Origin of the sequence: Geomonas sp. Red32 (assembly GCF_023652955.1) — a bacterium.
GTDB lineage: Bacteria > Desulfobacterota > Desulfuromonadia > Geobacterales > Geobacteraceae > Geomonas.
Window position 1 is genome coordinate 173015 of sequence record NZ_JAKLOY010000006.1, and the last position, 57671, is coordinate 230685.

A 57671-nucleotide genomic window follows, 5' to 3' on the forward strand; every position below is an offset into this window, starting at 1 on the left:
CAGCTACCTTGCTGTCGGCGCTCAGCAGTCGTTCAACGTAACCGCTACGGTGCCGCCGGTGGCCAACGGGACGTACTATATCGGCGCCTATGCCGATAGTTCCGACCGTAACGAAGAGATGGACGAAACCAACAACGCACTAGCAGGTAGTCCGACCACGATACAGTAAATGGCATAAGTGGGTGCCTGGCAGGCCCTTGCCCCCTCTCTTCAAGGGAGGGGGCAAGGAGTCTTTCCCCGAACGATCCAATCCGCACGCAAACAGACAGCTCCCCTCGCTTAACCTCTCTCCTCCGCGCGCTATCGTCTCCCCTGTAAATTTTTTCACTGTGAATTTTTTTACAACCCGGCAAAGTGACGCTAAAACGGCAGCTTTTACAAGCTGAGGTATTGGAATTGTAAAAAAACGAACAGTAAAATAAATTTAATACTGTGCGAGGTTGGTATGAAGGACTGTAACTGTGCAGAATATTGCGATACTGCCAGATGCGACCTGTTGGCTCAGTTTTTGATTAAGTCACAAGATTTGTGGTGTTTGCCCGTCCGATTCAGATCCTTTTATTGACTATGACATCGCGGGGAGGCTGGGAATGAGGGGATACCGGGCCGACCCAAATGGGCACGCGATCCCCTGACCAGAGTTTTTGAGCTGGCCTTGCTGCCCCGCATCAGTCGACGGTGAGGACCTGAGAGATACGTGCTACACACGCAGTGATATCTAAGAGATCCCCGTGGATTGCTGGGGCGGAGGGCGGCTGTTTCGTTGAGGCCATTAATTGGTACTGGTGTCGCCGCTATCTCTTCCGGCATTTCACCGGCTTTTGACACACCCGGGAGATCCGGAGCTTTTCGGACCGACGGCTGACCGAGATCTTCTGGCCTGCGTGATGTCACTCGTGGGGACGGAGCGGGGGAGAAGGGGCGGCTTATCGGGTGGGCACGGATTGTGTAGCGAAGCGGTTACCTTACTGTGTTTCCGCCAAATGACCGCATTTCTCGCGCTTGGAAATGTTTTGAAATAGCCGGTGGGAGGCCTCCGGGTTAAATTGACTCAAAAAGCTGAATTCATTCCTGGTTTAATATATTTTGGTTGACTTTTGGTTGTTTATTCCTTAGTAATATCGCAGAATCTGATGGGACTTATTTGCTGAGCAGCTAGCTAAATGGCTGTCGTGACATTTGAAGGGACGAGTCGTGAGCAATATTCGACAGCCAAATGGCGAGGCGGGATTTACTCTCCTTGAACTGCTGATAGCGGTGCTGCTGCTTACCATCGGTTTTCTCGGCACCTTTACCTCCATCTGGGCTTCCCAGAAGGCTGGGAGCTCCTCCCGTAACATCACCCAGGCCGCCACGTTGGGCCAGGATCTGATGGAACAGCTGCTGTTCCGCAACTACACCGGGCTTAGAAACGGGACTTACTCCTACGCCACCACACCTCCCTATCCATCCTCCTTCTCCCGCAGTTATACCGTCCAGCAGGACGTTCCCGCTACCAACATGAAAACCGTGACGGTCACGGTCTCTTGGAAGGAGTTCAACTTGACCAAGACCCGAACCTTGACCAGCGTGCGTCGTGCCGATTTTTAGGGGGAAGCAGGTGGATAAGAGGTCGTTACTCGGTAGCGCGCAAGGTTACACCCTGGTGGAGATGGTCATCGTCATGTTCATCTTTGCAGTGGTGAGCGCCGGTATCTACACCACCTTCGACACCGGCAACAAAAGTATCGTTAAGCAGCAAGATGTCATCGGTATCCAGCAGCAGGCGCGCGGCGCCCTGAACGGCATGGAACGCGACCTGCGCACCATCGGCTACGGCCTGGCGGACCTGGGCAACCTTACCATGAACGTCTACCCTCCTAGCGCTTCCGCTCCCGGAACCTGGAGCGTGGTGGAAAGTTACGACAACCTGAACTCCGCCGGTGTCGCTCCCTCCACCGACTGCATACGGCTACGGTATTTCCGCGCCTCGGCGGACGTGGCGGACGACGTCTATATCACCCAGGACCACCCCAGCTCCGCCGCCGATACCTTCGTCAACAGTAACGACGGCTTCCATCAGGGGGACTTGTTCGTCATCTACGACCCGCGGGACCTCTCCCGGCCGGGGACCGTGCTGCAGGTTTCCAACGACCCCACCCAGGGCGCCTCGCCCAAGGACAAGCTGATCCACAACCCGGGCGCCAACGGCCCCTACAACCCTCCCAACGCGAGCAACCTCTTCCCGTCCGGCGGCTATACGGTCGGTTCCCGGATCCTCAACCTGGGACAAAGCCGCACGGTCACCTACTACGTCGACAATAAATTAAACCTGGTGAAGGAAACCCGCGACAACCCGGACGTCACCCAGCCACCCACCTCGGTACGCCCCATTGCCTCCGGCGTGGAGGATTTCCAGATCAAGTACGGCTTCAAGGACGGCCAGTGGCTGGACGCGGTGGTGCTCGGCGACGCCAATCACGACGTCAACAACCTGCGTGCCATGCGCGTGAGTATGGTGGTGCGCTCCATGAACCGTTCCGCCAACGGCACCGGCATCACCCCACCGGTGACCCTTTCCGGACAGTTCGGCAACGGCATCCCCCGCGGCGGGGACAAGTTCCGGCGGGTAGTGATTACGACGGTGATCAGCCTGCGCAACCTGGCAACCAGAGGATAGCCCGATGCCCTTAAAGAACGAACACGGTTCCGCCCTGGTCATCTCCATGATGTTCCTGCTGGTGCTTACCCTGCTGGTCACCGTGGTGCAAAGAGACGCCCTCCTGGAGTTCATCTCCAGCCGGGGGTACGAGCAGTCGCAGCACGCCTTTTACCAGGCCGAAAGCGGCCTGCGCGATGCGCACAGCTGGCTGGCGGGGCAGGGGCTCGCCCCGGAAAACAGCATCAATCCGCCGGCGTGGTTCTACAACATGTCCACCGCCATGCCGTCCGCCGACTCGGGGTGGTCCACCTACGTCGTGAACGGCAACTTCCGCTACCGCTATTACATGGAGCATCTGAAGGACGCGACCGCCAACGTGAGCGGCGGCGAGAGTGCGAAGATCGGCACCACCACGGCCGTGGGGGGAAAGGTGCACTACTACCGGATCACCGCGGAGGGTTCCGACAGCGTGAACATGGCGCGCAAGGTCGTGCAGATCGTCACCACCGCGCGCTACTAGGAGAGGGCGATGGACGTACAGAACGTTTACCTTAAGAGGCTTTCCCTGGTGATGGTGTCGCTGATCCTGGCCGTGGTGATTTCCACCGCGGTCATGGCCGCCATCTCGCAGACGCCGCTTTTTCTGATGACCGGGGACAAGCCCAATATCTTCTTCGTCCTCGACAACTCGGGAAGCATGTGGAACATCTCCTGGCATCCCGGCTACCCGGCGAGCGCCAGCGCCACCACGTACCCCACCTGGTTCAACAAGTTCTTCAACGGTGCCGGCGACAATTTCGTGCTCCGGCAGGACTCCACCATCAACCGGCGGGTGCTCTACTTCAAATCCAACGCCTGGACCGGGGGCACCGGCAGCAACAACGCCGCCGATTTCAGCAACTTCGCCTCCAGCACCCCGCTTCCCCCGGTGGGGCAGACCTACGTGCTTAACGCCTCCCAGAACACCGGCAACTACGACCGGGTGATGATCGCCGACGCCAACAACAACTTCTGGATCACCTCCTACAACTTCTCCACCGGCGACGCCACGCTGGGGACGAGCAACACCCAGCCGATCTACTGGAACAGCTCCAGCAAGAGCTATCGGATCATCAACTCCGCCAACGGCACCGCGGGGACCACGAAACCGGTCGGCGTCGCCCTGCCGCGCTCCGCCGACGCGGGCCCGAGTAACGATTACAACACCTGGTTCACCGGCTCTTACCTCAACTGGCTCTACTTCGTGGCCGACGCGACCACCCGCAGCCAGGTCGCGGAGACCAGCACCTACGCCCAGTACCACACCACCCGCATCCACGCAGCCAAGGACGCCATCACCACCGCCATCAACTCGACTATCAACGCCGACGGCTCCTCCAAGTACCGCTGGGCCGGTTTCACCTACACGGCCGCCACCAACGCGGCGCCACCGCGCCTGGGACCCAGCACCTGGGTCGATCCCGACTCGGCCGTCAACATCACCTCGCTGAAAACCGCCATCGCGGGTGTGTGGCCCACCATGGGAACCCCGCTGGGGGGGACCCTGCAGATGCTTTGGCAGTACGTCTGGCAGAGCGCCACCAACTCGCCGGTCACCAGCCGCTGCCAGTCGCAGTACCTGATCGTGGTCACCGACGGCTATCCGCACCAGGTCGACGACGCGGGCACCATGGCATCCCCGGATCCGTCCGGCGGCTTCTCGGTGAAAAACAGCGACTACTGGTACAACCCCGCTTTCCCCGGCGACAACAACTGGCGCTCGAAGGCGCATATCGTGACCCAGAGGATGCACCTCGGATTTTCCAAGACATTCTCCGGCACCGCCTACACCATCCCGATCGATACCTTCGTCATCGGCCTCTCGTTCCCGGCCAACCCCTCGACGAACCTCATCACCGATCCGACCTCGATGCTTTACCTGATGGCGAACAACGGCGGCGGCGACGCCTACGGGGTCTCCGATTCGGTCGGCCTCATCAACGCCTTGAGCGCCACCATCAACACCATCGCCTCGCGCATCTCCTCGGTGAGCTCGGTGGCGGTAAACACCGCCTACGTTACCTCGAGCACCAAGCTCTACCGGGCGAAGTTCAACTCCGGCGACTGGATAGGGTACCTGGAGGCGTACGGGATCAACCCCTCCACCGGCGCGGTCATCGGCTATCCGAACACGCCTCTGTGGGAGGCCTCATCCTCGACCCCCAACGCGGCCTCGGGCTCGGGCGGTCTCAACGGACGTGATCCTTCCACCCGGGCGATCTACACGGCGGGCAACGACGGCTTCGGAAAGATCCGCAGCCGCTACGACTTCAGCGGCACCAACGTGACCACCCTGGCCGGTAGCGCCTTCATGAACTTCTCCACCGCCGCGACGTATACCTCCACGTCGCCGGCCTGGGAGCTGATCGACTACGTGCGCGGCACGGAGATCGCCGGCTACCGTCCCCGGGTTTCCAAGCTGGGAGACACCATCTACTCGCAGCCGGTGGTAATCGGCCCCCCCACCGGCTTTTACAACGACCACCACTACGCCGACTTCAAGGCGAGCAACCGCTCCCGTAAGACGCTTCTCTACATCGGGGCCAACGACGGCATGATGCACGCCTTCGACGCCGATACCGGCAACGAGGAGTGGGCCTTCATCCCCAACATGCTTCTTTCGAAGCTCAAGTACCTGCGCCTGACCCCCTACAACCACACGAACTACGTGGACGGCACCGTGACCGTGCTCGACGCCTACATCGACCCAACCGGCGGCGACAACGCGACCGCCCGCTCCTGGCGCTCGGTGATGGTCTGCGGTCTGCGCGAGGGTGGGAAGGGGTGGTTCGCCCTGGACGTGACGGACCCGGCCAATCCGCAGCCGCTGTGGGAGGTGAACACCGGTAGCCAGGAGAAGGTGGGGAATACCACGGTCGGCATGGGGTACAGCTTCGGCACGCCGCTCATTCTGAAGCTCCGGACCGGCACCGGACCGGAGGATTTCCGCTGGGTGGCAGCGCTCCCTAACGGCTACGAGAGCGGCACCGCCAGTAAGTCGGCTTCGCTCATGCTGGTCGATCTCGGGACCGGGGCCGTGTTGAAGGAGATCGTGGTAGATACCACCAGCAACTCCGCCTCCTACGCCAACGGCCTCGCCTCCCCATCGGCGATCGACGTGAACGGAGACGGCTTTGCCGATTACATCTATGCCGGCGATCTCAAGGGTAACCTCTGGAAATTCGACGTCTCCGGGGTGGGCCCTTCGGCTTGGGACGTGAGCTACCGTGCGACCGGCGCCGGGCATCCTGCGGTTCCGCTTTTCAAGGCCCAGGTCGGCTCGCCGGCGGCACCGCAGCCGATCACCGTCGCCCCCGAGATCGTCCTCAGGGGGGACTACCAGATCGTCTATATCGGCACCGGCAAGTACTTCGAGACCGGCGATGCCACCGCCACCCAGACGCAGAGCCTCTACGGCATCTACGATAAGAACACCGTGTCCAACAATCCACCCGCGGCCGGTCTCCTCACCCGGAGCAATCTCCAGGTGCAGACACTCACCGCGGTCACCTCGTCCCTGGGGGACCAGTTCCGAACGTCCTCGGACAATCCGCTGACCACCACCGCGCTCGGCTGGTACGTCGACCTGCCGACCAGCGGCGAGCGGGTGGTGAGCGATCCGGTGGCCAAGTCCGGAAAGATCATCTTTACCTCCTTTATCCCCAACACTGACCAGTGCGCCTACGGCGGCACGAGTTGGCTCATCGAGCTCGATATCGCCACCGGCGGCACGGTTCCGAAGCCGGTTTTCGACGTGAACCACGACAGCGCCATCAACGGCACCGACGTCCTCACCCCAACCGGCGGGGGGGCGGCCAAGGCACCGACCGGCTCCTTCCTCGGCGAGGGGCTGGCGGCGGCCCCGACCATCGTCGGCACGAGCGGCGGGCTGGAATACAAGTACATCACCAGCACCACCGGCGCGATCAACGTCGTGCTGGAAGGAAGCGGCACCAACCAGCTCGGCGTGCGAAGCTGGCGCCAGTTGCGCTAGCTTCCGGCGGCCGAAGTGGGGGCGCTGCCGTTGAAAAGTGCCCAGAAATGCAAGGCTATGATGGGAATGGCCGAGCTGCCGGAAGAAGGAGCGAAAACGGTCCGGCATGGCATGTGACGGGGGATGAGAGAGGGTCACTCGGATGGGTCCCATGGCGGGACCCATTCCTCCGGCTTGTACATGTAGTTGTCCCCATCGAGAAACCACTGGAACAACCTTTGCGCACGCTTCGTTTTTTTCCCGGTAAAGAAAAATTCCCGCCATTTCAGCTCGGTTTCGATGACCTTCGTAATGTCGCGTAACCAGAGCTTCTTCTTCTCCCTGTCAAAGTCGAAACAGTACCATTTCCCTTGCTCCTGGTGGGGGATCACTCTTCCTACCCGGATCTTTTGGGAGTGCTTGTTGTTGGCGAGGTTGTAAAACACCTGTCTTCCATTACCGAGCACTACGAGCGACATTTCGGTAACGAAGGAAATGCCGTGATAGTGCTCGGGCTCGTAGATGCCGAAGCAGGGCGCGCTGGTGTAGACCCTGAGGACGTCCAGCCCGGGGCCCCTTTTTACGAGCATATTCATCTGTACCGTATAGATGTTGCCGTTTTTGGTGTCGATGCGGTAAACCTTCGCCTCCCCGTTTATGCCGTCTTTGACCGAAAGGTTCCGGTTGACGGTTTCCATGACGTCCTCACCGGCAATGACGAAGCTGTCAGGATGACTTGAGCGGCGGTAAACCCTGAACGTAGGCCGCTGTCCCATGGATACCGTTTGCACCGTCCCCTTCGGGTCCAAGCGTTTCCTCACCAATCGTGCCGGTGCGCGTTCCTCGTAGTGCTCGACGATGACGTAGTAATCGGTGTCCCTTTCGCTCGACAAAGATACTCCCCTAACGTCGAAAGCGTCGTCAATCTCGAATGCCTCCCGCATACCGAAATTCGCGGTGAAGCGGGCGCGATCGAGGTCGATTTCCGCCCGCCACATAAGGTCGCCGACGAGATCCTCGTCCACGGTCTCGTGAAAGAGCATCGTCCCGTCCGAGAGGGTTTCGCTTCCCTCGGTCCTGGCGAAGACGGGGGATGTCACCCGGCACGCGCCCTGGCGGGCAAAATCGATCATTACCAGGGAGTTCTGGCCGTCCTTCAAGAAGATCCTATCCTCGCCGATGAGGTAGATTCCCAGCGGCGGCCGCGTCGTCAGATCGATGGGGAGGTCGTCCGAAAATTCCAAGGTCACCGGCTCATGGTCGATGCGATAGGCTTCGGCAAACTCCGCGTCGACGGCGCCGGTGGCGACGGGATCGGCGATTTCGCTCCTGAGGTAGGCGACCCTTTCGCTTAAGCCGAGCCTGAGTGCTTCGCGGAAGTGAAGAAGAAGTTGGGAGCCGTCTCTTTCCGGCAAGAGGCTCGCCAGCCGCTCCTCCATGATTCGCACCAGTTCCTGCCGCTCTTCGGGGGGGAGAACGGTCATCCTCTTTTTGATGGAGCCATAGATGGCTCTCGTCTCGCCTGCCTGGCATTCCGGAGACCCGCTTTTCTCCACCAGCTCCGCGATCTCTTTGCGCGCCTTTTCCTGCTCCGCTTGCCGCAGCCGCCGGTAATCCGCCTTGAATTCCGCGCTGGTGCCGAACCACGGCTTGAGCTCTTCGTAGACCTCGTAGCATCCTTCCGGGTTGCCCGCGGCGAGGGCCGTTTTGGCCCTCACGAAACGAAGCCAGGGCTCCTTGGCGCGCTCCCCGGCAGCTGCCGTGCGCTTGTTGTCCTGGAGCAGGGAAAAAAACGGAGAGAGGGGGATCACCTCGCCGGCCCGCTCCAGAAATTCCGGCTGCTTCATCAGGAAGGAGAGCCGGTCGAAGCACTCCGGCCACGATTGCTGCGCAAGATGCGTTTTGATCGCCGCCAGCTGGGTGTCGAAGATCTCCCTCCTCTGCCGGCCCTTTTCCTCGCCGATCAGTTTCCTGATCTTCTCCTTGTTATCCCGGTCCTCTTCCAGCAGGGTGGTCAGCAGGGCGATTCTCCGCTCGCCGCTTGGCTCGTTGTCCAGCTTGGCCCAAAGCTCGGCCAGCCGGGTTCCGTCATCGATGGCCTCGATGGCGGCGACGACGGAGCGCGCCTGCTGGCTGTGGGGATAGATCTCCAGCGCCTCGCGGGCAAACTGCTTCGCCTGTTCCAGATCTCCTGCGTCGAAAAGGGTCCTGGCCTTTTCCCCCAAAGGCCCGGCCTTGGCGTCGAGCGCGGCTTCGATCTCCTTTTGAAGGGGAGCCCAACCGGAAAGGAACCCTTCCTTTTCGTTGCCGATCCTGACCAGTTCGCGGGCCGTGAAGAGGTTACCGTCCCTGAAAGCGATGTCCGCATAGGCGAAGATCCCTTCCAAGCCGAGTTCGCCGGGATGAAGCTCGTCGAGAATGGCGCGGGCTTCCGGGAAGGAGCCGATGTGATGGTAGGCGACGGCCAGCGTCTCGCGGATGCTCTTGTCCTTGAGGATGGCTTTGGACTGGCTGAGGAGCATGTCGATGCAGCGGTGGTAGGCGCCCATCTCCTGGAGCATGAGGGCGGCTCCCCGGGCGAGTACCGGGACGTCCCCGTTTGTGGTGGCGCGAAGAGCCGCCAGAGTCTCCTCGGCGTCGGCATACTCGAATTCGTCCAAAAGCCTTTGGGCCTCCTTGAGGACCTCGCTCGGGGAATCGGCCGGCTTCGTCTCCCGGCGCCCCTTTCCCTGGGGACGAGGGGGCTCTTCTTTTTCCTTGATGAGGGGGGGCGCCGTTTCCACTCGTTGGACCGCCGCGGTGGACAGGGAACCGATACGGGCGTGGCAGGCATCGATGGAGGGGAGGGCGCGGTGCTTGATGAGGATGATGTTGGGGCTCACCGGATGGGGGACCAGGTTGAAGGCCTCTCCGTAGTTTTCCAAAAGGAGGCTTTGGAGGCGGTGCTTTATGGCATAGCCGCGCTCCTTGTCGGTGTGGACAAGGGCTAAACTGGTCGGATTTACTCTCTTGATGAGGGAGATGATTTCCGTCGAAGAGGGTACGTGGCCGGATTTGAGAAGGTGCTCGGACGCTCGAACGTGGTCCTCCCATTTCATGATCACTCCCCCTTGTCATAGCGGTGCCGGTCAACACTCAAAGGTGAGCTGAATATTATCAAACTCTAATCTAATGTCAAAGGAACTGCCAAAGGTTACCGGGAGTCTGATGATTGGATTGGTAGATGCTGCTGCCGACTGAAGGGACCGCGCCCGATTTTTATGTCGAGGGACGGTCCCGTCTGGCATCGCGTCTATCAGGGGGGGGAGTGGCGGGGTGTTAAGCGGCAAGTATCTCCTTCAGGATTTCAGGATTCTTGATGGCTATGGTGATGAGAGATTTTGCTGCGCCCGACGGGGACCTTCGCCCATGCAATTGGACCTGCTGGTGAACTTCTCACCTTCGGGCATATAAGGGGAGGAGAAAAGCGAACGGCGATAAGGGGGGGATGGGCAAAATTTGTGATTGTTGGGACTGTCTGAACTTATGACCGCCGCGAGCTTCCCGTAAAGAGAGTTCATGGAGGGGGAAGGGTGGTCAGTTCATATAGTCGAACCGGCTCTAGCTCGTGTAATCAATCATAAATTTAGTCAGCGGGGAGATAATCTGCCGGGGCATGGGCGCGATTTAAATCTGTCTCAGGATTCCGATTATGTGTACCAGCCGCACAGCAATCAGAACATGGTGTAAAAATTGATACTCTTACTCTTTCCACATTGATCGACGGTAATTCTCTTTTGCTCACCCAGTGAGACCCGATTTATCTATTGTGTTTCCTCCTCCTAGTCGGTTAGAATCTGTGCCTACGGCAAAAAACGCGGCTTGATCCGGTAACAGCTTCACCCCCTGCTCCTGAGACCTTCGATCAGTGTCAGCAGAGAACTGCGTGTACACCAGGCCCCGGATTTCTGACTTAAGCCGTGTCGCTTTTCCCGGGGCAAGTACGTATGTTCATTCGCAGCGCTTTCAAATCCCCTTCCAAAATCCGGCATCAACTGGCTGGACTTATGTTAGCGGCGGTATTGCCAGTCTGGCTGGTTTCCGGCTGGCTGGTCTTTCACGCCTACTCTGTCAAAAGGGCCCAGATCGGCGCAACCATGCTGGACTCGGCCCGTACCCTTGCCAGCGTGGTCGACCGCGACCTCGCTACCGTTCAGGCTGCGCTTCTTGCGCTTTCCACTTCCCCCGCCTTCGCAACCGGCGACTTGAAGAGCATCCATGACCAGGTCATGGAGCTTTTGAAGTCCTACCCCGGGGCCGACATCATCGTGGCCGACGCTACCGGACAGCAAGTCGTCAATTCCGCCCGCCCGTTCGGCACACCGCTGCCGCGCCGCAATACCGTCGAGACCGTCCGCCGCATTTTCGAGAACGGCCAGCCGATCGTCAGCGACCTCTTCTTTGGCGCCGTCACCAAACGCCCCTTGATCAGCATCGACATCCCGGTCGCCAAAGACGGCAAGGTGCTCTACGACCTGGCGATGACCTTTCCCTCGGAACGGATGGGTGCGCTCCTCAGGAAGCAGGCGCTGCCGAAGGGGGCCTACTCGGCACTTATCGACGGCAAGACGGTGGTGATCGCCCGGACCCGTTTTCCCGAACGCTACGTCGGCAAGCGCGCCAACCCGTTTCACCTGAAGACGCAATTAAAGGAAGGGACCACGGCCTACGCGAACATCGAGGGGAACGAGGTGCTGGCAGCCTATTGCCGGTCCGGCCTTTCTCCTTGGCGCATCGTGGTCGGCGTACCGAAGGCGGCCATCCTGGCCACCGTCTATCGCTGGACCGGCTGGGCGCTGGCCGGAGCCGGATTGATCTCGCTGTTCGGGCTCGCCCTCGCCCTGCAATTTGCCCGCAGGATCACGGGGGAGATCCAGTCGTTGATCGAACCGGCGCTGGCGATCGGCCGCGGCGAGCCGGTGCCTCCCATGAACAGCTGCGCCATCGGCGAATTCGGGCTGGTCGCCAGCGCCCTGGAGCGGGCATCCGAGCTTCTCCAGAGCCGCGGGCGCGAGCTGGACAGCACGGTGGCATCCCTTAAAGAGGAAAGCCTGCAGCGGCAGCGCAGCGAGGAGAGCCTGCGGCTGTTGATCGACGGGGCAAGGGACTATGCCATCGTTCTGCTATCCCCCGACGGCCGGGTCACGAGCTGGAACGAGGGTGCCACGCGGCTTAAAGGATGGGAAGCGGAGGAGATCCTCGTGCGGCATTTCTCCCTGTTCTACCCCGAGGAGAGCGTCGCGGACGGCCACCCGGAGCGCGAGCTCGCCATCGCCGCCGCCGAGGGGCGTTACGAGGAGGAGGCCTGGCGGATCCGTAAGGACGGCTCGGCGTTCATGGCCAACGTGATCATCACCGCCATTCGCGATCAGGACGGAGCGCTGGTCGGCTTCTCCAAGGTCACCCGCGACATCACCGACCGCAGGGATGCCGACGACAAGCTCCGGGCGACCCTCGTCGACCTGAAGCGGTCCAACGAAGAGCTCGAGCAGTTCGCCTACATCGCCTCGCACGACCTGCAGGAACCTCTCCGGATGGTGTCGAGCTACACCCAGCTGCTCGCCCAGCGCTACGGGGACCAGCTGGACGACAAGGCCAAGAAGTTCATCGATTACGCCGTCGACGGCGCGGTCCGGATGCAGCGCCTCATCAACGACCTTTTGGCTTACTCGCGGGTGAGCAGGCGCACCAACGCGATCGAGCCGGTGGACGCCCGGGCCGCTCTCGGCGAGGCCCTTCGTAACCTCGCTTCGGCTATCGAAGAGAGCGGGGCGGTCATCACCAGCGGCCACCTCCCGACCGTGCGCGCGGACGGCACCCAGCTCTGCCAGCTCTTCCAGAACCTGGTCGGCAACGCCGTCAAGTTCAGGGGGGCCGAGGTCCCGCAGATCGGCATCTACGCGGAGGAACTGGAGACCGCCTGGCGCTTCTGCGTCAAGGACAACGGGATCGGCATCGATCCGCAGTACGAGGAAAAGGTCTTCGTCATCTTCCAGCGCCTGCACACCAGGCAGGAATTCCCCGGCACCGGGATCGGGCTCGCCATCTGCCGCCGGATCGTGGAGCGCCACGGCGGGGAGCTCTGGCTGGAATCGGAACCCGGCAAAGGATCGGCCTTCCACTTCACCCTGCCGAAGTAAAAGGAGAACGCATGAACGGCAACAATCTCGTCAAATCCATCACCATCCTGCTCGTGGAAGACAATCCCGGCGACGCGGATCTCGCCCGCGAGGCGCTGGAGGGGAGCAAGCTCAACAACGACCTGCACGTGGTGGACGACGGCGAGAAAGCGATGGCCTTTTTGAGGCGCGGGCAAGGGTTCGAAGACGCGCCCCGTCCCGACCTGATCCTTCTGGACCTGAACCTTCCCCGCAAAGACGGCCGCGAGGTCCTGGCCGAGATCAAGGCCGACCTCAACCTGAAGCGGATACCGGTGGTGATCCTCACCACCTCGCGGGCGGAAGAGGACGTGCTGAGGACCTACAACCTGCACGCCAACTGCTACATCACCAAACCGATCGATCTGCACCAGTTCCTGCACGTAGTGAAATCGATCGAGGATTTCTGGCTGAGCATCGTGGTGCTGCCGCCGGCCGAGGGATAGGTAATGCCGAAGTCACTGCGGATACTGATCGTCGAGGACAATCCGGGGGACGCCGAGCTTCTCAAGCTCCTGCTTCCACCGGACGGCACCATCATGAAGGCCGGCTGCGTGTCCCGCCTCTCGGAGGCCGTCTCGGCGCTTAAGGCTGGACGGGTCGATCTCGTGTTCCTGGATCTGGGACTCCCCGACAGCTTCGGGCTGGACACCTTGCGGGCCCTGTACCGGGAAACGAGGTGCAGCGTGCCGGTCATCGTCTTGACCGGCACCTGCGACGACGAGGTCGGGGTGCAGGCGATCCGGGAGGGCGCCCAGGATTACCTGGTGAAGGGGGAGATCGACACCAAGCTCCTCGCCCGTTCCATCAAGTACGCGGTGGAGCGGAGCCGGACCGAGAAGGCGCTCAAGGAGATGAACGATAGCCTGGAGCAGCGGGTCAACGAGCGGACCGAAGAGCTGAGCCGCGCCAACCGGACGCTCCAGATCGAAATCGCCGAACGCCAGCGGGCCGAGGAGGAGCAGCGGCACAGCAAGGAGCAGTGGGAACGGACCTTCCACAGCGTCCCCGACCTGATCGCGGTGCTCGACAACCACCACCGGGTGCAGCGCGTGAACGAGGCGATGGCCCGGCGCCTCGGCATGACCCCGGACGAGTGCATCGGCCTGCCCTGCTACCAGGTCGTCCACGGAACTACCTTCCCGCACGATCTCTGCCCTCACGCGCAGACGATGCGCGACGGCTGCCTTCACCGCGAGGAGCTGCACGTCGACCGCTTCAACGGCGACTTCCTGGTCACCACCACTCCACTTCTGGACGATGAGGGGAACAGCATCGGCTCGGTCCATATCGCCCACGACATCACCGAGCGTAAGCGGGCCGAGGAGGAGTTGCAGGCAAATGCCGAAAGGCTGGCTGCCGTCCTCGATGCCCAGCGCGAGGTCGCCGCTGCCAACCTGGACTACGCCTCCTTGCTGCAGCTCATCCTCGACATCGTTTCCCGCCTGACCGGAGCCGAAGGTGCAAGCCTCGAAGTGGCCGACGGCGGCGACATGCTGTACGAGGCCGCGACCGGGATCGCCTCCGGATTCATGGGGCTTCGGTTGAAGATTGCCGGGAGCCTGTCCGGACGCTGCCTGAGAAACGGCCAGTTGCAGAGATCCGACGATACCGAGAACGACGCGCGGGTCGACCGGGACGCCTGCCGCCATATCGGGCTGCGGTCGATGGTGGTGATTCCGCTTCGGTACGACGAGCACTCTTTCGGCGTGTTGAAGGTGATGTCCTCCAAGCCGTCCGGCTTCGATGCGGCCGCGGAGGGGACCCTGCGCTTGATGGCGGAGTTTCTGGGGGTCACCGTGGCGCGCCATCGGATACAGGGGGCGTTGCGGGAGAGCGAGGAACGGTTCCGGGTCGCCCAGGAGCTTTCTCCGGACGGCTTCTCCATCCTGCGGCCGGTACGGGACCATGCCGGTCATGTCGCGGATTTCGCCTGGATTTACGCCAACAGCACCATCGGAAGGTGGACCGGCACCGATGCCAAGGCCGTGCTGGGGAGGCGTCTGTCGGACATCCTCCCTACGCACGCCGAATCGCCTTTGCACCAGATGTGCCGGCACGTTGCCGAAACGGGGCAGGCGGGGATTTTGGAAGCCCCCTTCCTGGATGCCTCCCTGGCAGGGGAGATGTGGCTCCGGGTGGCGGCGGTTCCCATCGGGCAGGATCTCGCCATCCTGGCCCAGGACATAACCGAGCGCAAACGCGACGAGGCGGCGCTGAAGCAGATGAACGAGGAACTGGAACGGCGGGTCGAGGAACGGACGGCACAGTTGCGGGAGCGGGACCGGATGCTGCTGTCGCAGAGCCGGCAGGCGGCCATGGGAGAGATGCTCGGCAACATCGCCCACCAGTGGCGGCAGCCGCTGAATGCGCTGGGGTTGCTGGTCCAGGAAATTGCCATGATCTACGAAGTCGGCGAGCTCGACAAGGCGTACGTCGACCAGGTGAGCAACCGTTCCATGACGATCATCCGCCACATGTCGGCCACCATCGACGATTTCCGTAACTTCTTCAGGGCCGACAAGGAGAAGGTCACCTTCAACGTGCGAAACGTGGTGCAGAAGACGCTCTTCCTCATCGAGGATGGGTTCAAGGCCAACTCGATCACCATCGAGGTGACGGGTACCGGGGATCCCGTCGCGTTCGGCTATCCCAACGAGTACTCCCAAGTGCTCTTGAATATCATGATGAACGCGCGGGATGCTTTCGAGGAGCGGCGGGTCGTCGAGCCGAAGCTGACCATCCATATCGGCGATGCCGAGGTGAAGATCTCGGACAATGCCGGCGGCATTGCCGGCGAGATCATCGACAAGATTTTCGAGCCCTACTTCACCACCAAGGGGCCGGCGGCAGGGACCGGGGTTGGCCTGTTCATGTCCAAAACCATCATCGAAAAGAACATGGGCGGCTGGCTGAGCGTCCGCAATAACGGAGAGGGCGCCGAATTCTGCATCAGGCTCCAAGTTCCCGTCATGGAGCCGGATTCAGCATCCGGGACTAACTACCCGTGATGGCGTCGAATTCAGCGTCAGGTTGGTAAGTCCCCGTGATGTCGCGGCCCCCGCGAAGGGGAGGAAGCGGGGGCGGTGGCAAAAAAGTTGGCAGAATTTCGCGCTCCTCAAAAAAGTTGGCAATTTTTCGTGAGACTGATCGCTGCCTCTGATTTGTACCAAAACGTGATTTATTGTATAAAAGACTCGACACCGGCAGGTAAGGAGGTACCTCATGTCGAGCCTATACAACCTTTACGTCTCTCAATCATCGGCACCTAAACCTTACACAGATAAAGCCGCTTCCAGATACAGTATCTGGCTTGGCCAGGTTCTGATCGACCTGGCACTGATACTCGGCTGGTACAATCCCGTACGCAACCAATGGCCATCGATCTTCACCGACGACGACTTTCTCGCGCTTACCGGCCTTCCGAGCCATCCCGGCGCCGATCGCGACCTCTGCGATGACGGGGAAGGGTGGGTATCGGCTGCCAAAGCCCCCACCGCCTTGCAGTCGAAACGGTTGCTCCTCGGCCGGCGCTCCCTCCTGCGGAAAAAGAAGCTCCCTAAGGACCTGCCCCTTTTCTCCAACATCGGCCTCCTCGGCGAAACGCTGGGGTTGAGCGTTGCGGGCGAGGCCCTACTCGCCTTCGCGGCTGCCCTTCAACTCTTCCCTCAATTCTGCAACGCCATAGCTCTCCAGGCGGAAGCCACCTCCAACCAGTCCCTCTGTCATCTCATGGCACGCATAACCGGGATACCCGCCAAGGATTTTGCTGCCGCCATCGCCGATGACGGCCCCCTGGCAGCCACCGGCATCCTCCGGATCCCTCCGGGTAGTGGCGACCTGGAAACCAAGCTCGATCTCATCGACGGCTTCGGAGAGGTGCTTTTGTGCAAGCACGCCTCCCGGGAGCAGCTGATCAGGCGCTTCGTCCGCAAGGCCGCCCCTCCCACCGTTAGCCTGGATAGCTTCCCGCACCTCTCCCGCGACAGTCACCTCCTTCTCGACTACCTCAGAAACTCCCTCGACCGCAGGATTCCCGGCGTAAACGTGCTGATGCATGGAAAGCCGGGCGCCGGAAAGACCGAATACGTAAAAGCCTTGGCCGCCGCGGCAGGCGCCGATCTTTACGAGATCAACTACGCGGACCCGGAGGGGAATCCCATCAAGGGGAACGCACGTTTGAGGGCGTACAACCTCTGCCAGCGCTTTCTCGCGCGCTGCGGGAATGCACTGCTCCTCTTCGACGAAATCGAGGACGTCTTCGAGCCGGAGCTCGATCTTCTCTTCCGGCTGTTCGGGGGGGAGGACGCCTCCGGCGGCAGCAGCGGCGGAAAGGCGTGGCTCAACAGGACACTGGAGGGGAATGCCGTTCCGGCGGTCTGGGTCAGTAACCGCATCGGCCATATCGACCAGGCGTACAAGAGGCGCTACGACTACTCGGTCTCCTTTCCCCAGCCCCCCAAGGCGGTCCGGCTCAGCATGGCGCAGCGCTATCTGCGCTCGTTGCACCCGCCGAAGAGCTTTCTGCAGCGTATCGCCTCCCATGATGAGCTGACACCGGCCCAGCTTGCCGCGGCCGCCAAGGTTGCGCGGGTCGTCAGCCCGGAGGATGGGGGGAGGGCACTGGAGATCGTCGAGCAGACGCTCGATTGCAGCAGCATCCTGCTGGGGCAAACACCGGTCTCCGCCAGGAAGGCGGGCGCCACCGGCTACAGCCTGGCCTTTCTGAACACCGACGTCGATCTCGCCGAAATCCTGGAGGGGATAAAGCGCCGCCCGCGCTGCAGCTTCTGTTTTTACGGAGCGGCGGGGACCGGGAAGAGCGAGCTCGCCCGCTTCATTGCCGGGGAGGTGGGGAAATCCTTCCTGCTGCGGCGCGCGTCCGACCTCCTGAGCAAGTACGTCGGGGAGGCGGAAAAGAACATCGCGGGAATGTTCCACGAGGCGCGCCAGCAGGACGCGGTGCTGGTGCTCGACGAGGCAGACAGTTTCCTTGCCGACCGCAGGGGGGCTCACCAGAGCTGGGAAGTGTCGCAGGTGAACGAGATGCTCACCCAGATGGAGGCTTTCGACGGGATCTTCATCTGCACCACGAACCTGATGGAGAAGCTGGATCCCGCCAGTCTGAGACGCTTCGACCTAAAAGTGCGATTCGCCCCACTCACCCCCGGCCAGCGCTGGGACATCTTCAAGCAGGAGCTTGGCCGCTTGGGGGGAGACGGAAAGCATCTCGCCGGGTGGGAAACCCGGGTGCGGGAGTTGGGCGGGCTGACCCCGGGGGATCTGGCCGTTGCCGCTCGCCGGTTCGAACTTCTTGGCACGCCGGCCACTGCTGAAAAGCTTTACCAGTTGCTGCGGAAGGAGTGTGCGGTAAAGGGGGGAACCCTCACGAGGATCGGGTTCGCCGTGTAGTTGGAACTCTTTCCAGGCTGACAGAGAACGATTCGGATATGTTGCGGTAATGGTGCTTGGTAAGGCAAACGGTCGAGCGCGATAGGAGGTAAAGACGATGACATTGGCACTGGTATTCAATGGGCCGGAGAAGTGGTACGGGAACATACTCGCCAAAGCGGGCAAAAAGCCGTACCGGTCCTGGCTGCAACAGAACTGTCTACTGAACGCGAAGCACGAGAGGATACTGGCCGGGTACCTGGAGCTGAACGGATCCTTTAAGGCCTTCGGTTACGTTCAGAATGAGGGGGGCGTTTCCGGCGCGGTCAGGTACGCGCTGGAGATCGACACCATCGTCAAACAGCTCGCACCGGGATCGAAAGGAGACGGACTGAGGATCCCCCCTCCTGACAGCACGGCCCCGGAGTTCGACGGCTACGATATCGCCCAGGGAAAGTGCCGGGATGCAGGCGATTACCGGTACCGGATGTGGTTCCGGGTAAGGAAAATCGAGAAGATGGCAACCGAGCTTTCGCCTGAAACATTCCGGTACTACGACGAAGATTCACCGGGCAAGGTCCTCAGGATCTCACACTCGGCTCATTACTATGTGCGGCTCCCCGGCCCGGCCGGAGAGGCTCCAACGCAGCGCAAGGCCCGCCCGGGGTTTGCGGAAGCTGCCGACCTGGAGGGGCTTTTGAAGGAGATAAAGATCCTGACGCGCTCCCGCAGCCGGCGTCTGCGGGATGCCGTTCTTCGCGAGGCAAAGGGGAGATGCTGTGTCTGCGGGACCGATTACTCGCGGGTGGCCGGAGGACTCGGGGTGAAGGTATTACAGGTGCATCACCTGTCCCCGCTGTCTCAACGAAAGGAGGCCGCCCCGACGAAAGCGGAAGATCTGGCAGTGGTCTGTGCGAACTGTCACATGATGTTGCATTCCGGCGGCGAGCCCCCTCCGGCGGTGGCCGATTTGAGGAAACTGCTCAACAGGTGAGTGAGGTATCGCATGCAGATCCAACCGGCGATGGTCCTGAGATGTTCGGCCTGCGGCAACTTCATGTACATGATCACCCGGGGATCGGGGTGGAGCTGGCTGGCCGTTTTCTGGACTGACGGCATGGTCGCTGCCGGTAAGAGCGTCGGCGATCCGAAGCTCGCTGTATGCCCCCACTGCAAAACCTTGCACTGGACCGAGTCATTGGAAAAGCAGGGGGAGGTCCATTGTGCCGAGCAGGTCTGGGAGGACGGGAGAAAGACCCTCCTTTGCTCTCTGCCATCCGTGAAGGATTATCGCTCCTTGCTGGGAAATGGGGTGACGGGAACCCGCGAGCGGGACGCACGGGTCGGCTTGATGTGGAAGTATAACGATCAGCGGCGCAGGGAATCGTCGAAGGCTCCCGGACCTTCAACCGCCGAGAGAGAGAATCTCGTGGCGTTGGCACGGATACTCGATGAGGAAGCGGGCGGCGCCCTTCTCCTTAAAGCGGAAATTATGCGGGAGCTCGGCCGATTTACGGATGCTCGAACACTTCTGAAAAGGTCACCTGCCGGTGGGGACCCGGAGCTTCGGGAGGCCATCGACCGGCTCTCCCGAGCGGGAGACACGAGGGTGCGGAAAATAGATCGGCACCTTCATCACCGGTGACCGGGACAACAACGCGGAGGCCCTTTGATGATGCGGTAAGATTTTGTCCCGGCGTATCAGGAGATAACCGATGCTTTTGGTCCGATTAAACGTGATATACCGGGTTAGAATTTTTATCATCCTCGCAGGTGCCTATGGAAACAATATCTCCCAGTTCGCCGGCCGTGTTGCTGGCGGACTCTGACCCGGAGACCCTCTCAGCGTATCGATCATTTCTCACCGAAGCCGGACTTGCCAACCAGGTGACGCTCACCGGCAGCCGGGAACTCCTTCCCTTCCTCGCCGGGCGCGACGCCGGGGTGATCCTTCTCGACCTCGAGTCCCCGCACCTCCCGGGATGCGAGCTCCTCGCCGAGGTGACCGCCAACCATCCCCTGGTCCCGGTAATCGTCGTCACCGCCGTCAGCGATCCCGCTACTGCCGTTTCGTGCATGAAAAACGGCGCCTTCGACTACCACGTGAAGCCGGTCGACGGTGCCAGGCTGGTGGCCTCCATCAGGAAGGCCCTGGAGATGACCTCCCTCCGTGGGGAAATCTCGCGGCTTAGCCACTCCCTTCTGGCCGGAAACCACGAGCGCTCGGCAGCCTTCGCTCCCATCGTTACCCGCAGCCAAAAGATGACCGCACTCTTCGGCTACCTCGAAGCGGTGGCGGGCACCAACCAGCCGGTGCTGATCACCGGGGAGACCGGCGTCGGCAAGGACCTCGTCGCCCGCGCGGTGCATCGCCTTTCCGGGGTGCAGGGGCGTTTCGTCGCCATCAACGCCGGTGGACTGGACGACCAGATGTTCTCCGACACCCTGTTCGGTCACAAGAAAGGCGCCTTTACCGGGGCAGGGGAGGTGCGCGACGGCATGATCGTACAGGCTGCGGGAGGAACGCTCTTTCTCGACGAGATCGGGGAGTTGAGCCCGCTTTCCCAGGTGAAGATCCTCCGGCTTCTGCAGGAGGGGGAATACTATCCCCTCGGCTCCGATATCCCGTTACGTAGCTCCGCCCGCATCATCGTCGCCACCAACCAGCAGCTTGAACAGTTGATCCTCGCGGGGAACTTCCGCAAGGATCTCTACTACCGCCTCTGCGCTCACCACATCCAGATCCCCCCCTTGAGGGAGCGCAAGGAGGACATTCCTCTCCTGCTCGAATTTTTCCTCGAAAAGGCGGCCCGGTCACTTGGGCAGCCGAAGCCTTCGTACCGTCCGGAGCTCTTCAATTACCTTTGCGGTTACCATTACCCCGGCAACGTCAGGGAGCTGCGGTCGATGGTGTTCGACGCCATGGCGCGCCATCAAGGGGGGAACCTGTCGATGACGTCGTTCCGGAAGGTGATCGGCAAGGCGCCCGCTCCCATCGCCGCCGGGCGGACCTACTGCGGCGACGACCCCGGCTTTCAGCTCACCGGCCGCTTTCCCACTCTGAAGGAGATGGAAGGCTACCTCATCGAGGAGGCTCTCCAGATGGCGGGGGGGAACCAGGGGGCGGCCGCTGCCATGCTCGGGCTGACCCGGCAGGCTCTCAACAAGCGGCTTTGCCGCCGGTGAGGGAGGGGCGGAAGGACGCTCTCGCCAGCGTAAGCGGCGGGAAAGCGGCGGCATGAGCGCGAAGGTCGGCTCCTTGCGGATGAGGAGGGCGATGGAGCGGGTAGAAGCCCCTCTATAAACTGCAAAAAAATGTCGCACCGGCAAAAAATGTCTCACCGCTGATAACTAGCCGGAATAATGGCCTGGATTCGGATCCCGCACCGGACGCCCAAGTACGTTTGTCGCAACTTCCTTTCCTCGACAACTTCGTTGCCCATCGCTACTCCTCCGTTTTTACCGGATTTTTCTATCTGTGCGAAATGGCACCATTTCTGCTTCCCGGTTCCGGATTCGGGATAAAAGGGGTCCGAAATATCCCGAAAATGGCGTCCGGCGCCTTCGCTACCATCTTCGAAACGGGATGTTCCGCCGCCGTTCCCCGCCATCAACAAGAGGTTTCCGATGCATTCATCCACCCTTGCCGTCCGGCCGACGGGCAGTGATGCCCCGAGCTCTGGCCGTCCGGCAGGGCTCCAAGCCGCTCATTCTATTACCCAGCCGCTACTGAACAACCTGGACGGACTCCTTCGGCAGCTCGAACGTCTCCCCCGGTTGACCGAGCGGAGCTTTCAGGCCGTTTCCGGCAACCTGCGCGACGTTTCCGGCAGGCTGCGCGCCATCTCCCAGCACGCGGCGCAGGCCGCCCAACTGATGGCCGGAAGCGAAGGGCAGTCGGTGCTCGCCGATATCCAGCAGGCCCTGGAGATCATGTCCGAGCAGCTCCAGGGGGGAGACCGGGGGGCGGAGGCTTCGGTCGCCGGGCTGAAGCGGATCATGGTCGAGCTGGAGGCCATCCAGCGCCTGGTGACCGATTTCCAGGACCGGGTCGGCACCCTGCGGATGCTCAAGACCAGCACCAACATCCTCGGTGCGAGGGCTGCCAAGGGGGGAGGCGGATTCCAATCGGTCGGCAATGCCATCGGCAATCTCGCCCTGGACATCAAGCAGAAATCCTCCGACATCCACGCCAAGAAGCGCTCCCTTTCCGGCGAGCTTCAGAAGGCGATCGCCAAGGTGACGAGCCTCAAGGAGAGCCGGCGCAAACTGACCGGCAGCATCCTGGCCGAGATTCGCCACGCCATCGCCAATATGGTCCGGATGCACGACAACTGCGCCCGGGTGGCTGACGACCTCGCCGGACGTTCCGGGACCATGTCCACCGCGTTGGGCGAGGTGGTGGTGGCCCTGCAGTTCCAGGACATCACCCGGCAGCAGATCGAGCACGCGGGACGGGCCTTGGGGGAGCTGAGAATGGAGGTGGCCGATTCGCTGCGAGCCGGGGAGGGGGCGCCTAAGGCCACCCGGAGCGTCTGCGCGTTGCAGTCGGCCCAGATTACCCACAGTGTCACCGAGTTGGAGCAGGCGATCGGTCACATGGCGCAAAACCTGAAAGGGGTTGCCTCCGAGGCTTCCTCCACGTCCTGTGCGCTTCACGAGCTTTTCGGCATGGCCGGTAGCGTGGGCGGCTCCTCCATCGCGGGGATCGAGTCCGGGCTTGCCTCGGTGATGGCCGCCTTCGCCGAGAGCCGCCGGAGTGCGGACCACCTCGCCGAGATCATGCTGGCGGTAACCAGCGCCATGGGGGAGATCACCTCCTTCGTCAAGGAGATCGACTACATCGGGTTCGAGATCAAGCTCATCGCGCAAAACGCGATCGTGAAAGCGGCCCAGGCGGGAAAGGACGGTGCCGCCTTCGGGGTCATCGCCGCCACTGTGGAGCACGAATCGGTCATCATCTGCCAGCGCGCACGCGCCATTACCGACAGCATCGTGAGGATCTCCGCCCAGGTTGCCGATCTCCAGGCCGACCTCCCGGCTCGCGCGGGGATTGCCCCCGGGGGCCAGGTGGTCAGCGGCGTTCCGGATGCGGTGGCCGGTGACTTTGAGGACGCGATGGCGGGTGACCTCGGGGACGAGATGGCTTTTGCACTCGATACCCTGCGAAGCCTGTCGTCCAGCGTGCTCGAGCAGCTGGAGCAGACCGACCGGATGGCGGAAGGTCTTGCGGGGGATTTGCAGGCGACCGTCGCCGCCCTGGAGGATCAGGAGCTCGGCTCGCTTTTATACCGGGAACTGCCGGTCCAGCTCGCCGAGTTGCAGAATGCCGTCCTTGCCGCCTGCCAGGGTGGCCGGGAGCTGGGCGTCCGCCACACGCTCGAATCCCTCAAACAGCAGTACACCATGCACAGCGAACGGCAGGTTCACGAACGTTTTACGGCCCAGGCACCGCCGGCCGCAGTGGCCGCCCCGGTTCCCCTATCCGTTGCGGATGACGAGTTCCTGGGCGCCAATATCGAGTTGTTTTAGAAAAGGAGCAAGCAGAGGAATGCAGATTGAATTGGAGCCGGTAACCAACGGCGACCAGCCCGATAAAAGGGAGGTATCCATCTCCGGCAAGGCCACCGTCATCGGTGTGGCCAACTTGAAGAAGGTGCTTTTGGAGGAACTGGAAGGGGCGGATGTAGTCACCATCGACGTTAGTGGCGTGACCGAAGCGGATCTAACCTTCTTCCAGCTTTTATGTGCGGCCCACCGTTTTGCGGCGGACCGGGAGAAAAAGCTCGGCATTGCGCCATCGAGCCTGGCGCGGCACCGGCAACTGGCCCTGGAGGTTGGATACCAGGCCGGACCCGGCTGCTGCTGGGAACAGTGCAGCTGCCTGCAACAGAAGGAGGATTGATCTATGAACAGAACTATTTTGGCGGTGGACGATTCCCCCGGCATGCGCACCACCATTTCTTTCACCCTGGAAGAGGCCGGGTATCGCGTCGTAGAAGCCAAGGACGGCGCCGAGGGGCTGGCCAGGATAAAGCAGGAACAGGTCGACCTGGTGATCACCGATTTGAACATGCCGGTTTTGGACGGCCTTAGCCTGATCCGCGCCATCCGCGACAATCCCGACCACCGTTTCACCCCCATTATCATGCTCACCACCGAGTCCCAGGACGACCGCAAGCAGGAAGGGCGCCTCGCCGGGGCGAGTGGCTGGATGGTGAAGCCGTTTCGCCCGGAGCAGCTCCTGGCGGTAGTGAGGAAGGTTCTTAAATGAACGATATGGTGGCCCAGGTCTTCCGCGAGGAGGTCGACGATCTGCTGTCCGAGCTGGAGCTGTCGCTGCTCGAGCTCGAAAAGCGTCCCACCGACAAGGGGGAGGTCGACCGCACGTTCCGGACCATGCATACCCTGAAAGGGGCAAGTGCCATGCTCGGGCTGGATGACATCACCTTCTTTGCCCACGAGGTTGAGTCGGTGCTCGATCACCTGCGGGCTGGGAGGCTCCCGGTTACGCCGGAAATTATCCGTCTCACGCTGTCGGCCCGGGATCAGCTCAAGTCTATGGTGCAGGCCTTGGACGGCCCCGCTCCCGCCGATGAGAAATTGACCCGCTCGCTGGTGGATGCTTTCCGCGATCTGGCCGGAGCGCAGGCTGAACTGCTGGTACTCCCGGCCCAATCCTCCTTGCCGGCCGCGTCCGAGGGGGAGATCGTCTGCCGGATCCGCTTCCGCCCCGACCGTGAGATCTTCAAACGCGGCCTCAACCCCACCCACCTCCTGGAGGAATTGCGGGAGCTGGGGCGGTGCGAGATCACCCTGCACAAGGAGCGGATTCCTTCCTTCGAGGAGTTCGACCCGGAGCTTTGCTACCTGCACTGGGAGATCCTGCTCGTCACCAGCCAGGACATCAATGCGGTTCACGACGTCTTCATCTTCCTCGGCGATGGGGGGCGGGTGGATATCGAGCTCGTCTCCGGTGGGGCGTCGGATGCGCCGGCCGGACATGACGTCGAAACGGCTTTGCCACCGTCGTCTACGGGAAGCCCCGAACTCGGGGCCGACCCCAGCATTTGCGCGGAGCCGGTAGTGCAACCCGCGGCCGGGTCGATGGTCGCGTCGCTGGTGGAGTCGATAGTGCTGGCTGGGATCCAGCCCGCGGTAGAGGCTGGTGTGGAGACTGGTGCAGAGCCTGCTGTAGAGGCCGGTGCGGAGGCTGGTGTAGAGCCTGGTGTAGAGCCCGCGGTAGAGGCTCCGGTAGATCCTCGGGTCGGGGGCGAGCGGGAATCCGAGCGGGCACGGCCGATCTCCTCCATCCGGGTTGCCTCCAGCAAGCTCGACCAGCTGGTGAACCTGGTGGGAGAGATGGTCACGGCCCAGATGCGGCTGGTGCAGATCGGGCTCGGCTACGACGATCCTGCGCTCAACGCGGTGGCCGAGGAAATCGGGCGCCTCACCGAGGGGCTCCGTGACACCGCCCTCGATATCCGGATGCTTCCCATCGAGGGGACCTTCAACCGGATGCTGCGCCTGGTGCATGACCTCTCTCACGAGCTGGGCAAAGAGGTGGAGCTGGTCACCGAGGGCGCGGAGACCGAGCTCGACAAGACGGTGATCGAGCGGATTGCCGATCCCCTCGTACACCTGATCCGGAACAGCATCGACCACGGCATCGAATCGCCCAGCGAGCGGGTGGAGGCGGGGAAGACCTCAAGAGGGACCCTGCGTCTGAAGGCGGCTCATTCGGGGGACAGCGTGATCCTGACCTTCAGCGACGACGGCCGCGGCATGAACCGTGAGAAATTGCGGGCCAAAGGGGTTGAGCGGGGGCTCATTCCTGCCGGGGCGGAGCTCGCCGACCGCGAGATCCTCAGCCTGATCTTCCACCCCGGTTTCTCCACCGCGGACAGGATCACCAGCATCTCCGGGCGCGGCGTCGGGATGGATGTCGTGAAGAGGGGGATCGAGGCGCTGCGCGGAACCATCGGGATCGCCAGTGCCGCCGGCCAAGGGACTACCTGGACGCTGAAGATTCCCCTCACCCTGGCCATGATCGAAAGCCTGCTGGTGAGGATCGGCGGCGAGCGCTACGTACTCCCCCTGGCCCAGGTCGTGGAGTGCATCGACCTGAGCGAACTCGAGGCGGCGAGAAACCATGGCCGCCGGATCGTGCAGCTGCGCGGTGCCGTGATCCCGTACATATCGCTGAGAGAGCGCTTCGCGGTCCGGGGCGCGCGTCCCTCCATCGAGCAGATCGTCATCGTCGAGATCGACGGAAAGAGGATCGGCTTCCTGGTCGACGAGGTGATCGGCGAGCACCAGCTGGTCATTAAATCGATCGGGAGACTCTTCCGGGCGGTGCGCGGGGTATCCGGGGCCACCATCATGGGGGACGGCACCGTAGCCCTCATCCTCGACCTGCAGCAGCTCCTGGACGAGGAGGAACAGTTGGAACGAAGAAACGCGGCCGACGAACAGGCCGCCCTCAAGGGGATAGCCTATGCCTGATAACGCCGTGACTGAAACCGCCCAGTACCTGACCTTTACCCTGGATGGAGAGCTGTTCGCCATGGACATCGTGAAGGTGCGCGAGGTGCTCGATTACACCGGGGTGACCCGCGTTCCCCGCACCCCCGACTTCGTCCTCGGGGTGATCAACCTGCGGGGCCACGTGGTCCCGGTGGTGGACCTGCGGATCAAGTTCGGTCTCCCTGCCTCGGAGCGGACGGAGAGCTGCATCATCATCGCCGAGGTGACCGTAGACGATGAGACCACCGTGCTGGGCGCCCTGGCCGATTCCGTCCAGGAGGTGCTGGAGCTCTCGCCGGAGCAGATCGAACCGGCTCCCCGCATCGGGTGCCAACTGGATACCGAGTTGATACTGGGAATGGGGACGATGGAGGACCGGCTCATGGTGATTCTCAACGCCGACAAAGTTTTCTCGTCGGTCGAGGTGACACTTCTGCGGGACAGCGCTGCCGAGCCGGCGCTGGCCGCCAACTGCTAATTCACCGGCGGCAGCCAGGGGAGATATCGTGCACATACGAGACATGAAGATAGCGACCCGGATGGTTTTGGGTTTTGGGCTGGTAATCGGCATATTCCTGATCACCGTGGCGGTCTCCAGCTGGCTTTTGCGGGGTATCGAGCGGAACTCCCGCGAGGTTGCCAACGAGACCGTTCCCTACCTGCTGGTCGCCCACCAGATGACCACGGCCGCCATCAGGGTGAGCGAGAGCCTCACCGATGTGGCCGCCACCCGGAACCAGGGCGGGCTGGTGGATGCCCAGAAGTCGGCCCGCGAATTCCAGGACTCCCTGGCCCGGTTCAAGGAGTACTTCACCCGGAAGCAGGACCAGCGCTCACTCAAGGAGGCGGAGGCGCTTTCCGTCGCCTTCGACGCCTATTTCCAGCAGGGAAAGGCGATGGCCGCGGTCTACGTCGAGCAGGGGACCGAAGCGGGAAACCGGTTGATGGGTGCCTTCGACCGTAACCGCGACCAGATCACCGAAGCGGTGGGGCGGATGCAAAAGGTCCAGGCCGAGACTGCCGCCCGCAACACCCATGACGTCGTGGACGCCGTCACCAAGATGCAGCGCGGCATGTTTTTCATGAGCGCCGCCGCGCTCTTCCTGGGGGCTTTGTTGGCCATGTTCCTGACGAGAAGCGTTACGCGCCCCTTGAAGCAGGGGCTCACGGTGGCCAACCGGCTGGCCGAGGGGGACCTCGGAGCGGAAATTGCCGTCACGGGACGCGACGAGACCGCCGAACTTCTGCGGGCCATGCAGCACATGGTGGTGAAACTTCGGCAGATCGTGGGGGAGGTGATGGCCTCCGCGGGCAACGTTGCCTCGGGGAGCCGTCAGCTTTCCAGCGCCGCCGCCCAGCTTTCCCGGGGAGCCGCCGATCAGGCGATGGCCGCTGAGCGGGCCTCTTCTTCCATGGAGGAGATGAGCACCACCATCAGGCAGAACGCCGACAACGCGGCCGAGACCGAAAGGATGGCGGTGAAATCCGCCCAGGACGCCCGTGAGGGGGGGGACGCGGTGGTGGAGACCGTGGCCGCCATGCAGCAGATCGCCAAGAAGATCAACGTGGTGGAGGAGATTGCCCGGCAGACCAACCTCCTGGCCTTGAACGCCGCCATCGAGGCGGCACGCGCGGGGGAGCACGGGAAGGGATTCGCCGTGGTCGCCTCCGAGGTTCGCAAGCTTGCCGAACATTCGCAGAAGGCCGCGGCGGAAATATCGTCGCTGTCGACTAGCTCGGTGTTCGTGGCGGAGCAGGCGGGACGCTACCTGGTGCGCATGGTGCCCGACATCCAGAAGACGTCGCACCTGGTCCAGGAGATAACCGCCGCCAGCAAGGAGCAGGACAACGGTGCGGAACGGATCAACCAGGCGATCCGCGAGCTCGAGCAGGTGATCCAGCAAAACGCCGGCGCCTCGGAGGAGATGGCCTCGACCTCGGAGGAGTTGAGCAGCCAGGCGGAGCAGCTTCAGCACGTGGTCGCCTTCTTCCATCTGGAAGCGGCCGATGCCTCTCTGCCCGCTGCGGTTCCCGCCCCGGCTGGTGTCCCCCTGGGCGCTATGCTCCAAGGCTCGGTGCCGAAAGGCGGGATGCAGTTTGCACCCCGGCCCGCTTCGCCCCGCGCTTCCACGCGCCAGCAGGTGCTCTCCGGTACGCCTCTTCCCGGCGTGGACCTGGAGCTTGGCGGAGGCCCGGACCACTTGGACGAGTCCTTCGAGAGATTCTGACTTTTTATCCCGCCTCGCGCGGGAAATGTGAATCCCCGGCGAATGCCGGGGGGGCAGCAAATGGAACAAAGGAGAACGAACAGCCATGAATCTGGCAAATTTTAAAATCGGCACCCGGCTGGGGATGGGCTTTACCCTGATCCTGGTGATCCTGATAGGGGTGGTGGCTACCGGCTATTGGGGTGTCAACGAGGGAACCAACCAGACCGTCACCATGCTGCGGGGCGACGCTACCATCGCCGAACATGCGGCCCGCGCACGGGCCAACATTCTTGGGCTCAGGCGCTACGAGAAGGACATCTACCTTAATATCGGCGATTCCGAGAAGACCAAGGAGTACCTGCAGAAGTGGCAGGAGCAGCATGACCACCTGAACGAACGGCTGGCCGACCTGGACAAGACCGCCACATTGCCGGCCGACCGGGAAACGGTTAAAAGCATGAAGGCGGAGCTGGCCGCCTATGAGGCCGGGTTCAGCCAAGTGTGGGATAAGATCGCGGCGGGGCGTATCAAGACTCCGCAGCAGGCGAACGCGGCGATCACCGAGTACAAGAAGGAAATGCACCAGATGGAGGACCTCTCCAAGACGCTGGCCGACCAGACCAACAAGCGGATGGATACCAAGGAAGCCATCATGCTTTCCCTGGCCCGGCAGACCAATACCGTGCTGACCGTGGGGGCGCTGCTGGCGATCTTCCTGACCATGGGGATCGGATACCTTTTGCACCGGTCCATTACGATGCCGCTGGCCGAGGCGCTCGGATACTCGCGGCGGCTGGCGGACGGTGACCTGACCATGAGGATCGAGGTCGCAGGGAAGGACGAGACCGCCGAGCTTCTCCGCGGCATGCAGGAGATGGTTGCCAAGCTGCGCCACGTGGTCGGAGAGGTGCAGGTCTCGGCCCACAACGTCGCCTCCGGGAGCGAGGAACTCTCCAACTCGGCTCAGGAGACTTCGCAGGGAGCCAGCGAGCAGGCGGCTGCCGCAGAGGAGGCCTCCGCTGCCATGGAACAGATGGCGTCCAACATCGCCCGTAACGCGGATAACGCGCTCATGACCGAGAAGATCGCGGTGAAATCGGCTGCCGCCGCCCGCGAAGGGGGGCGTGCGGTGGCGGAAACCGTCGACGCCATGAGGGACATCACCAAGAAGATCACCCTGATCGAGGAGATTGCCCGCCAGACCAACCTGTTGGCTCTGAATGCGGCCATCGAGGCGGCCCGTGCCGGCGAGCAGGGAAAAGGTTTCGCCGTGGTGGCGGGCGAGGTACGGAAGCTTGCCGAGCGGAGCCAGAAGGCGGCGGCCCAGATCAGCGACGTTTCCGAGTCGAGCGTCGCGGTGGCCGAAAAGGCGGGGCGGCTACTGGAACAGATCGTGCCGGACATCCAGCAGACCGCGGAACTGGTGCAGGATATCGCCGCCGCCAGCCAGGAGCAGGGGGCGGGCGCCCAGCAGATCAATTCGGCCATTCAGCAGCTCGACCTGGTGATCCAGAGTAACGCCGCCTCGTCGGAAGAGATGGCCGCCACCTCAGAGGAGTTGTCGATGCAGGCCGATCAGCTGCAAAACGCGGTCGCTTTCTTCAGGCTCGAAGGGGTTATCCCTGTCAGGTTGCCGGTGCGGGCCCCGAAGCCGATGATGACGGAGCAGCTCGAGGCGCTCCCGCTGAGCGAGGCCGCCGCCGGTTAATGGCCTCTCTGCCCTGTTCCCAACGCCGGTATGGAAGGGGAGGGGAGAGCTCATGCCCGCGGAAGATGACCGCCGCTTACAAAAAAAAGCCCCCTGGCATCGTCAGGGGGCTTTCTCGTAGGTACACGGATGGGAGACTGCGTAAAAACTTAGGGAATGACCGGTCCGGTCGAAGCGGCCGCGGGCGGGATCCGGAGGATCAGCGGGGAGAAGGTGTCACGATGACGGGGTGATCCACATTTTCTTCCTCTTCGAATTCACCCAACTCAGGCACATGGTGCTGCAAGGGAGCGCCTGGTGACCCGACGATGCGCTCATAGAGAGGCAAAGCCTCGGGCAGGAAGGTCGTCAGCGAACCGCCATAGCGGGGATTTACTTCGAATATCTTCACCGTGTCGCCGGCGATCTTGTAGTTGAAGCAGCAGATACCCTGGTAGCCGACGGAGTTGAGTATCCGCTTGAACAGATCGGAGAACCGGGAGTGGTCCACCGGCAGTCCATATAGCGGCCTGAAGTTGTTACCTTTTATGAAGTACCTGTCCTGGAAGGTGAATTTCAGCGTTCTGGAGAACCGGATCTTCCCACCGGCCATGATGATATGGGTCGTGTACTCGTCGCTTCCCTCGATGTATTCCTGCGTGAAAAAATCTCCCGAACTACACCAATCGCGGTATTGGCGCTCGCTTTCATCATCGTGAATGACGGCCATATCGAGGCCCCATTCGCCGACCTTTTTCTTGACGATGTAGGGATAGTCCATCTTCTGGTTGGTCTTGGGGACGTGATTGCCGAAGCCGTGCGACATGAGGTGGCTGGCGAAGCGTTCCTTGTCGTCACAGAGTGCGATGGCGGCATCGGGTGGAACCAGTGTGCGCTTGCCGTTGAGGGTGGCATTGCGCTCGTTGACATAACGTTCGGCGGGCAGGGTGAGCGGGACTACCAGGTCGAAAAGGGCGAGGGGGATTTCGTCGAAGTCGTAGAAGAAAGGCGTGTATTCGGTCGGTTTGAGTTTCTTGCGGATCGCCCATTCCCAGTCGTCGTGCCTGGAGAATAGCACGGTCTTTTTTAATAAGACCTTAGCAACAACAAATCGTATGACATCTTTCCATTTCATAGATCCGCCGTCCCTTGCTCCCTCGGAGGAGGAGCCGTTGAGTAACGGAAACATTAACCCCGGTTCAGGAGTGGGGCAATTAAAAAATTTAAAAATTAGCTGAAAATAATATTACTCGGTGATCTTCCCCTATGTTCCTTCCCCTTCAAGGGGAAGGAACAGGATGAGGATGGGGGCCTTGTTTCTTGAAGGAGAGGGAGAGATCTTCTTGCCAATGACGAAACCCGTCGTAGAATTCATCTGGTTGTAAAACGTTAATCTTTATGCGTCGAGCTTCGGGCATCACGGCCAAACGGCCTTAACTTAAAACGGAAAGGGAGGAATCATGAGGAGCGTGAAACTGGCATTGCTGGTGATGTTGGCGGTTCTGTTTGCTGTATCCACCGCGTTGGCTGCCGAGAAGCACTTCAAGGCGCACCTGACTCCGAAGGAAGAGATCAAGAAGCCCAAAGCGAAATCCTCCGGAAAAGCCGAGTTCAAGGTCAACAAGGATGCCACCGAGATCAGCTACAAGCTGTATGTAAAGAACATCAAGGATATCAACGGCGCCCACATCCACATGGGGAAGAAGGGCGAGGACGGCCCTCCGATCGTAATGCTGTTCAAGGAAGAGAAGAAGGGTAAGACGAGCGGCCTTCTGACGGAAGGAAAGATCACCGGCGACGACATGATGGGCGACTACAAAGGTAAATCGATCAGCGATCTCGTTACCTTGATAAAATCCGGCGACGCCTATGTGAACGTCCATACCGACGCCAACCCCGACGGCGAGATTCGCGGGCAGATCAAGTAGAGTAGGGAGGCTCTCAGTAACCGCACGGTCTTTATTCTCCGCTCCACCGGCCCGGACAGCCGGCGGGAAGAGGGCTCGCTATCCAACGAATTGAGCAACGCGGGGCGATTACGAATTTCGCAGGTGAATAAAGAAGGGGCCGGCGGCATTTTTGCCGTCCGGCCCCTTTCGTATGTGTCCGGCGGGCATCTGCCCGGGCTACGACTTCCTGACGACCAACTCCTTGGCGACATTGATGAGCTCGTACGGGAAAAGGATGGTGCTGTTCTTTTCCGCCGAGATCTCGGTCATCGTCTGCAGGGTCCTCAAGTGGAGGGCCGAAGGTGTCTCTGCGAGTTTCGCGGCGGCTTCCGCCAGCTTGACGGAGGCTTCCAACTCGCCGCTGGCGTGGATGATCTTGGCGCGGCGCTCCCGTTCGGCTTCGGCCTCCTTGGCCATCGCCCGCTGCATCCCTTCCGGCAGATCGATGTTCTTCATCTCCACGTGGTCGATCTTCACGCCCCATTTGCCGGTCTGGCTCGCCAGGGTGCTGCCGAGGGCCTCCTGGAGTTTGGTCTGTTCGCCCAGCACCTCGTCCAGGATGTGCTGGCCGATCACCGCCCGCAGCGCGGTTTGCGCGAGCTGGTTGAGGGCATACTGATAATTCTCCACCTCAACGATGGCCTTTTGCGGCTCGACTACCTTCGCGTAGACCACGGCGGTCACCCGGATGGTGACGTTGTCGCGGGTGACGACGTCCTGGGCGGGGATCTCGGTCGCCACCGTCCGCAGCGAAACGGTGATCATCTGCTCAAGTGCCGGTATCAGCAGGATGAGGCCGGGGCCCCGGACACCGACCAAGCGACCCAGACGGAAGACGACGCCGCGCTCGTACTCCCTGAGGATCCGGATGGAAGCGGCGAGGATGGCAATGATAATAAAAAGGACGACTGGGGTTGCAACTATCATGTTGATCTCCTTTAAAGGATTACGTTCATTCCCTCACCGGGCCGCCCCCTTGAATACCAGGGACCGTTGGCCCGGCCGGAGGGGAGGGGATCAGTCGGGGAGGAGGATTCCCGAACCGGTAGTGGCGCGGGATTCGAGGTCCCGGTGGGCCTGGGCAGCCTCCTCCAGACGGTAGCGGTGGTTTATCTCGATGGTTACTTTGCCCGCCGCTACCACTTCGAAAAGCTCCCTCGACATGGTGTCGAGATCGGAGGTCTTGGCGGTATAGGTGGCGAGCCCTGGCCGCGTCAGGTAGAGCGATCCCATCGGGGAAAGGCGGTTGATGTCAAAAGGAGGCACCGGACCCGAGGCGTTGCCGAAGCTGACCAGCATCCCGAACGGGCGCAGGCATTGCAGCGAGGTTTCGAAGGTATCCTTACCGACGCCGTCGTACACCACCGGCACACCTTCTCCCTTGGTGATCTCCTTCACCTTTTCGACGACGTTTTCTGTCCGGTAGTTGATGCAGTAATCGGCGCCATGGTCGCGGGCCAGCCGGCATTTCTCTTCGGAACCGGCGGTGCCGATGACCTTCGCACCGAGGGCTTTCAGCCACTGGCAGGCGATAAGACCGACGCCACCGGCAGCGGCATGGAAGAGGACGGTATCGTTTCGCAGCACGCGGTAGGTGCGGCGGATCAGGTACTGAACGGTCAGGCCTTTCAGCATCATGGCCGCCCCCTGCTCGAATCCGATCCCGTCGGGAAGGACGCAGAGACGGTCGGCAGGTATCAGGCGCTGCTCGCAATAGGCCCCGATCCGGCCGGCGTAGGCCACCCGGTCGCCAACCTTTACGCGCGTCACTCCTTCACCCACCGCCTCGACCACACCGGCCCCCTCGTTGCCGGCCACGGCCGGAAGCGGGACCTTGTACAGGCCGCTCCTTTGGTACGTGTCGATGAAGTTGATCCCCACCGCCTTATGCCGGATCGCGACCTCGCCCGGCCCCGGACCGGGTAGTTCGATGCCGGTAACTTTAAGTACCTCGGGTCCGCCATATTCGTTGAAGACGATAGCTTTGGTCATGTAGTCCTCCAACCGCTCGATATGCTTGGCTCTTTTATGCTAAATGGTAATTTCGGCCAACTTAATGATACCGGGCTTGGGGGGATCGGCAACTGACGGCGGCGATTCCAATGAAAAACCCTCTGGCTGGGCCAAAGGGTCTCTTCAATGTTGCCTGGGGAGTGGAGGGCGTTGCGGCTCCGGTCGGGAGCGTATATTTGGGTTTCACCTATCCCCCTTTTTGACTAACCTCCCCCCGCCGATCAGCCCCGCGGCCTCATGAAGGTGAGGGCGCTTTCCGTGTAGGAAACGATTGTCAAACGCGGGCTTTCCGCATAACATGCAGGCCCAGTTTCGCAACGCGCACATGGAGAGCAGATGAGCCGTACCCGCCACGAAGAACCTTCCGAACCGATCTCCCAACGGGAAATACGCACCGTTTTTGCCGGATTGATGCTGGCCCTGGCCTTGGCCGCCCTGGACCAGAACATCGTCGGCACCGCGCTTCCCCGCATTGTCAGCGACCTCGGCGGACTCGCACACCTCTCGTGGGTCGTTACCGCCTTCATGCTGACCTCGACCACCACCACGCCGCTGTACGGAAAACTGAGCGACATGTTCGGCCGCAAGGCGCTCTTTGTCGTTTCCATCGTCGTCTTCCTGATCGGCTCCTGCCTTTGCGGCCTCTCCTCGACCATGATGCAACTGGTCGTTTTCCGCGGTATCCAGGGACTGGGGGCCGGCGGCCTGATCGTCCTCGCCCAGACCACCATCGCCGACCTGGTCGCCCCGCGTGACCGCGGCCGGTACCAAGGGCTTTTCGGCGCGGTCTTCGCCTTCTCCAGTATTGCGGGCCCGCTTCTCGGCGGGTTCATCACCGATGCCCTTTCCTGGAGATGGATCTTCTACGTCAACCTTCCGGTCGGCGCACTGGCCCTGGCGCTCATCGCCTTCGGTTTCAAGCGTCCCCACCGCCGCGTAAGTCACCGGGTGGATTATCCCGGCGTGCTGCTGCTGAGCGGATGGACCACCACCTTTCTCCTGCTGCTCACCTGGGGCGGGGTAACTTACGCCTGGAACTCCCCCGTCATCCTGTCGCTCGCGGCTGCTGCCACGCTGTTTTTCTGGTTGCTGGTCCGGCAGGAGCGCCGGGCGGCCGAGCCGGTCATCCCCCCTGACATCTTCGGCAACAAGGTTTTTCTCGTTTCCTCCCTGACGCTCGCCTTGACCTTCGTGGCCCTTCTCGGCTCCTCCGTCTTCATGCCGCTTCATTTCCAGCTGGTCCTGGGGATGTCCCCCTCCCGCGCGGGATTGATGATGGCTCCCATGACGGTGGGGCTCATCGCATCGTCCTTTCTCGGCGGCCGGCTGGTCTCCCGTACCGGGAAGTATAAGTTTCTCCCGGTGACCGGTCTCGCCATGGCTGCCGCAGCTCTTCTCTCCGTCAGCCGGGCCGCCTCGTCCGGAAGCTCGCTGCTCTTGCTGGAGGCGTCGGTGACCGCCCTCGGTTTCGGCTTCGGCCTGGTCATGCCCAACCTCACCGTTGCCATCCAGAATGCGGTCCGTCCCGCGGAAGTCGGGGTCGCCACCGCCACTGCCGGATTTTTCCGCTCGCTCGGTGGTGCCTTCGGGGTGGCCTTGGCCGGGGCACTGGTAAGCTTCCAGCTGCAATCGCAAGGAACCGGTGGCGGTGCGCGATCTATTCTCGAGCACGGGATTCAGCAGATAGCACTCCTGCCGCCCGCCGAGAGGGAACTGGTCGTCTCCGTCTACCGTCACGCCATCAGCACCACTTTCCTGGCAGCCGCCGGTGCCGCCCTGGCCGCCTTCTGCGTCGTGCTCCTCCTTCCCGAGGTGCCGCTGCGAAGAACCACTCCCGGTGCCGCCCTCGAAGAAGCAGCCGGAAGAGCCGAGAGCCCAGAACCGCTTTTGGCCGAGGCCTCCGGCTCCTCACTCGGGAAACCAAGCTCCCTCACCTCTGCCCTCTCCCTTGAAGGGGCGGAGGAGGGATAACCTCACCTCGGCTAACTTGCGCGGACTCCGGTTCCTGACCAGGTCCAACGTGCTCAAATCCGTCATAAAGAAAGGCCGCCTCCCCGGGAGAAGCGGCCTTTCTCGTTTCTGTCTCGTTATTACTCCCTCCCTTTCAAGGGGAGGGGCGGGGTGAGGATGGGGTGACTCAATCTGCGACGATGTGATGAACGTTGGCCAGGATGGATTTGAGCTGGATGGCGTTTTGAGGAGCGGCTCCTCCGGCGTCGTTGTTGAAATAGATGAAGACGTCCCGTCCCTTGTCCAGGTAGCGGACGATGCGATCGGCATCGCTTTCCAGCTCCTCGTCACTGTAGGAGCCGTTGTAGCTTCCCTGCATGCCGTGGCGCCTGATGTACACGAAGTCGCCGGTCAGCGGGAGGTCGTTCACAAAGGAAGGGGCATCTGCCATGCAGAGCGCAACCTTCCTCTCTTTGCAGGCGGATACCACCTCGTCGGTTAGCCAGCTTTCGTTCCTGAATTCCAGTGCCGTCCGGTAGGGATACTGCCCCAGAAGATTGAGAAACTCGACGAGCCTGCCGAGATCCAGACCGAACTGCGGCGGAAATTGCCAAAGGACGCACTGCAATTTGTCTTTGAGCTCGCCCGCGGGGGTGAAAAATCTCTTTAGTGGCTCTTCGATGTCGTGGAGCCGCTTGATGTGGGTGATGAACCTGCTCCCCTTGATGACGAACTGGTAACCGGGGCGGCTTTCCTCGTACCAGTGCCTGAAGGTGTCGGCAGTGGGAGTCCGGTAAAAGGTGACGTTGAGCTCTACCGTCGCAAACACCGTCCGGTAGTGGGCGAACCATTCCTTCTGGGGGAGATCCTCGGGATAGAAGTTGCCCTTCCAGTGGGCGTAGCTGAAACCGCTGCATCCGACCGACACTTTCGGCATGGTGCCACCTCCGCAGGGGTATCTACCACGAACGTTGCCAGCGAAGCCCCAGCCAGTCAGGTCCCACTACCGGGGCGAGATGGGATGCGTATTCGGGGGTGACGAAGAGTTTGGCGACTACGTAGGCGAGGGCACTGGCGGCGAGGACGTCGCGGACATGGTGGTCTCGGTTGTCGACCCGGACGTAGGCGACGTAGCCGGTTACTGCCCAGGCGGGGACTCCGTATTTCCAGCCGTAACGCTCCTCGAGAAAGGAGGCGCCGGCCCCGGCGAAGGCGACGTGGCCCGACGGAAAGCCGTAATCGCCGCCGTTGGGGCGCTTCCCGAGACTGGTCTGGTTGAATCCGAGCCGGGCCAGTGAGTTGAGCAACTGGTTGGCTCCCAGGTTCCTCAGAAACTGCTTCTCCCCCTCGGTGTCGTTCTTCAAGTAGGCAATGGCGAGGGCGCCGACCGGAACGATCGACATGGCGACATGCCCCGAGATGGCGTCGGCGCCCCAGGCGGGAACGGGCCGGATGATAAGGAGAAAGCTGAAAATAACGGCTATGGTAACGCGGCGAATATTAGGCATGAGCGGACCTCCTCGATAGCCTTACGTTTTGCCGACGGTATGGATTGAGTATACCGAAAATGATTCACCGCGCTGTGTTGGGCCCGGTAGAGGAGGGGAGTGCGAGCGTGGAAGAGCGAGTGTCAGGAGTGAGCGGGAGTGTCAGGAGTGAGCGGGAGCGGCCGGTGAGCTGGAGCTGAGCCGCACGTGAGCAGGCGGGTTAGTGGTGGTAGTGTTTTTTGGCAAAAAAAAGGCGGGACCCGAAAGCCCCGCCTCTGATGTTTCATGATGGCTGCTGATTATTTCCGGTGGCAGCTCTCGCAGTCGCCGGAGGCGCTGAAGGCAGTTTTGCCATCGTGGCAGGCGCCGCAGGAGTTGCCTTTTTCCATCTGGTACATGGTGAAGTGCTTCGCGTCGGTGCTGTACGGGAAGATCTTGGTGTGGCAGTCCTTGCACTTGTACTTGGTCAGGTGGACCTTGTGATCGAAGCGGGCTACGCCGATGGTGGTCTTGAAGTCGACCACGCCGGGGTTGAAGGCTTTGTGGCACTTGTTGCAATCGCTGACGGCGTAGAAGGCGGTCTTGCCGTTGTGGCAGGCCCCGCAGGATTTACCGTTGGCCATGTCGGACATGGTGTTGTGTTTGGCGCCAGCCTTGAACTGGAAGATTTTGGTGTGGCAGTCTTTGCAGGTGTACTTGGCGGTGTGGTAGTCGTGGCTGAAGAGGACGGCGCCGATCCCTTTGACGGGGAAGGTGATGTCGTGGGTCTTCATCCCTTTATGGCAGCGGCCGCAGTTGCCGACCACGGTGAAGGCCCGCTTGTCGTTGTGGCAGGCGCCGCAGGAGCGGCCCTTCTCCATCTCGGCCATGGTCGCACGACCGCCGGGGAGCACCTTGGCGTTGTGGCAACCGTGGCAGTCGCCGTTGGTCTTGGCGACGTGGAAGGTGTGGTTGAAGGCTACCTCGCCGCCACCCTTAACTTTGAAATCGACGGTTTTCGGAGAAGACTTGTGGCACTTGTTGCAGCTTTTCGAGTCAGCTACGCTGAAGGCTTTCATCCCGGTGTGGCAGGCGCCGCAGGATTTAGTCTTTTCCATTTCCGCCATGGTGAAATGACGACGCTCTTTCAGATTGAAAATAGCGTTGTGACACACCTTGCAATTGTTGTTATATTTCTTCAGGTGGAGCTCATGGCTGAAGGTAACCGGCCCGGAGTTCTTAATAGGGAACTTGATGTCCTTTGTTTCCACCGCCCATACCTGGGTGCTGCAAAGGATAAGAAGCGTGAGGATGGCGAGGCGCAACTGCATGGTCCACTCCTTGTGACATTGTTTTAATCTGCCGTCCAGGCAACAGCGGCATAATATACACACGGATTGCTGCATCGTCAACGAAAAGTATTGGTTGTTACTTAGATTTTTTCCGTCTCGTCCGGCGTGAAGGAGGTTCTATGAAATTGCGATTCGTTTGGATTTTTCTCCTGGTTTTGTCCGCCAGCGGGATTGCCGAGGCCGCCTTTTACCGGTGGGTCGACGGCAACGGAGTGGTTCACTTCACCGACAACAAGGACAATATCCCCGCCAAGTTCAGGAAGAAGGCAACCAGGCTAAAACTCCTCGACGAGCCATCCGTCAATGCCAAACCCGCCACCCCCCCGCAGACCCCGGCACCTTCGCCGGTAGCCGCCCCTCCGGCAGGCCCCGAACTCTATGGAGACCATGACCAGGCATGGTGGAGAAACCGCTTCACGACCATGAAGGGTCAGATCCAGGCTGCCAAGGACCGTCTGGCCGAAAACCAGACCAAACTGGTGGAGCTTAGACGGAAGAGGGTGATCTACCAGAGGACGAGGGACCGGGAAGCCTACAACACCATGAACGAATCCATCGCCGCCGAGGAAGAAAACCTCAGCAAACTGGTCGCCAACGGGGAGGCTCTAACTCAGGAAGCCGACCGGGCGGGGGTCCCTGCGGAGTGGCGCCAATAGCCAAATCCGAGTCTTTATTAGCGGTTGCGGGGTCGGTTAAGCTGTGCTATAAAAACTTGCCCCTTTTTATACAGGAGACCCGCAATAAGATGAACGGAATTGACAAGATAATCGAAACCGCCCTCGCCGAAGACATCCACACCGGCGACATAACAACCCTCTCCATCCTCCCCAAATCCCGCAGCATGCGCGCTCGGCTGGTGGCCAAGGAGTCCCTGGTGCTGTCCGGGATCAAGGTGGCCGAGCGGGTGTTCACCATGCTCGATCCCCACTGCCGCTTCGAAGCGCTCTTTGCCGACGGAGCCCACATCGAGAAGGGCGACATCATCGCCCGCATGGAGGGTGACGCCGCTCTTCTGCTTCAGGGCGAGCGGGTCTCGTTGAACCTTCTGCAGCGGATGTGCGGGATCGCCACCCAGACGGCTGCCTTCGTGAAGGAGCTGGAGGGGACCGGCGCCCGGGTGGTGGATACCAGGAAGACCACGCCGGGGCTCAGGGTGCTCGAGAAATACTCGGTCCGGGTCGGCGGCGGGACCAACCATCGCACCGGGCTTTACGACGGCGTCCTCATCAAGGAAAACCACATTGCCGCCGCCGGCGGGATCAAGGAGGCGGTGAGGCTTGCCAGGAACTACATCCCGCACACCCTGAAGATCGAGGTGGAGACCGAGACCCTGCAGGATGTGGCGGAGGCCCTGGAAGCCGGTGCCGACATCATCATGCTCGATAACATGTCCCTGGCCGAGATGACCGAGGCGGTGCTGCTCATCGGCAAGCGCGCCCTGGTCGAGGCCTCCGGGGGAGTAAACCTGCAGACCATCCGCGCCATCGCCGGGACCGGCGTCGACATCATCTCCGTGGGAGCCCTGACCCACTCGGTTAGGGCCGCGGACATCTCCATGCTCATGGAGGGTGCTTGAGCGAGGCCGAGGTCGATGCCAGGATCCTGGCGCTCTTCAGAGCGGGCGACGGTTTCGTCTCCGGGGAGTCGCTGAGCCGGCTGCTCGGCGTCTCCCGCACCGCGGTCTGGAAACACATCAAAGGTTTGAGGGCCGCCGGCTACGAGATCGCGGCGGTGCCTGCCAAGGGGTACCGGCTGGTGGCGGCACCCAGCACCCTCAACAAGTTCGAGATCGCAGAAGGGCTGGAGACCGCACGGATCGGCCGGCCGCTTCTCTGTCTCAAAGAGACCGAATCGACCAACACCGTCGCCTTCAAGATGGCCGAAGAGGGCGCATCCGAGGGAACGGTGGTGATCGCCGAGGGGCAGACGGCGGGGAAGGGGAGGCTCGGAAGAGTCTGGCTTTCTCCTCCGGGGGTGAACCTGTACTGCTCCGTGATCCTGCGGCCCCCGATCACCCCGGTTGCCGCCTGCCAGCTCACCTTTCTCTCCGCTGTCGCCGTCGCGCGCACCATAGAGAAGTGCACCGAGCTCACTCCCCAGATCAAGTGGCCCAATGACGTTCTCATTGCCGGCAAGAAGGTCGCCGGGCTTTTGAACGAGATGAATGCCGAGACCGAGAAGGTGAACTTCGTGGTGCTCGGCATCGGGGTGAACGTCAACGTCCGGGTCTCCCAGTTGGGCGGGACCTTGCGCCATCCCGCCACCTCCCTTCTCGAAGAGGGGGGCGTGGAGGTCGACCGGCTCAAGTTCGCGAAGACCCTGCTGGCCGAGCTCGACTATCTCTATGGGAGGTTTCTCGCCGAGGGGGACGCCCCCATCCGGGCCGAGTGGCTGGAACGGGCGCCGGTCCGGGGACACAAGGTATCGGTAAGCACCGGCGACCGGTTCTTCACCGGGATCGCGCGGGGGATCGACTCCTACGGCGGACTCCTGGTCGAGCTTCCCGGGGGAAGGGTCGAGACCGTGATGTCCGGGGACGTGGCGCTGGTCGACGAATAGAGTAATCCCCTCGATACGGGGGGCGTAAATCACTAACCGTTGTTGGAGGTTTCATTTGCTGCTGGTGATCGACGTCGGGAACAGCAACATCGTGCTCGGCATCTACGACGAAGAAAGACTGGTCAGGGACTGGCGGGTGTCGACCGACAAGTCCAAGACCATTGACGAATACGGCATCCTGTTTCACGACCTGTTCCGTCTGGCAGGCATCGGTTTCGAAGACATCAAGGACATCATCGTCTCCTCGGTGGTCCCCACTCTGACCGGGGTACTGGAGAAACTGGCCCGCCAGTATTTCCGCATCACCCCCTACATCGTGGGTCCCGGCATCAAGACCGGGATGCCGATCCACTACGACAACCCCAAAGAGGTCGGGGCCGACCGGATCGTGAACGCCATTGCCGGATTCGAGAAGTACCGGCAGGCGCTCATCATCGTCGATTTCGGGACCGCCACCACCTTCGACTACGTGAATAAAAAGGGCGAATACTGCGGCGGCGCCATCTGCCCGGGGCTTGCCATCTCCATGGAGGCGCTCTTCCAGAAGGCGAGCAAGCTTCCGCGTGTGGACATCGCCCGCCCCGCCTCGGTGATCGCCAAGAACACGGTGAACTCCATGCAGGCCGGCATCTTCTTCGGCTACGTGGGGCTCGTCGACGGCATCGTGCAGCGGATGAGGGCCGAGGGGAAGGAAAATCCCAAGGTGGTCGCTACCGGCGGCCTGGCGTCGCTCATCGCGCCGGAGTCGGCCACCATCGAGGCGGTGGACGAATTCCTCACCCTGGAAGGGCTGCGGATTATCTATCAGCGAAACAAGTAGCTCCGGTTTCTTTCTCTGAAGAAAACGGGCGCGGTATTATTTAAGTGAGCTCTTTCGAAGAGACACAGACAAGGGGGTAACCGGGACAGGTTCAAACGAGAGAGTTGAAAAGGGTTTAAAGTTTTTCGTTCGCTTTACTCACAGGTCGGGTTTCGTTTCAGAGTGGATCATGACTGATTCTTATTCTAACGGAGGGCACCATGGGAAGGTACGAAACGGCTAAACTGCGCAACCTTGGAATTGTGGCTCACGGCGGTGCCGGGAAAACCTCTTTGGCCGAGGCGATCCTGTACAACTGCGGCATGATCGACCGCCTGGGCCGGGTCGACGACGGCACCTCCACGATGGACTTCGAGCCCGAGGAGATCAAGCGCCGGATCTCCATCACCTCCTCTCTTGACCACTGCGAGTGGAAAACCTGTTCCATCCACCTCGCCGACACCCCGGGATACGGCAACTTCATCGCCGACACCCGCGCCTGCATGCGCGCCCTCGACTGCGCGGTGGTGATCCTCTCGGCCATCTCCGGCGTCAAGGTCCAGACCGAGGAAGTCTGGAAGTGGGCCAACGAGTTCGAAATTCCCCGCATCGCCTTCGTCAACAAGATGGACCGGGAGCGGGCGAGCTTTCTGCGTGCCATCGACGACATGGAGAAGGCGCTCGGGGCCCGCGGGGTCGCCATCCAGTGCCCGATGGGATCGGAGGAGAACTTCTCCGGCGTCATCGACCTCGTCAAGATGAAGGCGTACCGCTACGCGGACGACCTCTCCGGCAAGTGCAAGGAGGAGGAGATCCCGTCCGAGTACCTGGCCGAGGCCAAGCGGCTGCGGGACATGATGGTCGAGACGGTGGCCGAGGCGTACGACGCCCTCACCGAGAAGTACCTGGAGACCGGGGAGCTGACCGAGGACGAGATCTACGACGGCCTGAGGATCGGCACCCTGCGAAACACCTTCACCCCGGTGCTCTGCGGTTCGGCGACTTCGAACATCGCCGTGGGCCACCTGCTCGACGCCATCTGCGCCTATCTCCCGTCCCCGCTCGACCGCACTCCGGCGGTGGGGACCGATCCGGTCAAGCAGGAGGTCGTGGAAAGGGCGCCCGCCGAGACCGAGCCGTTCTCCGCGCTGGTCTTCAAGACCACCTCCGACCCGTACACCGGCAAGATCACCATCTTCAGGGTCTACTCGGGGGTGCTCAACTCGGATTCGACCGTCTACAACTCCACCAAGGGGGTAGAGGAGCGGATCGGGCAGATTTTCGAGCTCGAAGGGAAGAAGCAGCACGCGATCAAGCAGGCGGTGGCGGGGGACATCGTGGCGGTCACCAAGCTCAAGGAGACCATCACCGGCGACACCCTCTGCGATCAGGCTAAGCCGGTCGTGTACGAGCCGGCCCAGCAGCTTTTGCCGGTGATCTCCTACGCCATCGAGCCGAAGACCAAGAACGACGAGGACAAGATCCACGGCGCCCTCCACCGGATGATCGAGGAGGAGCCGACCCTCGAGTCCCATCGCGATCCCCAGACCAAGGAGTTCATCATCTCCGGCATGGGGCAGGTCCACCTCGAGGTCATCGTCGAGAAGATGAAAAGGAAGTTCGGGGTGGACGTGCTGCTCAAGACCCCGAAAGTCCCCTACCTGGAGACCATCCGCGGCTCGGCCAAGGTGCAAGGGAAGTACAAGAAGCAGTCCGGCGGCCGCGGCCAGTACGGCGACTGCTGGATCGAGCTTGCCCCGATGCCGCGGGGCGAGGGGTACCTCTTCGAGGACAAGATCGTCGGCGGGGTCATCCCGCGCCAGTACATCCCGGCGGTCGACAAGGGGATCCAGGATGCCGCCAAGGAAGGGTTCCTGGCCGGCAACCCGGTGGTGGACTTCAAGGTGAGCCTCTACGACGGGTCCTTCCACACGGTGGACTCCTCGGAGATGGCCTTCAAGGTGGCCGGTTCCATGGCCTTCAAGAAGGCGATGGAGCTCTGCAAGCCGGTGCTCCTCGAGCCGATCGTCAACATGAAGGTCACCGTACCGGACGAGAACATGGGGGACGTCATCGGCGACATCAACTCCCGCCGCGGGAAGGTGGTCGGGGTGGAACCTAAGGCCAACTCCCAGATCATCCGGGTGGTGGTCCCGATGTCCGAGGTGCTGACCTACTCGAACGACCTGCGCTCCATGACCAGCGACCGTGGCCTCTTCACCTCCGAGTTCTCCCACTATGAAGAGGTGCCGAGCCACATGGCCCAGAAGATCATCGCGGAGAGCCAGAAGGCTAACGGCAACAACAAGGCTGCCTAGGCGGCCGCAAAAATGCCTCCCTCGTCCCTTACCGGGCGGGGGAGGCCACTAAAATGTACTGTTTTGAGGGAGGATGAGCTACATGTCAGATCGTTTTTCGCCGGAAGATAGTGAAATGGTGCCGGAAAAGAAAAAGTCGCAGCAATCGTTGCTGCTTCTGTTACTGCTCATTCTCCTCTTCGTCTATCTGTACTTCTTCACCGGACTGATCAAACCGCGCCCGGAAGAGGCGCCCCCCAAACCGGTTGCCGAGGCACCGGCGGTGAAACAGAAGCTGCCGCCGCGTGCGGCCGGTGCCCCGGAAGCCGCCAAGGCACCGGAGGCGGGCCAGCCCGCTCCGGCTGCTCCGGCCGCCCCGGTTCCCGCGGCCCAGGCCAAACCGGCCCCGGCTCCCGCCGCCCAGTCGAAACCCGCTCCGGCTCCGGCTGCCCAGGCCAAACCCGCCCCGGCTGCCCAGGCCAAACCGGCTCCGGTACCTCCTGCCCAGGTCAAGCCCGCTCCGGCGGCTCCCAAAGCCGCTCCGGTACCGGCTGCCCAGCCGAAAAAGCCCGAAGCTCCCAAGAAGGCCGAACCTGCTAAGAAGCCCGAGGCCAAGAAGCCGGAAGCTAAGAAGCCGGAGGCCGTCAAAAAGCCCGAAGCGAAGAAACCGGAAGCTGCCAAGCCGGCCCAGAAGGCGGGCGCTGCCAAGGAGGCGAAAGAGGCCAAGACCGCCAAGCCGAAGGCGGTGGCCAAGGCGGCCCCGGCCTTCGCACTCGACATCGAGGGGGATCTTGCACCGAGCGAGGCGGCAACCGTGACCGCCAAGCTGAAACAGGCCGGGATCGGCAACGTCTCCAAGACCAGCGTGCAGAAAAGCGAGGCGATGCACCGCCTGTACCTGGCCGACTTCGCCGACCACGACGAGGCCAAGGAAGAGCTCGACCGTCTCAAGCAGGTCGCTCCCGGTGCCTTCTTGCTGAAGGAAAACGGCCGCTACGCCGTCTACGCAGGTTCCTACCTCAGGGAAGGAAAAGCCGCCGTCGAGCAGGACCGCCTGTTCAACAAGGGGGTCAAACTCCTCCTGAAGAGCGCCACCATCAAGGTCCCCGTGTACCGGATGCGCGCGGGGAGCTTCAAGGACAAAGCTGCGGCCGACAAGGCGGTGGCCAAGCTCAAAGGGGCCGGTGTGACCGCCAAACCCGTCAAGCTCGGCAAGTAAGAGGGATCTGGTGCCAAACAAGAAGGTGACCTTTACCATTTCCGCTGCCGCCGCCCCTTTCGTGGGGGACGACAAGCCGCGGAGCGAGCGGTTGAAGGCCGCCAGAGGGCAGGTTCCGCTGTCTCCCGACGATCTGGTCGTCCTCGTCTTTTACCTCTGTCATGACGGCGATCCGGAAGTGAAGGCCACCGCCATCGCCTCCATGCGGGCCATGCCCGCCCGTTTCCTGGTCCAGGTGCTCGCCAACAAGGGGCTGCACCCGCGCATTCTCGACGCGCTGGTGCAGCTCCACTTCAACAAGCCGGAAGTGGCTCCCCTGCTAAAGGCCCACCCGATGCTGAGCGAGCGGTCTGCCGCGTTCCTCGCGCGCGAGGCTGCTGTCGCAACTTCCGCTGCCACGCAACCGGCAGCCTCGCAGGCAGCTTCACCGGCAGTTCAGCCGACGGCCTCATCGGAAACACCGGCAGGGAAAGATGCCGCGAAGGAACCGGAGTTGCCCGGCGAGGGAAACAAGGAGAATGAGGCCCCGTCTGAAGAGGAGGAGCCCGACGAGACGACGGAAGAGTTCCAGTCGAAGTACCAGCTATCCCAGAACATGGGGGTGGCCGATAAGATCAAGATGGCCCTTACCGGCGACAAGGAGTGGCGATCCATCCTGATCAAGGACAGCAACAAGCTTGTATCGGGCGCCGTCGTGAAGAACCCGCGTATCACCGAGGCTGAGGTGCTGGCAATCGCCAAGTCCCAGGTGCAAAACGATGAGATCATGCGGGTCATCTGTGCCAACAAGGACTGGATCAAGAACTACCCGCTCAGGAAGGCGCTCATCGAGAATCACAAGACACCGCTTCCCGCGGCGCTCAGGTTTATCTCGTCACTGACCGAGAAGGATCTCTCCGGGCTGGCGAGGAGTAAAAACGTCTCCACGGTGATCGCGACCCAGGCACGCAGGATATTGATGGGAAAAAAAGAAGGCAGATAATCGGGGGATACCAATATGGCCTTGATCAATCAGGCTAAGCGCGAGATAAATTCCAAAATCGTCTTTTTCGGACCCGGCCTTTCGGGCAAGGCAAGCACGCTGAAGCATGTCTTCAACAAGCTGAAGCCGGAATTCCGCGGCGTTCTCAAGGCCATGAACGTGCAGGGCGCCCGCATGATGTTTTTCGACTTCACTCCGCCGGGCGACGGCAACATCGACGGTTTCAAGGTCCGCTTCCACGTCTACACCGTTTCCGGCAATGCGGTCGATCCCTCGGCCTGGAAGATGGTGCTCAAAGGTGTGGACGGGATCGTCTTCGTGGCCGACAGCCATCCTCAGCGCGCCGAGGCCAACCGGGAGAGCCTGGACCGTCTCAACGAATACCTGGCGGGATACGGCCAGAGCACCTCGACGCTGCCGGTGGTCCTCCAGTACAACAAGAGCGATCTGAAGGATGCCCTTTCCCAGGTGGAGCTCGACGCCATGCTCAACCTGGACCGGGTGCCCAGCTTCAGGGCCAGCAGCTACACCGGCGACGGCGTTCTCCAGACCCTCCTAGCTCTCGTCAAGAATGTCCTGACCGGGATGAGGAGCAAAGGGGTGGACGGCGGCGTGAGCGGCGACGCTCTCCAGCACATGGTGGAGGAGGTCCCTGTCCACGCCGGCGCTGGCAGTACCGCTGCCGAGGTTCCTCCGCCGGTGCGGGAATCCGCTGCCGATCGCCGCGGGCGTCCGGGACAGGAGGGCGGAACTCCGTCGGCTCCCGAACCCGTGGCCCCGGCCGCTTCACCCGTTGCTGCGGCGGCCCCGGCGGCGGAGGCCCCTGCTGCGGCGGCTCCTGCTGCCATGGCCCCTGCTTTTGAGGAACAGGTCCCAGCTCCGCCCGCCGAGCCTCCCCAACCGGCCGCTCCGGTTGCCGTGGCTGAGGATATCACCTTGGAGCTCTCGGGGACTCCCCAGGCCGCCGGGCAGGGGGCGGTCAGGATCCCGCTCACCATTCGCAGCGGCAACCAGACCAAGTCCGTTTCCATCACGTTATCCCTGTCCATCGAGGATGGACGCTAACATCCGTACGATCCGAACCGCAGTTTGATGGCAAGGGGATGCGTTTCTCCTGCCATGCCGGACAGTCCCGGCTTGGCAGGTAGGGGCGCTTTCCCGCCGCACGAAAGGAGAGGCAGCATGGCTGAGCTGAAAGGGAGCAAAACCGAGAAGAACCTGTTGGAAGCTTTCGCAGGTGAATCGCAGGCACGCAACAAGTACACCTACTATGCGTCGGTGGCCAAGAAGGAGGGATACGAGCAGATCGCGGCTCTTTTCCTGGAGACCGCGGAGAACGAGAGGGAACACGCCAAGCTGCACCTTAAGGCACTCGGCGGGATCGGCGACACCCTCGCTAACCTGAAGGCGGCCGCAGCCGGCGAGTACGCCGAGTGGATCGACATGTATCCCCGCATGGCCAAGGAGGCCCGCGAAGAGGGATTCACCGCCATCGCCATCATGTTCGAAGGGATCGCCAAGATCGAAAAAGTGCACCAGGAGCGCTACAAGGCCCTCCTGGCCTCCATCGAGGAAGAAACCGTCTTCAATTCCGAAGAGCCGACTACCTGGAAATGCCGCAACTGCGGTCACATTCACGAAGGGACGGAGGCCCCCACCGGGTGCCCTGTCTGTCATCATCCCCGCGGTTACTTCGAACGGGTCGCTGAGAATTACTGATCCAGCCCCGCGCCTCCCGTCTCATGAATAGGGCAGGGGGCGCGGTGCCTGTTCGATCCAATCTCCGTTTTACACGGCCAATCACTGATGGCCTCTTTTCAAATTCCTTGTATACAATCAGGCTGACATGTTATGATGCCCTGGTTTCTCATTAGCTAAGGAGGCTAAGGATGGCAATCATCACCATTTCCAGAGAGATGGGCACAGGTGCCTACGCTGTCGCCAAGGAGTTGGCCAAGCGGCTGAAATATCCTCTCATCGACCGTGTGAAGATCGAAGAGCTGGCACCCAATTACGGTCTGACTACTGAAATACTGGAAAGGGTTGACGAGAAGCCTCCCTCCTACCGTACCGCCGAAGACCGTCTCAAGGCCGCCCACCTCGCCACCATGGAATTGATCCTGCTGGATTGTGCCAGGAAGGGGAACGTCATCCTGTACGGCCGCGGTGCGCAGGATCTCATCAAGGGGCTTAACAACGTTCTCAAGGTGCGTTTCGTCGCCCCCTTCGAGGATCGGGTCGAGAAGTTCGCCGAGCGCGAGTGGATCGATCCCGACCTGGCCCGCGAGCTGATCAGGAAGAGCGACCACCAGTTGGGTGGCTTCATCCACTTCTACTTCAACCGCGACTGGAGCGATCCGCTCGCCTACGACATCGTCTTCAACACCACCCGCATCTCCCAGAGCGCCATGGTGGAGAGCATCGTGGCCGCCGTCAAGGACCCGCGTCTCAAGGAGGCTGAAGATGAGTCCATGGAGATGCTCGATGACCTGATCATCGCCAAGAGGGTGGAGGCGGAGCTCTTGAAGTCGAGCCTGGCCCGTGCCCTTCGCTTCTGCATCGTTTCCGAGCAGGGCGTCGTCACTCTTTCCGGCCACGTCCAGTCGGAAGAGGAGATCGATGAGGCGATCAAACTTGCTTCCGAGGTTGAAGGGGTCCTCGACGTGGAGGCGGACCTCGACGTCTTGAATTTCAAACCGGGCAAAGACTAACGGTCACACCAGCCTCCCGCCAGGCCTTTCCTTAAGGGGAGGGTTGGCGTAGGGGACGATTACATAAAGGCGGGGCAATGGAATCCGGGTGATACCGGGGCATTGCTCCGCTTTTTTGTTGGGCCCGAAGAACCTCCCTCACCCCGGCCTTCGGGCACCCTCTCCCCCAAAGAGGCGAGGGTGATAATAGTCCTGCCGTTTAGAGGCGAGACAGGGCGTGAGTGAACGATAGGAGGCGGCGATAGGAGGCGGCGATAGGAGGCGGCGATAGGAGGCGGCGATAGGAGGCGGCGATAGGAGGCGGGGGGCGAAAGGTTCCCTCCCCTTCAAGGGGAGGGACAGGGTGAGGATGGGGTCCCCGGACCGAAGGTTTATTTCCGGTCCCGGGCCCTTTTGATGCTTTCCACGCAGCTGTAGGGGATCGCCAGGTTTCCCCGTCCGCTCCCCATGTCGATACCTTCCTCGATACCGTGGTAGTCTGAGCCGCCGGTCCAGATCAGCCCCATCTTGTCGGCGTACGCCTTGAGATAGGCGCTGTCCTGCTCGGTGCAGACGTTGTTGTAGGCCTCGACTCCGTCAAGCCCGAGCACGATCAGGGCGTCGAGGATGGCGGTCAGCACCCCTCTTTCCTGGGTCACCGTGGTGGGGTGTGCCAGCACGGCCACCCCCCCCAGACGATGGATGGTGCTCAGCGCCTCTTCCATCGGGAAGTACCGCTTCGGGACGTCGCAGGGGATGAGATAGCGGACGAAGGCGTCCTGCATGTCCTGGGCGTATCCCTTGGCCATCAGCACCTGCGCGATGTGCGGGCGGCCGAGCGCGCCTCCGGCCAGGGCGGCCGCTTCTTCACAGGAGATCGGCTCCCTTTTTTCCCATCCAAGCTTCTCGTTGATCCGCTCGACGATCGCCTCTCCGCGGCGCTCCCGGCGGTCCCGGAATTCCTTCAGGGTCTCCTGGAGTCCGGCATCGTGATAATCGAGGTAGTAGCCCAGCAGGTGGACGTCACGGTATCCCTGGTAGGCCACCGAGAATTCGATGGACGGGAGAACCTCAAGTCCGCAGGCCTTACCAGCGGCCAGCAGTTCGTCGGTACCGTCGACGGTGTCGTGGTCGGCGAGTGCGATGGCCTTCAGGCCGAGCCGGCAGGCCATTTCGGCGAGTTCGGCGGGGGTGCGAACCCCGTCGGAATAGTTGGAATGTATATGCAGGTCCACCAGGTTGCTCATGCGGTCTCCTTGGCCTCCCGTCCGCTCCCCTTGGGGCCCGGACGTCGAGGGTGATCAGTCGGGCCATTATAGGGCTTTTCCCGCTTTGTGCAACCTTTACCCCTGTCGATTCGCGCTCTCCCCGGCTGGGGCGATGAATCCTCCAGGGGGCCTTGTCCCCTTTTTCACCTGCTTCTTCAGGTACGACTCCCCGTGACCGATAGGTATGCCATAGTCCTCATGAAAAGGAGAAGCGGCGCCCGGACGGGAAATCGGTTGCCATGCCTGGTTCCTTCTTGTATAAAAAGACTATTTTGCGGTTGGAATCAGGGGGATTTGTGGCAAAAAATAAGGGGATGTTTTGGGCCGCGCTGGCCATCTCCATCTTTGTTTTTGGAGGGATCTCCACCTTTACCGGTCTTGGCCTCATTGCCTTCATGAACGGGCGAAACCTCCTCAATCTCGGCGACGGCAGGTCTTTCGGTCTTCTCCTTCTCTGCGTCGGTCTTTGCTCTTCGATCTTGGGGGTGCTGATCATGCGGATCGTCAGGAACCGGGTCTATAGATGAAGGACGACCAGATCCATCAGGCGATGGCGATCGTCGCCGAGGCGGTCACGCAGTGGGTTACCCCCGCGGTCACCATCGTCGCCACCCAGGACGGCGACCCGTTCAAGGTGCTCGTCTCTTGTATACTTTCCCTGCGGACCCGCGACCAGGTGACGGCCGAGACTTCCGGGAGGCTCTTCGCCCTGGCCGATACGCCGGAAAAGCTCATTCATCTCTCGGTAGACGAGATCGAGAAGGCGATCTATCCGGCCGGCTTTTACCGCAACAAGGCCCGGCAGATACTGGAGATCTCCCGGGAACTGGTCGAGCGTTACGGCAGCCAGGTTCCCGACGACCTCGACGAACTGTTGAAATTCAACGGGGTAGGGCGGAAGACGGCCAACCTGGTGCTGACCCTTGGTTTCGGGAAAGCGGGGATCTGCGTCGACACTCATGTCCACAGGATCTGCAACCGCTGGGGATACATCAAGACCAGGAATCCGGAGGAAACCGAGAAGGCGCTGAGGCTGAAACTTCCTTCCCAGTACTGGATTCCCATCAACGATATGCTGGTCACCTTCGGGCAGAACATGTGTACGCCGCTTTCTCCCAAGTGCAGCCAGTGTCCGCTGTACCAACTGTGCGACAGAGCGGGCGTTTCGAAGTTTCGTTAAAACAATGTTTGCATTTAGCCGCCATTTAAGTATAATGAAAAACTGACCTTTCGGAATGAACCAGCAACATTTGCCTAAACAGGCCTACTGATATCACCGCTGCCGACGCATCGGCCACCTTGGGGGGTTATTTATGCTGAAGAAAATCGGTTTTGTAGGATTGGGGACCGTTGGCCTGCACATGGCTGCCAACCTCACCAAGTCGGATTATGAACTGACGGTTTACGACCAGGATCCCCAAAACGTATCGGAGCTCGCCAAGCTCGGAGTTACGGTCGGCGAAACCCCGATGGCCACCGCCAAGGGTAAGGATCTTGTCATCGTCATCGTCCCGGAGAGCCGTCACCTGGTCTTCGGCGAAAAGGGCGTCCTCGAGGGGATCGACGCCGGTACCATCATGGTCGACATGGGGACTCACTGCATCGAGACCATCGAGCGGATGGCCGAGGAGTGCGCCAAGCGTAGCGTCTCTTTCCTCGAGGCACCGGTCTGGGGGAGCAAGGAGCACGCCGCCAACGGCCTGCTGACCATCCTGGCGGGGGGCGACGAGTCGCTGCTGGGGCGCTGCCGCGAGCCGTTCTCCTACTTCGGGCTCAACATCATCCACATCGGCAAGATCGGCGACGCCACCAGGATGAAGCTCATCGTCAACCTGCTCCAGGCCGAGATGATGCAGACCCTGTCCGAGGGGCTGGTCTTCGGCGAGAAGATGGGCTTCAAACCGGACAAGATCCTCGAGGTGCTGGACTCCGGCGGGGTTGCTTCGCCGCTGTTCCACTCCAAAGGGCGCAGCATCGCCCGCGGCGACTTCAGCCGCAACCTCGCGCTCAAGTACGTTCACCGCCAGATGCAGCGTGTGCTCGAGCAGGCCGACAAGCTGAAGATCGATCTCCCTTCCGCCAAGACGGTCACCGCCGTCTACGGCAAGGCTGTCGAGGATGGCTTCGGTGAGGAGGATTTCTGCGCGGTCATTAAGGAGCTGCGGAAGTAGCCTTTCTTCAAGAATGTGAGATAGGATCCACCAGGGGGACGTCGAAAGGCGCCCCCCTTTTTCTTTCCGATTCACTTATACCCACTAAGCCTGCATCTCCCTTCCGTTACCTTCCCCCCGCATTAGCAACTACCGTTTAAGATAATTTGTCTGTACAAAATTCTGGCCGATCCGATAAAAATAATTGTCCGGCTTGACGTTACACCGCCTCGGCACAGATTCTCCTCCTCCGATTCCATCCGCCAACGAAACAAGTCGCACCCCCTTTTATTGGATGGCGAACACGCCACCGCACACAGGGGTTCAGGCCGGCAATCTCTACAGGATAAAAGGGAGACCATGGGTCACGTTCAAAAAAAACGTCTGTTCGTGGGGCTGGCCATGCTGGCTTTCGTCGGGGCCGGTTTCACCGGTTACTACACCTGGAGCAACTACCACCAAACGCAGGAGCCGATCAGCTATACAACGTTCGTCGACAAGGTCAACACGGGCCACATTACCCGCGTCCGGCTCGAGGGCGATCAGATCAAGGCGCTCGGCAAGAAGGGCGAAAGCTACACTCTCTACGTTCCTTCCGGTGCGGAAATCCCGAAACTGCTGGTTGCCAAGCATGTCGATTTCTCGTCGGTGCCCGAGAGCCAGTATCACTGGTTCGAACTTGGGATTATCCTTACCGTGGCCGGTATCGGCACGCTGATGATCCGCAAGTACAGCGGATTCGGGCGGAGCAGGGCCAAACTCTTTGACAGTTCCGTTACCCGCACCACCTTCTCGGATGTGGCCGGGGCCGAGGAGGCCAAGGCCGAACTGATGGAGACGGTCGATTTCCTCAAGGATCCGGCCAAGTTCGCAAGCCTTGGCGGGAAGATGCCGACCGGCGTCCTCCTGGTGGGCCCTCCGGGAACGGGGAAGACCCTTTTGGCCCGGGCCGTGGCCGGTGAGGCGGGAGTACCGTTCTTCGCCATGTCCGGCTCCGAGTTCGTCGAAATGTACGTCGGCGTCGGCGCCTCCCGGGTACGCGACCTCTTCGGACAGGGGAAGAAGGCAGCCCCCTGTATCATTTTCATCGACGAGATCGATGCCGTCGGGCGCAAGCGCGATGCCGCTACCGGGGGGGCCAGTGACGAGCGGGATCAGACACTCAACCAGCTCCTGGTGGAGATGGACGGTTTCTCGGTCAACTCCGGGATCGTTGTCCTTGCGGCCACCAACCGGCCGGAGGTCCTGGACCAGGCACTGCTGAGGTCGGGACGCTTCGACCGCCAGGTGGTGGTACCTTCCCCGGACATCCGCGGCCGGGAGGAGATCCTCAAGGTCCACGCAAAGAACGTTCCCCTGAGTGACGAGGTCGACCTGCGGGTTATCGCCCGGGGAACTCCAGGGCTCTCCGGCGCCGACCTGGCCAACGTCGTTAACGAAGCCGCCATCCTGGCTGCCCGTTCCAACAAGGGGAGGGTGGAGATGGCCGACCTCGATGCCGCCCGCGACAAGGTCCTGATGGGCGCCGAGAAGAAGTCCCTCGTGCTGTCCGAGAAATCCAAACTGAGCACCGCCTATCACGAGGCTGGGCACGTCCTGGTTGCCAAGCTGGTCCCCGGCTGCGACCCGGTACACAAAGTTTCCATCGTCCCCCGTGGCCGCGCCTTGGGGGTGACCCTCCAGATTCCCACCGAGGACATCTACTGCTACACGAAAGAAATGCTCGACGGCCATCTCAAGGTGTTAATGGGGGGACGGGCCGCCGAGGAGCTCATCTTCGGTACCACCACGACCGGGGCAGGCAACGACTTGGCCCGCGCCACCGATACCGCCCGCAAGATGGTCTGCGAATGGGGAATGTCGAAGGCCTTCGGTCCGGTAGCCTTCGGGAACCACGAGAGTACGGATCCCGGCGCTGGGCACACCGGCAAGAATTTCAGCGACACCACGGCCCTGGAGATCGACTCCGAGATCCGCTCCATCGTGACCGGCAGCTACACGGAGGTGGTGGACCTTTTGACGACCCATATGGACGCGCTCAAGGCGCTCACCGAGGAGTTGGTCGCCAAGGAGACCCTCGACTCCTCCGAAATCGACGCAGTCCTCGTCCCGCACTTCACCAAGGCCGGGATAGAATTTCCCTCCGTGCAGGGCTAGGTCGCAATGTAGAGGACCTATACAAAGGGACTGGCGTGAGCCAGTCCCTTTGTGTTTTCCGTCATCCCCCCTCCCCCTCCAGGGGGGAGGGAACCATAGGCCTTTGTCCCCAAAATCCTTTTTTCCTCCTCTTTTCATTCCCTCTAAATAGTTGCCGCCTCTTGCATTAAGTGCTATTTAATACAGCCTGATCCTTTGGCTGTGCTGGTCTTCGAATTCCCAACGAGGCAGTCTTGGCAAACGGCACCCCTCCATCCGAAGAGATTCCTGCAACGGTTCCGCTTTCCCCGGGACTTCAGATAATTCGCCGCCGGCGCTGGTTTCTCTGGCTGGTGCTGCTTGGCTATCTCCCGCTCATGTGGGTGACGCAGAGGATCACGCATTCCTTTGAGCGCTCCCTCCCCGTCTTTTTCATCTGGGTCGGTGTCCTCGTTGTCGTGACCAGCTACTCCGCAGTGGCGAGATGTCCCCGTTGCCGGAACTACTACCATGTCAACGGCATGAGCCTTCTCTATCTGCGTCGTTGCCTTCACTGTCAACTGCCACTCAAAGCCGACCTCGTCGAGAACTTCGACGACGGCTGGCGTCCTCCGAAGCGCTCCGGATAGAGAGTTCCGGCGATGGCACGAAGCGTCTAGCTCTTTCCTTGGGCCTTTAACCTAGAACGTAGAACCTAGAACTTGTTTCAGGAGGTTTTATGCACCGCCGCTCTTTTCTCAAGATCCTCGGACTGTCCGCCATCTTCAACCGTCTTTTCTGGAACGAAGCGCTGGCTGCCAACCAGCCGGTGGTGGCGGTGGCGGAAGGAAGGGACGCCGCCCAGATCACCCGTAATGCCATTGCCGCGCTCGGTGGGATGAAGCGCTTCGTGAAGCATGGCGACGTGGTGGTGATCAAGCCCAACATCGGGTGGGACCGGACCTCTGCCCAGGCTGCCAACACCAACCCTGCCGTCGTGAAGACCATTGCCGAAGAGGCGCTGAAGGCGGGGGCCAAGAAGGTGAAGGTTTTCGACCGTTCCTGCAACGACGAGCGGCGCTGCTACGTGAACAGCGGGATGACGGCCGCGCTGGGCGGGATGAAGAACGTCGAGCTGAAGTTCATCGAGGACGAGCGGTTCAAGAAGATAGCCCTCAGGGGGAAGGTTCTGAGCGAATGGGAGCTCTACGACGAGGCGCTGCACGCCGATGTCTTCATAAACGTCCCGGTGGCCAAGCATCACAGCCTCACCAAGGTCACCCTTGGGCTTAAGAACGTCATGGGGGTGATGGGCGGAAACCGCGGTGCTATCCACCGCAACATCGACGAGGCGCTGGCCGACGTCAACAGCGTGCTCAAAAGCCACCTCGTGGTGGTTGACGCCACCCGCGTCCTGACCGCCCACGGCCCCCAGGGTGGCAACCTGCGTGACGTGAAGGCCCTGAACAAGGTCCTCGCCTCCACCGACATAGTGGCGGCCGACGCCTATGCGACCACCCTCTTCGGGCATCGCCCCGAGGATATCTCGGTCACCGTGGCGGCACACCGGCGCGGGCTGGGCGAGATGAACCTGAACAAGGTTCGCATCGTCAGGGCCTGAGGGGATCGATGAGAAAAGCGAACCTCGCGCGCATCATCCAGCTCTTGTTCCTGGCGGTCTTCCTGGTGCTGTTCGTGCGGACCGAATACCGCGGCTCCGACACCATTTCCGCCGCCATCAACAGCTTCTTCCGGGCCGATCCCCTGGTGGTGGTGAGTTATCTACTCTCGGCGCATTCTCTTACCTGGCTGCTCTTTCCGGCGGTCATCACCCTCGTCTTCAGCACACTCCTCGGCCGGTTTTTCTGCGGGTGGATCTGTCCCCTCGGCACGCTGCTCGACCTCGTCACCGTCCGTATCAAGAAGAGCGCTCCCCTGCGCATCCTCAAGGGAAACGTGAAGTACTGGCTGCTCTTCCCGATGCTGGTTGCCGCCTTCTTCCACGTGAATCTGGCCGGGGTGCTGGACCCCATCGCGATCCTGGTCCGCGGGCTTACCTTTTTCCTCTATCCCATCTTCGGCCACACGGTGCGCAGCGGCTGGGTGGACCTCTACGGGCTGGTAGGAGAACGACGCGACTACATCGCTCCTGCCTATGCGGTTCTACGCGACAACATCCTCCCATTCCGGGACACCTT

The 57671-nt window shown here is 61.5% G+C and carries 46 protein-coding genes (2 of these 46 running past the window's edge); 38 read left to right on the forward strand and 8 right to left on the reverse strand.

Going from position 1 to position 57671, the window contains the following annotated elements; translation table 11 throughout:
- The 5 genes from L4X63_RS16445 to L4X63_RS16465 form a co-directional block, all read left to right on the forward strand.
- Window positions 1-169, forward strand: partial view of a CARDB domain-containing protein gene (locus L4X63_RS16445; protein ID WP_250679733.1) — the end only. The gene continues 2339 nt to the left of window position 1, outside the view; the window shows 169 of its 2508 coding nt (coding positions 2340-2508); the start codon falls outside the window, past its left edge; the stop codon is at window positions 167-169.
- 1025 nt (window positions 170-1194) lie between these two features.
- Window positions 1195-1590, forward strand: a complete 396-nt coding sequence (locus tag L4X63_RS16450) for a type IV pilus modification PilV family protein (RefSeq protein WP_250679734.1) — start codon at window positions 1195-1197, stop codon at window positions 1588-1590.
- Between the two features lie 10 nt (window positions 1591-1600).
- Window positions 1601-2659 (forward strand): PilW family protein, encoded by a 1059-nt coding sequence (locus tag L4X63_RS16455; protein WP_250679735.1) that lies wholly within the window; start codon window positions 1601-1603, stop codon window positions 2657-2659.
- Between the two features lie 4 nt (window positions 2660-2663).
- On the forward strand, window positions 2664-3161 hold the full coding sequence (locus L4X63_RS16460; RefSeq protein ID WP_250679736.1) for a PilX N-terminal domain-containing pilus assembly protein: 498 nt from the start codon (window positions 2664-2666) through the stop codon (window positions 3159-3161).
- A 9-nt stretch (window positions 3162-3170) separates the two neighbouring features.
- On the forward strand, window positions 3171-6674 hold the full coding sequence (locus L4X63_RS16465; RefSeq protein WP_250679737.1) for a pilus assembly protein: 3504 nt from the start codon (window positions 3171-3173) through the stop codon (window positions 6672-6674).
- Between the two features lie 134 nt (window positions 6675-6808).
- On the opposite strand, the gene L4X63_RS16470 is transcribed toward L4X63_RS16465, so the two are convergent.
- Entirely contained in the window at window positions 6809-9751 is a 2943-nt protein-coding gene (locus L4X63_RS16470) for a tetratricopeptide repeat protein (protein ID WP_250679738.1), read from the reverse strand.
- 948 nt (window positions 9752-10699) lie between these two features.
- Here L4X63_RS16470 and L4X63_RS16475 point away from each other — a divergent pair.
- The 14 genes from L4X63_RS16475 to L4X63_RS16540 all read left to right on the forward strand — a co-directional run bounded on the left by L4X63_RS16475 (window position 10700) and on the right by L4X63_RS16540 (window position 30685).
- Complete coding sequence (locus L4X63_RS16475; RefSeq protein WP_250679739.1) at window positions 10700-12832, forward strand: sensor histidine kinase; 2133 nt, start codon at window positions 10700-10702, stop codon at window positions 12830-12832.
- An 11-nt stretch (window positions 12833-12843) separates the two neighbouring features.
- On the forward strand, window positions 12844-13296 hold the full coding sequence (locus tag L4X63_RS16480; RefSeq protein WP_250679740.1) for a response regulator: 453 nt from the start codon (window positions 12844-12846) through the stop codon (window positions 13294-13296).
- Window positions 13297-13299: 3 nt separating this feature from the next.
- Window positions 13300-15861 (forward strand): PAS domain-containing protein, encoded by a 2562-nt coding sequence (locus L4X63_RS16485; protein WP_250679741.1) that lies wholly within the window; start codon window positions 13300-13302, stop codon window positions 15859-15861.
- Window positions 15862-16075: 214 nt separating this feature from the next.
- Window positions 16076-18262 carry an AAA family ATPase gene (locus L4X63_RS16490; RefSeq protein ID WP_250679742.1) on the forward strand — a complete coding sequence of 729 codons (2187 nt, stop codon included), beginning with the start codon at window positions 16076-16078 and terminating at the stop codon, window positions 18260-18262.
- A gap of 97 nt (window positions 18263-18359) precedes the next feature.
- Complete coding sequence (locus L4X63_RS16495) at window positions 18360-19235, forward strand: HNH endonuclease (protein ID WP_250679743.1); 876 nt, start codon at window positions 18360-18362, stop codon at window positions 19233-19235.
- A 12-nt stretch (window positions 19236-19247) separates the two neighbouring features.
- Window positions 19248-19886 (forward strand): phospholipase D-like domain-containing protein, encoded by a 639-nt coding sequence (locus tag L4X63_RS16500; RefSeq protein ID WP_250679744.1) that lies wholly within the window; start codon window positions 19248-19250, stop codon window positions 19884-19886.
- 164 nt (window positions 19887-20050) lie between these two features.
- Complete coding sequence (locus tag L4X63_RS16505; RefSeq protein ID WP_250679745.1) at window positions 20051-21427, forward strand: sigma-54-dependent transcriptional regulator; 1377 nt, start codon at window positions 20051-20053, stop codon at window positions 21425-21427.
- Window positions 21428-21868: 441 nt separating this feature from the next.
- Window positions 21869-23773, forward strand: coding sequence for a methyl-accepting chemotaxis domain-containing protein (locus L4X63_RS16510; RefSeq protein ID WP_250679746.1), 1905 nt, complete (start codon window positions 21869-21871; stop codon window positions 23771-23773).
- 19 nt (window positions 23774-23792) lie between these two features.
- Entirely contained in the window at window positions 23793-24146 is a 354-nt protein-coding gene (locus L4X63_RS16515; protein WP_250679747.1) for an STAS domain-containing protein, read from the forward strand.
- 3 nt (window positions 24147-24149) lie between these two features.
- The gene (locus L4X63_RS16520; protein ID WP_250679748.1) at window positions 24150-24515 is read left to right on the forward strand and encodes a response regulator; all 366 of its coding nucleotides are present in this window, start codon (window positions 24150-24152) and stop codon (window positions 24513-24515) included.
- Window positions 24512-26746 (forward strand): chemotaxis protein CheA, encoded by a 2235-nt coding sequence (locus tag L4X63_RS16525; RefSeq protein WP_250679749.1) that lies wholly within the window; start codon window positions 24512-24514, stop codon window positions 26744-26746. The genes L4X63_RS16520 and L4X63_RS16525 overlap by 4 nt, the downstream gene beginning before the upstream one ends.
- Entirely contained in the window at window positions 26739-27245 is a 507-nt protein-coding gene (locus L4X63_RS16530; RefSeq protein WP_250679750.1) for a chemotaxis protein CheW, read from the forward strand. Before L4X63_RS16525 ends, L4X63_RS16530 begins: the two co-directional genes overlap by 8 nt.
- A 25-nt stretch (window positions 27246-27270) precedes the next feature.
- Entirely contained in the window at window positions 27271-28995 is a 1725-nt protein-coding gene (locus L4X63_RS16535) for a methyl-accepting chemotaxis protein (RefSeq protein WP_502799920.1), read from the forward strand.
- An 85-nt stretch (window positions 28996-29080) separates the two neighbouring features.
- Window positions 29081-30685, forward strand: coding sequence for a methyl-accepting chemotaxis protein (locus tag L4X63_RS16540; RefSeq protein ID WP_250679752.1), 1605 nt, complete (start codon window positions 29081-29083; stop codon window positions 30683-30685).
- Between the two features lie 199 nt (window positions 30686-30884).
- Here the strand turns inward: L4X63_RS16540 and L4X63_RS16545 are convergent, their stop codons facing one another.
- Window positions 30885-31799: an ATP-grasp domain-containing protein gene (locus tag L4X63_RS16545; RefSeq protein WP_250679753.1), complete on the reverse strand. Its 915-nt coding sequence runs from the start codon at window positions 31797-31799 to the stop codon at window positions 30885-30887.
- 325 nt (window positions 31800-32124) lie between these two features.
- On the opposite strand from L4X63_RS16545, the gene L4X63_RS16550 reads away from it, so the two are divergent.
- Complete coding sequence (locus tag L4X63_RS16550; RefSeq protein WP_250679754.1) at window positions 32125-32592, forward strand: CHRD domain-containing protein; 468 nt, start codon at window positions 32125-32127, stop codon at window positions 32590-32592.
- A 198-nt stretch (window positions 32593-32790) separates the two neighbouring features.
- On the opposite strand, the gene L4X63_RS16555 is transcribed toward L4X63_RS16550, so the two are convergent.
- Window positions 32791-33540: an SPFH domain-containing protein gene (locus L4X63_RS16555; protein WP_250679755.1), complete on the reverse strand. Its 750-nt coding sequence runs from the start codon at window positions 33538-33540 to the stop codon at window positions 32791-32793.
- Window positions 33541-33630: 90 nt separating this feature from the next.
- A complete protein-coding gene (locus tag L4X63_RS16560; RefSeq protein ID WP_250679756.1) occupies window positions 33631-34605 on the reverse strand; it encodes a quinone oxidoreductase family protein in 975 nt (324 codons plus the stop codon).
- A gap of 357 nt (window positions 34606-34962) precedes the next feature.
- On the opposite strand from L4X63_RS16560, the gene L4X63_RS16565 reads away from it, so the two are divergent.
- Window positions 34963-36597, forward strand: coding sequence for an MDR family MFS transporter (locus L4X63_RS16565; RefSeq protein WP_250679757.1), 1635 nt, complete (start codon window positions 34963-34965; stop codon window positions 36595-36597).
- Window positions 36598-36763: 166 nt separating this feature from the next.
- Here L4X63_RS16565 and L4X63_RS16570 read toward each other — a convergent pair whose 3' ends face one another.
- From L4X63_RS16570 to L4X63_RS16580, 3 genes are all read right to left on the reverse strand, one after another.
- Entirely contained in the window at window positions 36764-37513 is a 750-nt protein-coding gene (locus L4X63_RS16570; protein ID WP_250679758.1) for a DUF72 domain-containing protein, read from the reverse strand.
- Between the two features lie 22 nt (window positions 37514-37535).
- Window positions 37536-38084 (reverse strand): phosphatase PAP2 family protein, encoded by a 549-nt coding sequence (locus L4X63_RS16575; protein WP_250679759.1) that lies wholly within the window; start codon window positions 38082-38084, stop codon window positions 37536-37538.
- Window positions 38085-38362: 278 nt separating this feature from the next.
- Complete coding sequence (locus L4X63_RS16580; RefSeq protein WP_250679760.1) at window positions 38363-39373, reverse strand: cytochrome c3 family protein; 1011 nt, start codon at window positions 39371-39373, stop codon at window positions 38363-38365.
- A 140-nt stretch (window positions 39374-39513) separates the two neighbouring features.
- On the opposite strand from L4X63_RS16580, the gene L4X63_RS16585 reads away from it, so the two are divergent.
- From L4X63_RS16585 to L4X63_RS16630, 10 genes are all read left to right on the forward strand, one after another.
- Window positions 39514-40050, forward strand: a complete 537-nt coding sequence (locus tag L4X63_RS16585) for a DUF4124 domain-containing protein (RefSeq protein WP_250679761.1) — start codon at window positions 39514-39516, stop codon at window positions 40048-40050.
- A gap of 89 nt (window positions 40051-40139) precedes the next feature.
- Window positions 40140-40970, forward strand: a complete 831-nt coding sequence (gene nadC, locus L4X63_RS16590; protein ID WP_250679762.1) for a carboxylating nicotinate-nucleotide diphosphorylase — start codon at window positions 40140-40142, stop codon at window positions 40968-40970.
- Window positions 40967-41953: a biotin--[acetyl-CoA-carboxylase] ligase gene (locus tag L4X63_RS16595; protein WP_250679763.1), complete on the forward strand. Its 987-nt coding sequence runs from the start codon at window positions 40967-40969 to the stop codon at window positions 41951-41953. Before nadC ends, L4X63_RS16595 begins: the two co-directional genes overlap by 4 nt.
- 55 nt (window positions 41954-42008) lie before the next feature.
- On the forward strand, window positions 42009-42773 hold the full coding sequence (locus tag L4X63_RS16600) for a type III pantothenate kinase (RefSeq protein ID WP_250679764.1): 765 nt from the start codon (window positions 42009-42011) through the stop codon (window positions 42771-42773).
- Between the two features lie 200 nt (window positions 42774-42973).
- Window positions 42974-45070 carry an elongation factor G gene (gene fusA / locus L4X63_RS16605; protein WP_250679765.1) on the forward strand — a complete coding sequence of 699 codons (2097 nt, stop codon included), beginning with the start codon at window positions 42974-42976 and terminating at the stop codon, window positions 45068-45070.
- Window positions 45071-45152: 82 nt separating this feature from the next.
- On the forward strand, window positions 45153-46268 hold the full coding sequence (locus tag L4X63_RS16610) for an SPOR domain-containing protein (protein WP_250679766.1): 1116 nt from the start codon (window positions 45153-45155) through the stop codon (window positions 46266-46268).
- Window positions 46269-46278: 10 nt separating this feature from the next.
- The gene (locus L4X63_RS16615) at window positions 46279-47250 is read left to right on the forward strand and encodes a hypothetical protein (RefSeq protein ID WP_250679767.1); all 972 of its coding nucleotides are present in this window, start codon (window positions 46279-46281) and stop codon (window positions 47248-47250) included.
- Window positions 47251-47265: 15 nt separating this feature from the next.
- Entirely contained in the window at window positions 47266-48315 is a 1050-nt protein-coding gene (locus L4X63_RS16620; protein ID WP_250679768.1) for a GTP-binding protein, read from the forward strand.
- 117 nt (window positions 48316-48432) lie between these two features.
- Window positions 48433-48969, forward strand: a complete 537-nt coding sequence (gene rbr, locus L4X63_RS16625; protein ID WP_250679769.1) for a rubrerythrin — start codon at window positions 48433-48435, stop codon at window positions 48967-48969.
- Window positions 48970-49139: 170 nt separating this feature from the next.
- Window positions 49140-49961 (forward strand): cytidylate kinase family protein, encoded by an 822-nt coding sequence (locus L4X63_RS16630; protein ID WP_250679770.1) that lies wholly within the window; start codon window positions 49140-49142, stop codon window positions 49959-49961.
- A 371-nt stretch (window positions 49962-50332) separates the two neighbouring features.
- On the opposite strand, the gene L4X63_RS16635 is transcribed toward L4X63_RS16630, so the two are convergent.
- The gene (locus L4X63_RS16635) at window positions 50333-51187 is read right to left on the reverse strand and encodes a PHP domain-containing protein (RefSeq protein WP_250679771.1); all 855 of its coding nucleotides are present in this window, start codon (window positions 51185-51187) and stop codon (window positions 50333-50335) included.
- A gap of 317 nt (window positions 51188-51504) precedes the next feature.
- Here L4X63_RS16635 and L4X63_RS16640 point away from each other — a divergent pair, with 317 nt between their 5' ends.
- The 7 genes from L4X63_RS16640 to L4X63_RS16670 all read left to right on the forward strand — a co-directional run.
- The gene (locus tag L4X63_RS16640) at window positions 51505-51735 is read left to right on the forward strand and encodes a hypothetical protein (protein WP_250679772.1); all 231 of its coding nucleotides are present in this window, start codon (window positions 51505-51507) and stop codon (window positions 51733-51735) included.
- The gene (locus L4X63_RS16645; protein ID WP_250679773.1) at window positions 51732-52388 is read left to right on the forward strand and encodes an endonuclease III domain-containing protein; all 657 of its coding nucleotides are present in this window, start codon (window positions 51732-51734) and stop codon (window positions 52386-52388) included. Before L4X63_RS16640 ends, L4X63_RS16645 begins: the two co-directional genes overlap by 4 nt.
- A gap of 133 nt (window positions 52389-52521) precedes the next feature.
- Window positions 52522-53379 (forward strand): NAD(P)-dependent oxidoreductase, encoded by an 858-nt coding sequence (locus L4X63_RS16650; RefSeq protein WP_250679774.1) that lies wholly within the window; start codon window positions 52522-52524, stop codon window positions 53377-53379.
- A 339-nt stretch (window positions 53380-53718) separates the two neighbouring features.
- On the forward strand, window positions 53719-55515 hold the full coding sequence (gene ftsH / locus L4X63_RS16655; RefSeq protein WP_284694675.1) for an ATP-dependent zinc metalloprotease FtsH: 1797 nt from the start codon (window positions 53719-53721) through the stop codon (window positions 55513-55515).
- Window positions 55516-55748: 233 nt separating this feature from the next.
- Entirely contained in the window at window positions 55749-56123 is a 375-nt protein-coding gene (locus L4X63_RS16660) for a hypothetical protein (protein WP_250679775.1), read from the forward strand.
- 89 nt (window positions 56124-56212) lie between these two features.
- Entirely contained in the window at window positions 56213-57094 is an 882-nt protein-coding gene (locus L4X63_RS16665; protein ID WP_250679776.1) for a DUF362 domain-containing protein, read from the forward strand.
- Between the two features lie 8 nt (window positions 57095-57102).
- Window positions 57103-57671 carry the beginning of a 4Fe-4S binding protein gene (locus tag L4X63_RS16670; protein ID WP_250679777.1) on the forward strand. 1342 nt of this gene lie beyond the right edge of the window, so the window shows 569 of its 1911 coding nt (coding positions 1-569); it begins with the start codon at window positions 57103-57105; its stop codon lies off the right edge, out of view.

Bases quoted from the DNA above. Each gene is read 5' to 3' on its own strand.
- L4X63_RS16515 (WP_250679747.1), top strand. From the start codon at position 23,793: ATGCAGATTGAATTGGAGCCGGTAACCAACGGCGACCAGCCCGATAAA.
- L4X63_RS16475 (WP_250679739.1), top strand. From the start codon at position 10,700: ATGTTAGCGGCGGTATTGCCAGTCTGGCTGGTTTCCGGCTGGCTGGTC.
- L4X63_RS16540 (WP_250679752.1), top strand. From the start codon at position 29,081: ATGAATCTGGCAAATTTTAAAATCGGCACCCGGCTGGGGATGGGCTTT.
- L4X63_RS16585 (WP_250679761.1), top strand. From the start codon at position 39,514: ATGAAATTGCGATTCGTTTGGATTTTTCTCCTGGTTTTGTCCGCCAGC.
- L4X63_RS16650 (WP_250679774.1), top strand. From the start codon at position 52,522: ATGCTGAAGAAAATCGGTTTTGTAGGATTGGGGACCGTTGGCCTGCAC.
- L4X63_RS16510 (WP_250679746.1), top strand. From the start codon at position 21,869: ATGCATTCATCCACCCTTGCCGTCCGGCCGACGGGCAGTGATGCCCCG.
- L4X63_RS16550 (WP_250679754.1), top strand. From the start codon at position 32,125: ATGAGGAGCGTGAAACTGGCATTGCTGGTGATGTTGGCGGTTCTGTTT.
- L4X63_RS16500 (WP_250679744.1), top strand. From the start codon at position 19,248: ATGCAGATCCAACCGGCGATGGTCCTGAGATGTTCGGCCTGCGGCAAC.
- L4X63_RS16480 (WP_250679740.1), top strand. From the start codon at position 12,844: ATGAACGGCAACAATCTCGTCAAATCCATCACCATCCTGCTCGTGGAA.
- L4X63_RS16460 (WP_250679736.1), top strand. From the start codon at position 2,664: ATGCCCTTAAAGAACGAACACGGTTCCGCCCTGGTCATCTCCATGATG.
- L4X63_RS16620 (WP_250679768.1), top strand. From the start codon at position 47,266: ATGGCCTTGATCAATCAGGCTAAGCGCGAGATAAATTCCAAAATCGTC.
- L4X63_RS16490 (WP_250679742.1), top strand. From the start codon at position 16,076: ATGTCGAGCCTATACAACCTTTACGTCTCTCAATCATCGGCACCTAAA.
- L4X63_RS16635 (WP_250679771.1), bottom strand. From the start codon at position 51,187: ATGAGCAACCTGGTGGACCTGCATATACATTCCAACTATTCCGACGGG.
- L4X63_RS16575 (WP_250679759.1), bottom strand. From the start codon at position 38,084: ATGCCTAATATTCGCCGCGTTACCATAGCCGTTATTTTCAGCTTTCTC.
- L4X63_RS16665 (WP_250679776.1), top strand. From the start codon at position 56,213: ATGCACCGCCGCTCTTTTCTCAAGATCCTCGGACTGTCCGCCATCTTC.
- rbr (WP_250679769.1), top strand. From the start codon at position 48,433: ATGGCTGAGCTGAAAGGGAGCAAAACCGAGAAGAACCTGTTGGAAGCT.
- L4X63_RS16545 (WP_250679753.1), bottom strand. From the start codon at position 31,799: ATGAAATGGAAAGATGTCATACGATTTGTTGTTGCTAAGGTCTTATTA.
- ftsH (WP_284694675.1), top strand. From the start codon at position 53,719: ATGGGTCACGTTCAAAAAAAACGTCTGTTCGTGGGGCTGGCCATGCTG.
- L4X63_RS16465 (WP_250679737.1), top strand. From the start codon at position 3,171: ATGGACGTACAGAACGTTTACCTTAAGAGGCTTTCCCTGGTGATGGTG.
- L4X63_RS16630 (WP_250679770.1), top strand. From the start codon at position 49,140: ATGGCAATCATCACCATTTCCAGAGAGATGGGCACAGGTGCCTACGCT.
- L4X63_RS16530 (WP_250679750.1), top strand. From the start codon at position 26,739: ATGCCTGATAACGCCGTGACTGAAACCGCCCAGTACCTGACCTTTACC.
- L4X63_RS16645 (WP_250679773.1), top strand. From the start codon at position 51,732: ATGAAGGACGACCAGATCCATCAGGCGATGGCGATCGTCGCCGAGGCG.
- L4X63_RS16485 (WP_250679741.1), top strand. From the start codon at position 13,300: ATGCCGAAGTCACTGCGGATACTGATCGTCGAGGACAATCCGGGGGAC.
- L4X63_RS16560 (WP_250679756.1), bottom strand. From the start codon at position 34,605: ATGACCAAAGCTATCGTCTTCAACGAATATGGCGGACCCGAGGTACTT.
- L4X63_RS16555 (WP_250679755.1), bottom strand. From the start codon at position 33,540: ATGATAGTTGCAACCCCAGTCGTCCTTTTTATTATCATTGCCATCCTC.
- L4X63_RS16570 (WP_250679758.1), bottom strand. From the start codon at position 37,513: ATGCCGAAAGTGTCGGTCGGATGCAGCGGTTTCAGCTACGCCCACTGG.
- fusA (WP_250679765.1), top strand. From the start codon at position 42,974: ATGGGAAGGTACGAAACGGCTAAACTGCGCAACCTTGGAATTGTGGCT.
- nadC (WP_250679762.1), top strand. From the start codon at position 40,140: ATGAACGGAATTGACAAGATAATCGAAACCGCCCTCGCCGAAGACATC.
- L4X63_RS16520 (WP_250679748.1), top strand. From the start codon at position 24,150: ATGAACAGAACTATTTTGGCGGTGGACGATTCCCCCGGCATGCGCACC.
- L4X63_RS16525 (WP_250679749.1), top strand. From the start codon at position 24,512: ATGAACGATATGGTGGCCCAGGTCTTCCGCGAGGAGGTCGACGATCTG.
- L4X63_RS16495 (WP_250679743.1), top strand. From the start codon at position 18,360: ATGACATTGGCACTGGTATTCAATGGGCCGGAGAAGTGGTACGGGAAC.
- L4X63_RS16470 (WP_250679738.1), bottom strand. From the start codon at position 9,751: ATGAAATGGGAGGACCACGTTCGAGCGTCCGAGCACCTTCTCAAATCC.
- L4X63_RS16565 (WP_250679757.1), top strand. From the start codon at position 34,963: ATGAGCCGTACCCGCCACGAAGAACCTTCCGAACCGATCTCCCAACGG.
- L4X63_RS16580 (WP_250679760.1), bottom strand. From the start codon at position 39,373: ATGCAGTTGCGCCTCGCCATCCTCACGCTTCTTATCCTTTGCAGCACC.
- L4X63_RS16610 (WP_250679766.1), top strand. From the start codon at position 45,153: ATGTCAGATCGTTTTTCGCCGGAAGATAGTGAAATGGTGCCGGAAAAG.